This is a genomic window from Salmonella sp. NW722, assembly GCF_051702785.1.
Lineage (GTDB): Bacteria > Pseudomonadota > Gammaproteobacteria > Enterobacterales > Enterobacteriaceae > Salmonella > Salmonella enterica.
The window spans coordinates 1-57671 of record NZ_JAMMIN010000006.1; the positions used below are offsets into that span (position 1 = coordinate 1).

General features: G+C 52.7%; 54 protein-coding genes, 1 tRNA gene, 2 pseudogenes and 1 other annotated feature (1 of these 58 running past the window's edge). Of the genes and pseudogenes, 39 read left to right on the top strand and 18 right to left on the bottom strand.

The window, feature by feature from the left end:
* Positions 1-168: 168 nt before the first annotated feature.
* The gene (locus NA330_RS15540) at positions 169-1395 is read left to right on the top strand and encodes a DUF3748 domain-containing protein (RefSeq protein WP_023242077.1); all 1227 of its coding nucleotides are present in this window, start codon (positions 169-171) and stop codon (positions 1393-1395) included.
* A 1-nt stretch (position 1396) separates the two neighbouring features.
* Here NA330_RS15540 and NA330_RS15545 read toward each other — a convergent pair whose 3' ends face one another.
* Positions 1397-1729: a YceK/YidQ family lipoprotein gene (locus tag NA330_RS15545; protein ID WP_001581211.1), complete on the bottom strand. Its 333-nt coding sequence runs from the start codon at positions 1727-1729 to the stop codon at positions 1397-1399.
* 242 nt (positions 1730-1971) lie between these two features.
* Positions 1972-2045, top strand: a sequence feature (ROSE (Repression Of Heat Shock gene Expression) occurs in the 5'-region of heat shock genes and acts as an RNA thermometer to modulate expression.).
* Between NA330_RS15545 and ibpA the strand changes: the two genes are divergently transcribed.
* The 6 genes from ibpA to NA330_RS15575 all read left to right on the top strand — a co-directional run bounded on the left by ibpA (position 2039) and on the right by NA330_RS15575 (position 6509).
* On the top strand, positions 2039-2452 hold the full coding sequence (gene ibpA / locus NA330_RS15550) for a small heat shock chaperone IbpA (RefSeq protein ID WP_001532742.1): 414 nt from the start codon (positions 2039-2041) through the stop codon (positions 2450-2452). Its footprint overlaps the feature before it by 7 nt.
* 109 nt (positions 2453-2561) lie before the next feature.
* Positions 2562-2990 carry a small heat shock chaperone IbpB gene (ibpB, locus tag NA330_RS15555; RefSeq protein WP_001246919.1) on the top strand — a complete coding sequence of 143 codons (429 nt, stop codon included), beginning with the start codon at positions 2562-2564 and terminating at the stop codon, positions 2988-2990.
* Positions 2991-3178: 188 nt separating this feature from the next.
* Positions 3179-4840: a putative transporter gene (locus tag NA330_RS15560; RefSeq protein WP_023242076.1), complete on the top strand. Its 1662-nt coding sequence runs from the start codon at positions 3179-3181 to the stop codon at positions 4838-4840.
* 442 nt (positions 4841-5282) lie between these two features.
* Complete coding sequence (locus NA330_RS15565; RefSeq protein WP_000703964.1) at positions 5283-5630, top strand: YidH family protein; 348 nt, start codon at positions 5283-5285, stop codon at positions 5628-5630.
* A complete protein-coding gene (locus NA330_RS15570) occupies positions 5620-5982 on the top strand; it encodes a DUF202 domain-containing protein (protein WP_001113454.1) in 363 nt (120 codons plus the stop codon). Before NA330_RS15565 ends, NA330_RS15570 begins: the two co-directional genes overlap by 11 nt.
* Positions 5979-6509 carry a radical SAM protein gene (locus tag NA330_RS15575; protein ID WP_023242074.1) on the top strand — a complete coding sequence of 177 codons (531 nt, stop codon included), beginning with the start codon at positions 5979-5981 and terminating at the stop codon, positions 6507-6509. The genes NA330_RS15570 and NA330_RS15575 overlap by 4 nt, the downstream gene beginning before the upstream one ends.
* An 81-nt stretch (positions 6510-6590) precedes the next feature.
* Here the strand turns inward: NA330_RS15575 and dsdA are convergent, their stop codons facing one another.
* Positions 6591-7913 carry a D-serine ammonia-lyase gene (gene dsdA, locus NA330_RS15580; RefSeq protein ID WP_000427988.1) on the bottom strand — a complete coding sequence of 441 codons (1323 nt, stop codon included), beginning with the start codon at positions 7911-7913 and terminating at the stop codon, positions 6591-6593.
* Between the two features lie 17 nt (positions 7914-7930).
* Positions 7931-9268, bottom strand: coding sequence for a D-serine transporter DsdX (gene dsdX / locus NA330_RS15585; RefSeq protein ID WP_000543317.1), 1338 nt, complete (start codon positions 9266-9268; stop codon positions 7931-7933).
* 225 nt (positions 9269-9493) lie between these two features.
* Between dsdX and dsdC the strand changes: the two genes are divergently transcribed.
* A complete protein-coding gene (dsdC, locus tag NA330_RS15590; RefSeq protein WP_001541637.1) occupies positions 9494-10417 on the top strand; it encodes a DNA-binding transcriptional regulator DsdC in 924 nt (307 codons plus the stop codon).
* A 63-nt stretch (positions 10418-10480) separates the two neighbouring features.
* Positions 10481-11566 (top strand): cellulase family glycosylhydrolase, encoded by a 1086-nt coding sequence (locus tag NA330_RS15595; RefSeq protein ID WP_000238925.1) that lies wholly within the window; start codon positions 10481-10483, stop codon positions 11564-11566.
* Here the strand turns inward: NA330_RS15595 and emrD are convergent.
* From emrD to NA330_RS15615, 4 genes and pseudogenes are all read right to left on the bottom strand, one after another.
* Entirely contained in the window at positions 11493-12677 is a 1185-nt protein-coding gene (gene emrD / locus NA330_RS15600) for a multidrug efflux MFS transporter EmrD (protein ID WP_000828737.1), read from the bottom strand. The two genes, NA330_RS15595 and emrD, sit on opposite strands and share 74 nt — an antisense overlap.
* 202 nt (positions 12678-12879) lie before the next feature.
* The gene (locus tag NA330_RS15605) at positions 12880-13740 is read right to left on the bottom strand and encodes a DMT family transporter (protein WP_072103205.1); all 861 of its coding nucleotides are present in this window, start codon (positions 13738-13740) and stop codon (positions 12880-12882) included.
* A 92-nt stretch (positions 13741-13832) separates the two neighbouring features.
* Positions 13833-13922 carry a type I toxin-antitoxin system toxin TisB gene (gene tisB, locus NA330_RS15610; RefSeq protein ID WP_000117642.1) on the bottom strand — a complete coding sequence of 30 codons (90 nt, stop codon included), beginning with the start codon at positions 13920-13922 and terminating at the stop codon, positions 13833-13835.
* Positions 13919-14033, bottom strand: a pseudogene (locus NA330_RS15615) (hypothetical protein). Before NA330_RS15615 ends, tisB begins: the two are co-directional and overlap by 4 nt.
* A 522-nt stretch (positions 14034-14555) precedes the next feature.
* Here NA330_RS15615 and ivbL point away from each other — a divergent pair.
* The 3 genes from ivbL to ilvN all read left to right on the top strand — a co-directional run bounded on the left by ivbL (position 14556) and on the right by ilvN (position 16743).
* Complete coding sequence (ivbL, locus tag NA330_RS15620; RefSeq protein WP_001541152.1) at positions 14556-14654, top strand: ilvB operon leader peptide IvbL; 99 nt, start codon at positions 14556-14558, stop codon at positions 14652-14654.
* Positions 14655-14760: 106 nt separating this feature from the next.
* A complete protein-coding gene (ilvB, locus tag NA330_RS15625) occupies positions 14761-16449 on the top strand; it encodes an acetolactate synthase large subunit (protein ID WP_023242072.1) in 1689 nt (562 codons plus the stop codon).
* Between the two features lie 3 nt (positions 16450-16452).
* Positions 16453-16743 carry an acetolactate synthase small subunit gene (gene ilvN, locus NA330_RS15630; protein WP_001171826.1) on the top strand — a complete coding sequence of 97 codons (291 nt, stop codon included), beginning with the start codon at positions 16453-16455 and terminating at the stop codon, positions 16741-16743.
* A gap of 1 nt (position 16744) precedes the next feature.
* On the opposite strand, the gene NA330_RS15635 is transcribed toward ilvN, so the two are convergent.
* Positions 16745-17530 (bottom strand): DeoR family transcriptional regulator, encoded by a 786-nt coding sequence (locus NA330_RS15635; RefSeq protein ID WP_000448642.1) that lies wholly within the window; start codon positions 17528-17530, stop codon positions 16745-16747.
* 313 nt (positions 17531-17843) lie between these two features.
* Here NA330_RS15635 and rbsK point away from each other — a divergent pair, with 313 nt between their 5' ends.
* The 8 genes from rbsK to NA330_RS15675 all read left to right on the top strand — a co-directional run bounded on the left by rbsK (position 17844) and on the right by NA330_RS15675 (position 26820).
* Complete coding sequence (gene rbsK, locus NA330_RS15640; protein WP_023227699.1) at positions 17844-18764, top strand: ribokinase; 921 nt, start codon at positions 17844-17846, stop codon at positions 18762-18764.
* 30 nt (positions 18765-18794) lie between these two features.
* Positions 18795-20111: an L-fucose:H+ symporter permease gene (fucP, locus tag NA330_RS15645; RefSeq protein ID WP_000998359.1), complete on the top strand. Its 1317-nt coding sequence runs from the start codon at positions 18795-18797 to the stop codon at positions 20109-20111.
* A gap of 11 nt (positions 20112-20122) precedes the next feature.
* Positions 20123-21136 (top strand): aldose 1-epimerase family protein, encoded by a 1014-nt coding sequence (locus NA330_RS15650; RefSeq protein WP_023201714.1) that lies wholly within the window; start codon positions 20123-20125, stop codon positions 21134-21136.
* Positions 21137-21210: 74 nt separating this feature from the next.
* On the top strand, positions 21211-21801 hold the full coding sequence (gene uhpA / locus NA330_RS15655) for a transcriptional regulator UhpA (RefSeq protein WP_000633672.1): 591 nt from the start codon (positions 21211-21213) through the stop codon (positions 21799-21801).
* Positions 21801-23303, top strand: coding sequence for a signal transduction histidine-protein kinase/phosphatase UhpB (uhpB, locus tag NA330_RS15660; RefSeq protein WP_001091264.1), 1503 nt, complete (start codon positions 21801-21803; stop codon positions 23301-23303). Before uhpA ends, uhpB begins: the two co-directional genes overlap by 1 nt.
* A 9-nt stretch (positions 23304-23312) precedes the next feature.
* Entirely contained in the window at positions 23313-24641 is a 1329-nt protein-coding gene (locus tag NA330_RS15665) for an MFS transporter (RefSeq protein ID WP_085438285.1), read from the top strand.
* Between the two features lie 142 nt (positions 24642-24783).
* Entirely contained in the window at positions 24784-26175 is a 1392-nt protein-coding gene (uhpT, locus tag NA330_RS15670; protein ID WP_000879181.1) for a hexose-6-phosphate:phosphate antiporter, read from the top strand.
* Positions 26176-26367: 192 nt separating this feature from the next.
* Positions 26368-26820: a DUF1198 domain-containing protein gene (locus tag NA330_RS15675; RefSeq protein ID WP_023242071.1), complete on the top strand. Its 453-nt coding sequence runs from the start codon at positions 26368-26370 to the stop codon at positions 26818-26820.
* A 432-nt stretch (positions 26821-27252) separates the two neighbouring features.
* Here the strand turns inward: NA330_RS15675 and NA330_RS15680 are convergent, their stop codons facing one another.
* Positions 27253-27576, bottom strand: a complete 324-nt coding sequence (locus NA330_RS15680; RefSeq protein ID WP_001274842.1) for a helix-turn-helix domain-containing protein — start codon at positions 27574-27576, stop codon at positions 27253-27255.
* Positions 27560-27919: a type II toxin-antitoxin system RelE/ParE family toxin gene (locus NA330_RS15685; RefSeq protein ID WP_001217953.1), complete on the bottom strand. Its 360-nt coding sequence runs from the start codon at positions 27917-27919 to the stop codon at positions 27560-27562. The genes NA330_RS15680 and NA330_RS15685 overlap by 17 nt, the downstream gene beginning before the upstream one ends.
* Positions 27920-28133: 214 nt before the next feature.
* Here NA330_RS15685 and nepI point away from each other — a divergent pair, with 214 nt between their 5' ends.
* The gene (gene nepI, locus NA330_RS15690) at positions 28134-29327 is read left to right on the top strand and encodes a purine ribonucleoside efflux pump NepI (RefSeq protein WP_001004799.1); all 1194 of its coding nucleotides are present in this window, start codon (positions 28134-28136) and stop codon (positions 29325-29327) included.
* A 59-nt stretch (positions 29328-29386) separates the two neighbouring features.
* Here the strand turns inward: nepI and NA330_RS15695 are convergent, their stop codons facing one another.
* Together NA330_RS15695 and NA330_RS15700 are read right to left on the bottom strand one after the other, a co-directional pair.
* On the bottom strand, positions 29387-30769 hold the full coding sequence (locus NA330_RS15695; protein WP_020838462.1) for a glycoside hydrolase family 1 protein: 1383 nt from the start codon (positions 30767-30769) through the stop codon (positions 29387-29389).
* Between the two features lie 105 nt (positions 30770-30874).
* On the bottom strand, positions 30875-31168 hold the full coding sequence (locus NA330_RS15700) for a YicS family protein (protein ID WP_023195523.1): 294 nt from the start codon (positions 31166-31168) through the stop codon (positions 30875-30877).
* Positions 31169-31364: 196 nt separating this feature from the next.
* Between NA330_RS15700 and dagR the strand changes: the two genes are divergently transcribed.
* The 8 genes from dagR to NA330_RS15740 all read left to right on the top strand — a co-directional run bounded on the left by dagR (position 31365) and on the right by NA330_RS15740 (position 40078).
* Positions 31365-34163 (top strand): transcriptional regulator DagR, encoded by a 2799-nt coding sequence (gene dagR, locus NA330_RS15705; RefSeq protein ID WP_023195522.1) that lies wholly within the window; start codon positions 31365-31367, stop codon positions 34161-34163.
* A 221-nt stretch (positions 34164-34384) separates the two neighbouring features.
* Positions 34385-34810: a PTS sugar transporter subunit IIA gene (locus tag NA330_RS15710; RefSeq protein ID WP_000214106.1), complete on the top strand. Its 426-nt coding sequence runs from the start codon at positions 34385-34387 to the stop codon at positions 34808-34810.
* A 10-nt stretch (positions 34811-34820) separates the two neighbouring features.
* The gene (locus NA330_RS15715; RefSeq protein WP_001284295.1) at positions 34821-35306 is read left to right on the top strand and encodes a PTS system mannose/fructose/N-acetylgalactosamine-transporter subunit IIB; all 486 of its coding nucleotides are present in this window, start codon (positions 34821-34823) and stop codon (positions 35304-35306) included.
* Positions 35307-35451: 145 nt separating this feature from the next.
* Positions 35452-36201, top strand: a complete 750-nt coding sequence (locus NA330_RS15720; RefSeq protein ID WP_000380259.1) for a PTS mannose/fructose/sorbose/N-acetylgalactosamine transporter subunit IIC — start codon at positions 35452-35454, stop codon at positions 36199-36201.
* Positions 36198-37058, top strand: coding sequence for a PTS system mannose/fructose/sorbose family transporter subunit IID (locus NA330_RS15725; protein ID WP_001526325.1), 861 nt, complete (start codon positions 36198-36200; stop codon positions 37056-37058). The genes NA330_RS15720 and NA330_RS15725 overlap by 4 nt, the downstream gene beginning before the upstream one ends.
* Before the next feature lie 3 nt (positions 37059-37061).
* The gene (gene dgaE / locus NA330_RS15730; RefSeq protein ID WP_023242070.1) at positions 37062-38171 is read left to right on the top strand and encodes a D-glucosaminate-6-phosphate ammonia lyase; all 1110 of its coding nucleotides are present in this window, start codon (positions 37062-37064) and stop codon (positions 38169-38171) included.
* Entirely contained in the window at positions 38158-38901 is a 744-nt protein-coding gene (gene dagF / locus NA330_RS15735) for a 2-dehydro-3-deoxy-phosphogluconate aldolase (protein ID WP_023242069.1), read from the top strand. The genes dgaE and dagF overlap by 14 nt, the downstream gene beginning before the upstream one ends.
* Positions 38902-39136: 235 nt before the next feature.
* On the top strand, positions 39137-40078 hold the full coding sequence (locus NA330_RS15740; RefSeq protein WP_000749539.1) for an Rpn family recombination-promoting nuclease/putative transposase: 942 nt from the start codon (positions 39137-39139) through the stop codon (positions 40076-40078).
* Between the two features lie 42 nt (positions 40079-40120).
* Here the strand turns inward: NA330_RS15740 and NA330_RS15745 are convergent, their stop codons facing one another.
* Positions 40121-41023 (bottom strand): EamA family transporter, encoded by a 903-nt coding sequence (locus NA330_RS15745; protein ID WP_023242068.1) that lies wholly within the window; start codon positions 41021-41023, stop codon positions 40121-40123.
* A gap of 505 nt (positions 41024-41528) precedes the next feature.
* Here NA330_RS15745 and NA330_RS15750 point away from each other — a divergent pair.
* The 5 genes from NA330_RS15750 to cigR all read left to right on the top strand — a co-directional run bounded on the left by NA330_RS15750 (position 41529) and on the right by cigR (position 45964).
* A complete protein-coding gene (locus tag NA330_RS15750) occupies positions 41529-42224 on the top strand; it encodes an MgtC family protein (protein WP_000392697.1) in 696 nt (231 codons plus the stop codon).
* 219 nt (positions 42225-42443) lie between these two features.
* The gene (mgtA, locus tag NA330_RS15755) at positions 42444-45170 is read left to right on the top strand and encodes a magnesium-translocating P-type ATPase (protein ID WP_085438283.1); all 2727 of its coding nucleotides are present in this window, start codon (positions 42444-42446) and stop codon (positions 45168-45170) included.
* Positions 45171-45191: 21 nt separating this feature from the next.
* Positions 45192-45284 (top strand): protein MgtR, encoded by a 93-nt coding sequence (gene mgtR, locus NA330_RS15760; protein WP_001082117.1) that lies wholly within the window; start codon positions 45192-45194, stop codon positions 45282-45284.
* Between the two features lie 12 nt (positions 45285-45296).
* Positions 45297-45383, top strand: a complete 87-nt coding sequence (gene mgtU, locus NA330_RS15765; RefSeq protein WP_252515021.1) for a magnesium transporter protection protein MgtU — start codon at positions 45297-45299, stop codon at positions 45381-45383.
* Positions 45384-45484: 101 nt separating this feature from the next.
* Positions 45485-45964, top strand: coding sequence for an anti-virulence regulatory inner membrane protein CigR (cigR, locus tag NA330_RS15770; protein WP_021000918.1), 480 nt, complete (start codon positions 45485-45487; stop codon positions 45962-45964).
* Between the two features lie 228 nt (positions 45965-46192).
* Here the strand turns inward: cigR and NA330_RS15775 are convergent, their stop codons facing one another.
* Positions 46193-46873, bottom strand: a complete 681-nt coding sequence (locus NA330_RS15775) for an isochorismatase family protein (RefSeq protein WP_000106461.1) — start codon at positions 46871-46873, stop codon at positions 46193-46195.
* A gap of 783 nt (positions 46874-47656) precedes the next feature.
* Between NA330_RS15775 and NA330_RS15780 the strand changes: the two genes are divergently transcribed.
* Both NA330_RS15780 and NA330_RS15785 read left to right on the top strand, forming a co-directional pair.
* Entirely contained in the window at positions 47657-48514 is an 858-nt protein-coding gene (locus tag NA330_RS15780; protein WP_001278062.1) for a winged helix-turn-helix domain-containing protein, read from the top strand.
* A 10-nt stretch (positions 48515-48524) separates the two neighbouring features.
* Positions 48525-48989: a hypothetical protein gene (locus tag NA330_RS15785; protein WP_001521985.1), complete on the top strand. Its 465-nt coding sequence runs from the start codon at positions 48525-48527 to the stop codon at positions 48987-48989.
* Positions 48990-49083: 94 nt separating this feature from the next.
* Here NA330_RS15785 and misL read toward each other — a convergent pair whose 3' ends face one another.
* The 3 genes from misL to NA330_RS15800 form a co-directional block, all read right to left on the bottom strand.
* Complete coding sequence (misL, locus tag NA330_RS15790; RefSeq protein WP_023242066.1) at positions 49084-51951, bottom strand: intestinal colonization autotransporter adhesin MisL; 2868 nt, start codon at positions 51949-51951, stop codon at positions 49084-49086.
* A gap of 74 nt (positions 51952-52025) precedes the next feature.
* A complete protein-coding gene (locus NA330_RS15795) occupies positions 52026-52643 on the bottom strand; it encodes a helix-turn-helix transcriptional regulator (protein ID WP_023242065.1) in 618 nt (205 codons plus the stop codon).
* Positions 52644-53378: 735 nt separating this feature from the next.
* Positions 53379-53510 (bottom strand): hypothetical protein, encoded by a 132-nt coding sequence (locus NA330_RS15800; RefSeq protein ID WP_023242064.1) that lies wholly within the window; start codon positions 53508-53510, stop codon positions 53379-53381.
* 380 nt (positions 53511-53890) lie between these two features.
* Here NA330_RS15800 and NA330_RS15805 point away from each other — a divergent pair.
* Positions 53891-54230: pseudogene (locus tag NA330_RS15805) on the top strand (transposase); the annotation flags it as partial.
* 35 nt (positions 54231-54265) lie between these two features.
* Here NA330_RS15805 and NA330_RS15810 read toward each other — a convergent pair.
* Positions 54266-54360: transfer RNA gene (locus NA330_RS15810), tRNA-Sec, on the bottom strand.
* Positions 54361-54647: 287 nt separating this feature from the next.
* On the opposite strand from NA330_RS15810, the gene NA330_RS15815 reads away from it, so the two are divergent.
* Together NA330_RS15815 and yicI are read left to right on the top strand one after the other, a co-directional pair.
* Positions 54648-56030, top strand: a complete 1383-nt coding sequence (locus tag NA330_RS15815; RefSeq protein ID WP_020837864.1) for a glycoside-pentoside-hexuronide family transporter — start codon at positions 54648-54650, stop codon at positions 56028-56030.
* An 11-nt stretch (positions 56031-56041) separates the two neighbouring features.
* Positions 56042-57671: the 5' portion of an alpha-xylosidase gene (gene yicI, locus NA330_RS15820; protein WP_023242062.1), read on the top strand. The gene runs 689 nt beyond the window's last position; only the first 1630 of its 2319 coding nucleotides appear in the window; the start codon lies at positions 56042-56044; its stop codon lies beyond the right edge, outside the window.

The window sequence follows — 57671 nt, forward strand, 5'->3', positions numbered from 1 at the left end:
GGCGGGCGGTGATAGAGCGCAGTATCCGGCTGGCGCAGGAGAAATAAGACCCTGACGGCCCGGTGGCGTGGCGCCACCGGGCCTGGCTATCTCAACGATACGCTAAAGCCTGAAAGTAAAGCCCGTGTGAAGTATGATGACGAGCATCGTCTCTTATCAGGACATCCCATGAAACAAATCACCTTTACGCCGCGCCATCACCAGCTTACCAACACCAATACCTGGACACCTGACAGCCAGTGGCTGGTCTTTGATGTACGGCCTTCAGGCGCGTCATTTACGGGCAAGACTATTGAGCGTGTCAATGTGCATACCGGCGACGTGGAGGTGATTTATCGCGCCGTGCAGGGCGCGCATGTCGGTGTGGTGACGGTGCATCCTGCCGACAATCACTATGTGTTTATTCATGGCCCTGAAAACCCTGATGAGACGTGGCATTACGATTTCCACCACCGTCGGGGCGTTATTGCAACGCCGGGGGGCGTGACTAACCTCGATGCGATGGATATTACTGCGCCGTATACTCCCGGCGCGCTGCGCGGCGGCAGTCACGTCCATGTGTTTAGCCCGAACGGCGAGCTGGTGAGTTTTACCTATAATGACCACGTTCTGCATGAGCGCGATCCGGCGCTGGATCTGCGCAATGTCGGTGTGGCCGCGCCGTATGGGCCGGTTACGGTGCCGGCTCAGCATCCGCGCGAATACAGCGGTAGCCACTGGTGCGTACTGGTTAGCCGCACGACGCCTGCGCCGAGACCTGGCAGCGATGACATTAACCGCGCCTATGAAGAGGGCTGGGTGGGCAACCGCCAGATTGCCTTTATTGGAGATACGCTGTCGCTGACGGGCAAAAAAGTCCCGGAGCTGTTTATTGTCGATTTACCGTGTCATGAAAACGGCTGGAAACAGGCAGGCGACACGCCGCTGACGGGAACCGAATCAACGATGCCATCGCCGCCGTTGAGCGTAGTTCAGCGGCGTCTTACCTTTACTCACCAGCGTGTTTATCCTGGACTCACTAACGAACCACGCCACTGGGTCCGCAGTAATCCGCAGGCGACGGCGATCGCCTTTTTGATGCGGGACGATAACGGCGTAGCGCAACTGTGGCTGATATCGCCTCAGGGAGGCGAGCCCCGGCAGTTAACGCATCATGCGACCGGCGTACAGTCAGCGTTTAACTGGCATCCGTCGGGTAAATGGCTGGGACTGGTGCTGGAAAACCGGATTGCCTGCTGCGACGCACAAAGTGGGAGGATCGACTTCTTAACCGCCAGGCACGACAACCCGCCGTCTGCGGACGCCGTCGTTTTTTCACCGGATGGGCGACACGTCGCATGGATGGAAGAGGTGAAAGGGTTCCGTCAGCTATGGGTGACGGAAACCGGGCGATAAATCAGGGAGGAGGCATCTTCGCCGGGGGGATGACGGCATTGGTCATTTTCGTCTCCTCCTCGCTTTTCTCGACGCGCGATCTTACCGAACTGTCTTTGCGGAAGATGTCCCACGGCAGAAGGATCGTATCCATCACGGCGGTAAACGGCATATCCAGGATGGCCAACGATTTTGTGCCCCAGTTTGTCTCATCGTTACCGATCATCGTAGCGCTGGCGCGCGTGCCAGGATAAGTGCCTTCTTTACCGCCGGTGTGCGACATGACGCTTGAACAACCGCTTAATAAAAGCATCCCATTCCATATTATCAGCGTTAACCACACGTTTTTTATCATCACTCATTCATCTGTTGGTTGTCGTTATTTGCATGATGAGTTATAGCGATCCGTTGCTAAAAATAACATCACCAGTACGTGGCACTGTGGCGGTAATCGCACTTTAACAATCAGTGCTGTCCCAACCAGTCTATGCAATAGCCAATAAACTGCAAAAAAAAGTCGGATTAAAATACTTGAAAAGTACGTATTCAGACCCATTTATAAGACGTAGTGAATAGAAGGGCACGCCTGATGGGTGTTCTGGCAATCCTGGCCTGTCCATGATGGAAGGTCTGACATTCTCGCTGATTTCAGGAGTTTATGATTATGCGTAACTTTGATTTATCCCCGCTGTACCGTTCTGCCATTGGTTTTGACCGTCTGTTTAACCTGCTTGAAAATAACCAAAGCCAAAGTAATGGCGGCTACCCTCCGTACAACGTTGAGTTGGTAGACGAAAACCACTACCGCATCGCCATTGCCGTTGCCGGTTTCGCGGAAAGCGAACTGGAGATTACCGCCCAGGATAATTTACTGGTGGTAAAAGGCGCTCATGCGGACGAGCAGAAAGAACGTACTTACCTGTATCAGGGCATTGCCGAGCGTAACTTTGAACGTAAGTTCCAGTTAGCGGAGAACATTCACGTTCGCGGCGCAAACCTGGTCAACGGGCTGCTGTATATCGAACTGGAGCGCGTGATTCCGGAAGCGAACAAACCGCGCCGTATCGAAATTAACTGATTCCGTCGGGTCGCGTTGCGCGGCCTGTCATCCCATGCTCGCCGTCAGGGAGCATATTCGCACGTAAAGTGTGAAGGTAAAAACTCGCTTCTTAGAAGGAGAAATGATTATGCGTAACTACGATTTATCCCCACTGCTGCGTCAATGGATCGGTTTTGACAAGCTGGCCAATGCGCTGCAAAACAGCGGCGAAAGCCAGAGCTTCCCGCCCTATAACATCGAGAAAAGCGACGATAACCATTATCGCATTACTTTAGCGTTAGCCGGTTTCCGTCAGGAAGATCTGGATATTCAACTGGAAGGCACGCGCCTGACGGTGAAAGGCACGCCGGAACAGCCGGAAAACGAGCCCAAATGGTTACATCAGGGCCTGGTCATGCAGCCTTTTAGCCTGAGCTTTACGCTGGCTGAAAATATGGAAGTTTCCGGCGCGACGTTTACCAACGGCCTGCTGCATATTGATTTAACCCGCAACGAGCCGGAAACCATTGCGCCGCAGCGTATCGCCATTAACGAACGCTCCGCATTAAATAGCTAATGAGCTCCTTGCCTTGCCCCGCCAGAGATGGCGGGGCTTTTTTGTGCCACGAAAAAGGGTAAGACGCTGCCGAAGTCAGGACGTCTGGGCGGTTTTGTAACATGAGAATGTGCGCCATGCTGTATATATGCCTTAACGGTTCAGTCATAATCCCTATAAATTGAAATGTTACTCACAGGGAAGAAAAGATGAGTGATATCGCATTGACGGTCAGCGTTCTGGCGTTGGTGGCGGTTGTCGGTTTATGGATCGGCAACATTAAAGTGCGCGGTGTCGGCTTTGGTATTGGCGGCGTTCTGTTCGGCGGTATTATCGTCGGCCACTTCGTCGATCAGGCTGGGGTGACGCTGAGCGGCGATATGCTGCACTTTATCCAGGAATTCGGCCTGATCCTTTTTGTTTATACCATCGGCATACAGGTGGGGCCGGGTTTTTTCGCCTCGCTGCGCGTTTCCGGGCTGCGCCTCAATCTGTTTGCCATTCTGATTGTGATTATGGGCGGGTTGGTCACCGCGATTCTGCATAAAATTTTCGCTATTCCGCTGCCGGTGGTGCTGGGGATTTTCTCCGGCGCAGTCACCAATACGCCTGCGTTAGGGGCGGGTCAGCAAATCCTGCGCGATCTGGGAACGCCAGTGGAGCTGGTGGATCAGATGGGGATGAGCTATGCGATGGCGTATCCGTTTGGCATCTGCGGTATTTTGCTCACCATGTGGCTGATGCGGCTGATTTTTCGCGTTAACGTCGAGGCGGAAGCGCAGAAGCACGAATCCTCTCTCGCTAACGGTCATTCATTAATTCAAACAATGAATATCCGTGTCGAGAATCCGAACCTCAATAATATGGCTATTCAGGATGTGCCGATCCTGAACAGCGATAAAATCATTTGCTCACGCCTGAAACGCGACGACACGCTGATGGTGCCGTCGACGGGGACGATTATCCAGGCAGGCGACCTGCTGCACCTCGTCGGCCAATCTACCGACCTGCATAACGCGCAACTGGTGATCGGTAAGGAAGTGGACACCTCGTTGTCGACGCGCGGCACGGATTTACGTGTCGAGCGTGTGGTCGTCACCAACGAAAAAGTGCTCGGCAAACGTATCCGCGATTTGCACTTTAAAGAGCGTTATGACGTGGTTATCTCCCGCCTTAACCGCGCGGGCGTTGAGCTGGTCGCCAGTAGCGACGCCAGCCTGCAGTTTGGCGACATTCTCAATCTGGTGGGGCGTCCTGCCTCGATTGATGCGGTAGCCAATGTGGTCGGCAACGCGCAGCAAAAACTCCAGCAGGTGCAGATGCTGCCGGTGTTTATCGGCATCGGATTAGGGGTTCTGCTTGGGTCAATCCCGTTGTTTGTGCCGGGATTCCCGGTCGCGTTAAAACTGGGGCTGGCCGGCGGGCCGCTGATCATGGCGCTAATTTTGGGGCGTATCGGCAGCATCGGTAAGCTGTACTGGTTTATGCCGCCGAGCGCCAACCTCGCGCTGCGTGAGTTAGGCATCGTTTTGTTTCTGGCGGTCGTTGGGCTGAAATCCGGCGGCGATTTTGTCGATACGCTGACGCAGGGCGAAGGATTAAGCTGGATTGGCTACGGTATTTTCATCACCGCTATTCCGCTGATTACCGTCGGTTTGCTGGCGCGGATTTTTGCCAAAATGAACTATCTGACGCTGTGCGGGATGCTGGCCGGTTCGATGACCGATCCGCCAGCGCTGGCATTTGCCAACAATCTTCATGCCACCAGCGGCGCGGCGGCGCTCTCTTACGCGACCGTCTATCCGTTAGTGATGTTCCTGCGTATTATCACGCCACAACTGCTGGCGGTGATTTTTTGGGGAATGGGTTAGCGCCTGATGGCGCGTTGCTTATCCGGCCTATGCACTGTGTTAAATCCAGGCTGGATAACGCGCGCCGCACCGGTCACACTTCTGCTCTTCTTCTTATCTTCTTCCTCAATGAACGCGCTAATCAGCGTAATGGCAACGAGCATAATTCCAATTTTTTCAGTTAGTTATCAATCTTCATCGCCTTTTTTTTCGTCGCGACGGGTGGTTTTTCAGCTTTTAATTCGGCAATAATGCCTTTCCTGGCGGTGGCGTTGAAAAAGGTCGTAACTGAAATGAAAAATAGCGGCAATGAGCGCGGTTGCGCCGAAACGAGTCACCAGTGAACTACAGTTATTTTGCAATAAGATTCCCTTGCTGCGGGATAATGTGAAGCATATCAGCAACAACGTGAGTGGTATTCTGAAAACGAACGGGAATACATAAGAACGTAAAAGGAGTCGTCATGAAGATTTCCCGCCTCGGAGAAGCGCCGGATTATCGCTTCTCACTGGCAAATGAGCGCACCTTTCTGGCGTGGATTCGCACCTCGCTGGGATTTCTGGCGGCAGGCGTCGGTCTTGATCAGCTCGCCCCGGATTTTGCCACGCCGGTGATCCGTGAACTGCTGGCGCTACTGTTGTGTCTGTTTGCGGGCGGCCTGGCGATTTATGGCTATCTACGCTGGTTACGTAATGAAAAAGCGATGCGCCTGAAAGAGGATTTGCCTTATACCCATAGCCTGTTGATCATCAGCGTTATTTTGATGATTGTCGCGGTGATAGTGATGGGGCTGGTACTGTATGCCGGATAGTCGTAAAGCCCGTCGGCAGAACGATCCGGGACTGCAACCGGAGCGTACGTCGCTGGCCTGGTTTCGCACGCTGCTGGGATACGGGGCGTTAATGGCGTTAGCCGTCAGGCACCACTGGCATCAGGCGGGGTTCTTGTTCTGGGTGTCAATCAGCGTTCTGGCGATAGTGGCGGTGATTCTTTGGCGTTATACCCTGAGTCGTAATTTGATGGATGTCGCGCATAGCGATTTTTCCGAAACTCATGTCGTGCGTGACAAATTTTTGATCTCCCTCGCGGTGTTGTCGCTCGCAATCCTGTTTGCTGTTACCCATATTCGCCAACTTATTGCATTTATCGGGAATTTTATATGACAGGACGTCAGGACATTGTCGTGAGTGATGACCAGATTCAGGTCGTCGTAAATCGCCAGAATAGCCAGCGCCCTCAGCAACTGTACCGTAACTTACAACGGCTCGGCATTCGCAATGTCCATTTTATCCCATTGTTGGAACATGACCGGAACGGAATGTTGACCGAGGATTCATTGTGTTCAGCAGACTGGGGGCGGTTTTTAAATAGCGTATTTGATATTTGGGTACGTGAAGATATTCAGCGTATCTCGGTTCGCCTTTTTGATGAGACGCTACAGCAGTGGTGCGGCGGCAGGAATGGTGCTAAAACGCCGGACAAGGCGCCGCTAAGCGCTGAATGTCAGAAGTGCTCTTTATTACGATTTTGCGGCGGCGGATGCCCTGAGCATCGGGATAGCCAGGGGAAAAACCGGCTTTGCGAGGGCTACCAGACCTTTTTTAACTACTCCTCGCCGCATATGCGGGTGATGCGGGATTTACTGAAACAGCATCGCTCGCCGGAGGAGTTGATGGCGATGCTGCGTTAGCGTCGTAAGCCTGATAAGCGTAGCGCCATCAGGCGATGGCGTGCCGGATGGCGCTGCCGTCTTTCCGGCTCTGAGCGAGTATTAGCGTCCTTTTGCCAGGTATTGTTCCATTTCATCCTCCGGCACCATGCCGCCCCCGGTTGCCCATACCAGATGCGTCGCGTTGCCGAGCTGCGTCTGACTGAATCCATGCCTTTGCTGATACTCGGTGGCGGCGCAAATGCGCTGTGGCCCGGCCATCCCTGCCAGAGCTGATGGCTCCAGTCGAATTCCTTCCTCCTGCGCCAGCCAGCCCAGCATGTCATACATTGTTTGATCGTCTAAGGTATAGAGGCCGTCAAGCAGACGCTCCATTGCCCGACCAACAAAGCCTGAAGCGCGACCTACCGCCAGGCCGTCAGCCGCCGTCAGGTTATCAATACCGATATCTTGTACTGAGATGGCATCGTGCAGACCGGTATAAACGCCGAGTAACATGCAGGGTGAATGGGTCGGTTCGGCAAAGAAACAGTGGACGTTGTCGCCAAACGCCAGTTTCAGGCCAAAGGCGACGCCGCCAGGGCCGCCGCCAACGCCGCACGGCAGATAAACAAACAGTGGGTGGCTGGCGTCAACGACGCGTCCCTGTTGCGCGAATTGCGCTTTCAGGCGCTGGCCCGCTACCGCATAGCCCAGAAATAGCGTGCGGGAGTTTTCATCGTCGATAAAGAAACAGTTTGGATCGGATTGTGCTGCTTTTCGGCCCTGCTCAACCGCCACGCCGTAATCATCTTCGTATTCCACGACCGTCACGCCGTGGCTACGCAGCTTCGCTTTTTTCCAGGCGCGGGCGTCGGCAGACATATGTACCGTCACTTTAAAACCGATGCAGGCGCTCATGATACCGATCGATAGCCCCAGATTGCCGGTTGAACCGACGGCGATACTGTACTGGCTGAAGAATTGTTTAAATTCCGGCGAAAGCAACACGCTATAGTCATCGTCGGTGGTTAACAGACCCGCCTCCAGCGCCAGTTTTTCCGCGTGCGTTAGCACCTCGTAGATGCCGCCGCGCGCTTTAATGGAACCAGAGATTGCCAGGTGACTGTCTTTTTTTAACAGCATTTCACCGTCGATCGTTTGCCCATACTCTTTTTCCAGCCGCTTTTGCATGGCCGGAATAGCGACCACGTCAGATTCGATCATGCCGCCAGCGGCAGCGGTTTGCGGAAACGCTTTCGCCAGATACGGCGCAAAGCGCGCCAGACGGTCATGGGCGGCGTTTACGTCCTGCTCCGTCAGGCCGACATACGGTAGACCTTGTGCAAGAGAGGTGGCGCCCGGGTTAAACCAGGTGGTTTCTTTGAGGGCGACCAGATCCTCGACCAAAGGATACCGGGCGATGAGCTTTTGTATGTTTTCCATAGTACGTCTCTTTACGATCAGATGATAAAGGAAAGCAGGAATGTGCCAGCCAGTGCAACGACAGATGCGATAAACGTGGCCGTCGTATAGTATTTAAACGTTTCATTCAGCGTAGCGCCGCAATACTGCTTGACCAGCCAGAACAGGGAATCGGTCACGATCGTGCAGCCAATGGCGCCGGAACCAATGGCAATCGCAATGATCTCCGGGCTGACGTCAGGATAGAGCGGCAGCATGGGCGCAACAATCGCCGTGGCGCCCATCATCGCCACCGTCGCAGAGCCGACCGCCGCGTGCAGAATCAGCGCTACCAGCCACGCCAGCAGAATCGGGTGCATATGCATATTTGAGAGGATCACCGCCAGCGTGTCCGCCAGCCCGCTACTTTTGAGAATGGCGTTGAACGCGCCGCCCGCGCCGATAATCAGCAGGATGTTCGCAATGGCGCCAAAGCCGTTTTCGGTGTGGGTAAGTAGCGCGCTCATACCCATATGCTGGCGCAGACCGAGTATGTAATACGCCACAAAGACAGCGATAAACATCGCGGTGATCGGATTACCGATAAACTCCAGCAGCGTATACAACGTGCCGTCTTTCGCCATATTCAGTTCAGCGACGGTTTTCACCAGCATCAGGCCAATCGGCAACAGAACGGTAAACAGCGTTGCGCCCAGCGATGGCAGGGTGTTTTCGGCGCGCACTTCAAGATCCGCAAACTCTGTCGGTACGGGCTTGAACGGCAGACGATTACCCAGAAACTTTAAGAACAGCGGACCGCCGACCAATGATGCCATCAGTCCGACCAGCAGACCGTAGACAATCACCGAGCCGATATCCGCCCCCAGTTTATTTGCGACAAACAGCGCAGCCGGATGCGGCGGTACCACGCAATGGACGGCCATCAGCGCGGTACACAGCGGAATGGCCAGCTTCAGCAGCGAGGTATGGGTCTTTTTAGCGATAGAAAACGCCAGTGGGATGAGCAACACGACGCCCACTTCCACGAACAACGTGATACCGCAAATCAGCCCCACCAGTACCATGATCACGTCAGCAGAGAGCCAGCGGCAGCGCTGGAGCGTAAGCCCGATGCGTTCCGCCGCGCCGGAAACCTCCATCATTTTGCCGAGGATGGTGCCAAGACCGATAACGGCGGCCAGAAAACCGAGCGTACCGCCTATTCCGTTTTCTATCGCCGTGACCATCTCCAGCGGCCCCATGCCCATCATCGCGCCGACAAAGAAACTGGCGAGCAGTAACGCCAGGAAGGGGTGGAATTTAAACTTCACGATGGTCAATACGATTAACACGATGCTGATCAGCAGCGTGCTCACTACCCAGATTTGAGCGTGCATATCTCACCTACCCTGTGATTAATCTGTTCTTATTGGACAGAAAAACAGCACCCCCTGACAAACGATATAATTTGCCATTCACATGATGTAAATTGAATCAACTATGTGATTTCCATCTAATATTGCCTTTATTTTGCGATATGGTTCATTTTGATTCATCTATGTGCGGATTTTTTCAGCGTGTTTTTTTACACTTCGGGAAATTAAAAGATGACTGAGGTTGCCATGGAACCCCTTCGCGATACCCGAAACCGCTTACTCAACGGCTGGCAGTTATCCAAACTCTATACTTTTGAAGTCGCGGCCAGACACCAGTCCTTTGCTCTGGCGGCAGATGAGCTGTCGTTAAGCCCAAGTGCGGTAAGCCATCGTATCAATCAACTGGAAGCCGAGTTGGGAATCCAGCTATTTGTCCGCTCTCACCGTAAAGTGGAGCTTACCCATGAAGGCAAACGGGTATTCTGGGCGCTGAAATCGTCGCTGGATACGTTGAATCAGGAAATCCTCGATATCAAAAATCAGGAACTGTCCGGCACGTTGACCGTGTATTCCCGTCCCTCTATCGCCCAGTGCTGGCTGGTACCCGCGCTGGGGGACTTTACCCGTCGCTATCCGTCAATTTCTCTCACTATGCTGACCGGCAACGATAACGTTAACCTACAGCGTGCCGGCATTGACCTGGCTATCTATTTTGACGATGCGCCGTCGGCGCAGCTCACGCACCATTTTTTAATGGATGAGGCGATTTTGCCCGTTTGCAGCCCGGATTATGCCCGTCGTTTCGCCTTGCAGGACAACCTGAATAACCTACGGCACTGTACGCTCTTACACGACAGACAGGCGTGGAGTAACGATTCGGGCACCGATGAGTGGCACAGTTGGGCGCAGCATTTTGCAGTAAATTTGCCGGATTCATCCGGCATTGGCTTCGATCGTTCTGATTTAGCGGTGATTGCCGCGATGAACCACATTGGCGTGGCGATGGGGCGTAAACGGCTGGTGCAAAAGCGTCTCGACAGCGGAGAACTGATTGCGCCTTTTGGTGACATGAGGCTGAAATGTCATCAGCATTATTATGTCACCACTCTGCCTGGCAGGCAGTGGCCGAAAATCGAGGCATTTATTCGCTGGTTGCAGGAACAGGTGTGAAGATTTATTACGCTTTGTCGCTACACCTGCCGGGAGTGAATATGCTAAATACGTGCTATCACCGTGGTAAAAATTTTAGGGGGCGTCGTGTTTAAACCGCTTATTGCCTCTCTCATGCTGACCAGCGCGGTCGTCTATGCGAAACCGATGCCTTTGACGGCGGCGCGCTATGCGCAGCAGCTTGGCGTTGGGATGGATGTTGACTGGGCGCGAACGGAACGGGGTATCCGCGAGTTTGATCCGCTGGTCGTGCGGGATTTTAAGGCAAAAGGGTTAACGCATGTCCGTATTCGTGTGGCAGGCGCGCCGACGGAAGCGCGCCTCATCCATTTGCGTAAGCTGGTAGAGGCCTGCGAATACTATGGCGTCATACCCATTATTGCCTATCAGGCGGATGCGTATAAAACCGATCCCAGCGCCAGCCATGAAAAGGAGCTGATCAACTGGTGGAGCGTGGTTGCGCGCTATTTTGGCCAGACATCCCCGCTTCTGGGGTTCGATCTCATTTATGAGCCTGCCGACAAACTCAATCATAATATGGCGTCGCTGAATCGCGTATATGACAAAACCATCCGCCTGATTCACGCCATTGACCCACAGCGGATGATTTTCGTTGCCCCCCGAATGCGCGCCGCGCCGGAGGATTTGTCGGCGCTTAAACTGCCGGCGCAAAGCCAGAACTATGTACTGGCGGAGTGGCACATCTTTCCGTGGGGCCCCCTGAAAAGCGGCGGTAAATATCCGTGGACATCAGGCACGGCGGCGGAAAAAGCGGCGATTCGGGCACGGATCAACGCTGCGGTTCGCTGGCAGCATAAGACTGGCCATGCAAGCTGGGTGGGCGGATGGGCGCCGGGAGAGTCGATAAAAATGACGCCGGTCGCTTCACAGTTCGCGTTTGCCCGTTTTATGGCCTGCGAGCTGAAAAAAGCGCATATCCCGTATGCGATAAACGCGGACACACAGTTTTATGACGGCGAAGAAGGAGCGTGGCGTCCGGCGCAGGAGCCCCTGCTCAATGCGATGATCGCGCCGGAATGTGAAACGCCCGGCAAAAAGCCGGGCGAGGGGAACGTTAAACCGTCTGTCCCTGATGCGATATCCGTGACGCCAGCGGCAGCCAGCACGCCAGGATCAGCAATCCCATAAGGGTCATCAACAATCCCAGACTGCCCTGACCGGTTTGCGGCAACATTGCCGAAAGCCACGCCAGTACGCCGGAACCAATATTTTGCAGCCCGCCGACCAGCGCGCCAGCGGTGCCTGCAAGGAACGGAAACGGCTCCATCGCGCCGCTGGTGGCCAGTGGAAATAACATCCCGGCACCGAAGAAAAACAGCGCAGCGGGGATGAGTAGCGTCCAGACGTTCATCACGCCAAACCAGCCGGGAATCCACATCATAAGGCCTGCCAGCAGACAGCAAATAACTGACTGCCACATCAGGGTTGAGAAGCGTTTATTCGGGCGTCCGGCAAACCAGGCGCCGAAGAACGCCGCCGGAATCGGCAGAATAAACAGAATGCTTACCACCATACTGCTGAGACCTAATACTGCCCCCATCAGCACGCCGGAACAGGCTTCAAAGACCGCAATGCCAGCCAGCCCGCCGATTAGCATCAGCAGGTAACAGTTAAATGCGCCGTTGCCAAACAGCGTCTTATAGCTGGCGATCAGCCGTGTGCGCGGCGCGCCGGCGGGGCGGGTTTCCGGCATCCAGCGCGCCATGCTGAAGGTGACGCCAGCGCAAAGCACCAGCAGGAAAGCGTAACACGCGCGCCAGTTCCATAGGGTATCCAGCAGACCGCCAATCAGCGGCGCTAACAGCGGGCTGACCAGAATCCCCATATTTAACAGGCTATTGGCGTGACGAAGTTGCGTTCCTTCATACAGATCGCGCGGGAGCGTTCTCGCCATTACTCCGCCAACGCCGGTTCCCATCCCTTGCATGGCGCTGGCGGCAATCAACACCGTCAAACTATGCGTGGTCATGGCGAACAGAGTCGCTACCATAAAAATAGACATGCCGACGAGGATTACCGGGCGGCGCCCAACCCGGTCGGAAAGCGGGCCGTAAAACAGTTGCGAGACGCCGTAGGTCAGGAGGTAAGCAGCCATTACGCTCTGGACGGCGCCTTCCCGGACGTTTAGCGCTTGTGCCATATCGGCGATGGCGGGAATATAAATGGTTTGCGCCATCTGCCCTACGGCCACCAGTAATACCAACATCAACAACAAATTGACGTTTCTCTGCCTTTTCATTTCGCTGATTACTTTTCAAAAAAAGAAAAAATAAGAATAACTTGCTGCGCATTCCCATAAATGCGAGAGGAATCTATCACACCAGAAAAAGAAGGCCAGACAGCAACCAGCAATGGCAGACGAAGGAACGGCAGGATATGTAAACAAAAGCGGCAACAAATGTTGCCGAGAATGTGTTACGTCTGCGGCTGTTATTGGGCAATCATGACAGACGGAGTAAAATCGCCCCGAGGGCAATCCCGCCTGCCGCCACCAGACGTAGCCCGGCCACTTTCTCTTTAAGCAACAGCCAGGCTATCAGCGCGCCGAATAAAATCGATGTCTCACGCAGCGCGGCGACCACCGCCAGCGGCGCCTGGGTCATGGCCCATAGCGCCAGCCCATAAGATCCCATAGTGCCAATCCCGCCAAAAATGCTTTTTTTCCACTGTTGCGCCAGATAACGCGACGCTTCCCGCCGCCGCGCAATCATCGCCCAGGTTAACAGGCAGGCGCCGTTGAGAAAAAATGACCATAGCGTATAGCCCAGCGCCGTTTCGGAGAGTCTTACGCCGGTCCCGTCCACCAGCGTATATCCGGCAATAAAACAAGCGTTAGTTAATGCCAGCACGACACCACGTTGAGAGCTGGCGCGGCCATTACAGGCCATCCCAAGTATCGCCATGCAGATCACTGCGATGCCGACCCAGGCCATCGACGACAGGCTGTCGCCAAGAAACAGAACGCTAATGAGCGCCACCAGCAGCGGCGCGGTGCCGCGCATAAGAGGATAGGTCTGGCTCATGTCCGAGACCTGATAGGTTTTCGCCACCAGGACGGTATACACCACCTGGAGCGCGGTAGAGGCCGCTAAAAAAGGGATACTGGCGTGAGCTGGCTGCGGCGAGAAGGGCAAAAGGATCAATGCCATGACCGCCGCGGAACCGCTGACGCCGATCGCGGCGTAGAGCTTATCGTTTCCCGCTTTGACAATGGCGTTCCAGCTGGCATGTAGCAGCGCGGCGAACAGCAAAATGCAGAAAACGGAAAGGGTCATAGCGTCAGGCGTCGTTGAGGGTGTCATAAAAACGTAACATACCCGGGAAGCGAAAGACCAGCGGATAAGGTGAAAGGGGAGCGGTTGCCCGCTCCCCTTCGGTGCGGCTTGAATCTGAATTACTTAAGGTATTTCAGAACAGCATCAAGCAGTTGCAGTGCTGCAACAATGAGTTTCAGGATAAGAATGGTGATATCCACTACGCTCATACGCGTCTCCTGTGGTTAAGGAGCACTGCCAGCCGACGTACCTTTCCGCTGCCTGTTGCCAGCTGTTGCGCACGCGATCCCTTTTGCGAGGAATAGTGTGCGTGTTGACATAACACAGTGTGCTCACGAGGGGGTTAAGGCGCTGACGGCACCACCCGTTTCAGCCAGGACTTCGTTGCGCCGGTTTACGATGCGGCCCCCGCATAACACATTGTGTCAAAGACATTATAGTTAAGTACTGTATAAATGAACAGTAATTTATAGACAGAACGGAGCTTCTGATCCATACTCAAATTCATCAAAATTCGCGCCGAAATTGCGCGTTCTGCACAGAACGCGTATACTTCTGCTGTTGACATAACACAGTGTGCTTCGCGGCTACCACCCGCATTACGCTGTAAGAACCTCGCTTCGGCGAGGTTTTTTGTTTTCCGGCATTGTGAAATGCGTGATCATCAATCCCGGCGATTACCGGAGGGCGCTACGCTTATCACGCCTATACTCAAAGCGTGTAAATTCGTAGAAAAATGTGATCGCTGACGCATTTTTGTGCAGATGAAAATTTTTCCGTTGTCATGCTGAAAGCGCTGTGCTTGTATAAAACGTGTTAATAACAAACAGACAAGGCCCCTAATGAACCCTTCCATGCTGAACGCGACCCTACTAACAACTGCGCCATCTCGCGCAGTGGTCGTCGTGCGTGTGGTGGTCGTCGTCGGCAATGCGCCGTAGGGTCCGGAACACACACGATTCCAAAACCCCGCCGGCGCAAACCGGGCGGGGTTTTTTGTTTAAGACACCTTCCCGGAACGTCGGCTCAGAATAAAAGGAATGGAGCATGGCAAGTTCGGGCACAACATCTACACCTCAGCGCTTTACGGGCGCGGAATTTATTGTTCATTTTCTGGAGCGTCAGGGGATTCGTATCGTCACCGGCATTCCCGGCGGTTCGATCCTCCCCGTTTACGACGCGTTAAGCCAAAGCACGCAAATCCGTCATATTCTGGCGCGCCATGAACAAGGCGCGGGGTTTATTGCGCAGGGGATGGCGCGGACGGAGGGTAAACCTGCTGTTTGTATGGCCTGTAGCGGGCCGGGCGCGACCAATCTGGTCACGGCCATTGCCGATGCGCGCCTGGATTCCATTCCGTTAATCTGTATTACCGGGCAGGTTCCGGCGTCCATGATCGGTACTGACGCGTTTCAGGAAGTGGATACCTACGGTATCTCTATCCCCATCACCAAGCACAACTATCTGGTCAGAAATATCAATGAGTTGCCTCAGGTGATGAGCGATGCTTTTCGTCTGGCGCAGTCGGGGCGTCCCGGCCCGGTGTGGATAGACGTTCCTAAAGATGTGCAGACGGCGACAATTGAGCTGGATGCGTTGCCGTCGCCGGCGGAAAAATCACCCCCGCCGGAGTTTAGCGCGGAGAGTATCCGCGAGGCCGCCGCAATGATTAACGCGGCGAAGCGTCCGGTGCTGTATCTGGGCGGCGGCGTGATCAATGCGCCGACACGCGTGCGCGAACTGGCGGAAAAAGCGCAACTGCCGACGACAATGACCTTAATGGCGCTGGGAATGCTGCCTAAGGCGCATCCGCTGTCGTTAGGAATGCTGGGGATGCACGGCGCGCGCAGTACCAATTTTATTCTGCAAGAGGCCGATTTACTGATTGTTCTGGGCGCGCGTTTTGATGACCGGGCGATTGGCAAAACGGAGCAGTTTTGTCCGAACGCCAAAATCATCCATGTGGATATCGATCGCGCCGAGTTAGGCAAAATAAAGCAGCCGCATGTGGCTATTCAGGCGGATGTCGATGATGTACTGGCACAGTTAATTCCCCATATCGAGGCACAGCCGCGGGAAGTATGGCATCAGTTGGTGGCGGACTTGCAGCAAGAATTCCCTTGCAGTATTCCCCAGGAAAATAACCCGCTTAGTCACTATGGGCTGATTAACGCGGTCGCCGCCTGTGTGGACGACAACGCGATTATTACCACTGACGTAGGTCAGCATCAGATGTGGACCGCGCAGGCTTATCCGCTCAACCGTCCGCGTCAGTGGCTGACTTCCGGCGGGCTGGGCACCATGGGGTTTGGTCTGCCCGCGGCGATTGGCGCGGCGCTGGCGAATCCGGGCAACAAGGTGCTGTGTTTTTCCGGCGACGGTAGTTTGATGATGAATATTCAGGAGATAGCTACCGCCAGTGAAAACCAGTTGGATGTGAAAATTATCCTGATGAATAACGACGCGCTGGGACTGGTACATCAGCAACAGAGTCTGTTCTATAAACAGGGCGTTTTTGCGGCGACCTATCCGGGAAGCATCAACTTTATGCAGATTGCCGCCGGGTTTGGTCTGGATACCTGTGATTTGAATAACGAAGCCGATCCGCAGGCGGCGTTGCAGGCTATCATTCGTCGTCCTGGACCGGCGTTGATCCATGTGCGCATTGGTGCAGAAGAAAAAGTGTATCCGATGGTGCCGCCGGGCGCGGCAAATACAGAGATGGTGGGGGAATAAGCCATGCAGAAACAATCACATGATAACGTTATTCTGGAGCTGACCGTTCGCAACCACCCTGGCGTGATGACCCACGTCTGCGGGCTGTTCGCCCGACGCGCTTTCAACGTTGAGGGTATTCTCTGTTTACCGATTCAGGGTAGCGATCAGAGCCGCATCTGGCTTCTGGTCAATGACGATCAGCGGCTTGAACAGATGATCAGTCAGATCGATAAACTGGAAGACGTGGCGAAGGTGGTACGAAACCAGTCCGATCCCACCATGTTCAATAAAATTGCCGTCTTTTTTGAGTAAGTTATTCACTTTCCGAATCAGGCGTGATGACTTTGACGGAACCATTCCGACAGTGAACGGCATAATCTGTCGGTAATGGGCGATCGCTAATCAGGACATCAAAGGCAGAAAGCGGACCAATGCTGGCAGGCGCGACCTCATCAAACAGGGCGTGACGCGCCAGCAAAATTTTGCGCAGACCGCGCTCCATCGCTTTACGTTTGGCGGCAAGATCATCCGGGTTAAACCAGCTCACGCCAAAATGTTCATGTACGCCGCTGGCGGAAATAAACACTTTGCGCGGATTGAGCGAATCCAGCGCCGAAGGATTATTGGCATCATAAAAGGCATCGCTCTTGGCCCGATAGGTGCCGCCGCACAAAATCGCCGTGGCATTAGGCTTTTCATTCAGCGCGATAAATACCCGATGCGAGTAGCAAATCCCGGTAAAGGTAATATCATCCGGTATCATGCTGATAACTAATGGCATTTCCGGACCGTTATCAAAAAAAACCAAATCGTTTTCACGCACCAGGCCGGCGGCCAGGATCGCAACGGGAAGGTCGTCCCGATGATGCGTCTTTTTCGCCGGCAGCGGCATATTGGTTGAAGACGTAGGCTTATTTACCATGACGATATAGCCGCCGAGCAGCGTCAGCGGTAAAGGGTCATCATCCTGGCTGAGATCGCGGCGAATGGTCATCACCGAAACTTCCAGCATCCGCGCGGCGTCTTTCAGATGGATTCGATCGGTCTTTTTCAGTAACTCCATCAAGCGTCGGATACGTTCTTTTTGCTTGGTCTCCATTCACCCTCTCCGCAAATCATGTTGTTATGTTCCATCAGTAACATTTATGTGTTTCTGAGAACATTACAGTGTGGCACTACTATACGTCCGGCCGTCAGGAAATAAAAGTGGGTTTATTCGCGTTTTATAACAATAAATAGTTAATTTTCAGTAAATTGTAACCCTAAAAATGATTTGTTCCGCCAGGGATTGTTCACGCAGTAAATGGCAAAATGATCCTCTAATCGCGATCATAGTCACAAATGATACGGAAGTAACATGATAATGTTATTTTAATATCATTGTCGTGTGACGATTTCTGAGAGGGAGTAAAATGGATATCGCGGTTATTGGCTCTAACATGGTGGACCTTATCACCTACACCAACCAGATGCCCAAAGAAGGGGAAACTCTGGAAGCGCCGGCGTTTAAAATCGGCTGCGGCGGAAAAGGGGCGAACCAGGCCGTGGCGGCCGCTAAGCTCAATTCAAAAGTATTGATGTTGACCAAAGTGGGCGACGATATTTTTGCCGACAACACCATTCGTAATCTCGAATCCTGGGGGATCAATACGACGTATGTAGAAAAAGTACCGTGTACCAGCAGCGGCGTAGCGCCGATTTTCGTCAACGCCAACTCCAGCAACAGCATTCTGATCATCAAAGGCGCTAACAAGTTTCTCTCGCCGGAAGATATCGATCGCGCGGCGGAAGATTTAAAAAAATGCCAGCTTATTGTTCTGCAACTGGAAGTTCAGCTTGAAACGGTTTATCACGCAATAGAATTTGGCAAGAAACACGGGATTGAAGTGTTATTAAACCCTGCGCCAGCATTACGGGAATTAGATATGTCTTATGCCTGTAAATGCGATTTCTTTGTACCCAATGAAACCGAGCTGGAAATATTAACCGGTATGCCAGTGGATACCTATGACCATATTCGCGCAGCGGCACGTTCGCTGGTGGATAAAGGGCTGAACAATATTATCGTCACCATGGGTGAGAAAGGCGCGCTGTGGATGACGCGTGACCAGGAAGTCCATGTCCCGGCGTTTAGAGTGAGCGCTGTTGATACCAGCGGCGCGGGCGATGCCTTTATCGGCTGTTTCGCGCATTATTATGTCCAGAGCGGGGATGTGGAAGCCGCCATGAAAAAAGCCGTCCTTTTTGCCGCTTTCAGCGTCACCGGGAAAGGCACCCAATCCTCTTATCCAAGCATTGAGCAATTTAATGAGTATCTTTCGTTGAACGAATAACAATCACCCTGCACTGTTAAAGGTAGCACTATGAACGATAAAAACATCGTTCAGATGCCCGACGGGTATCTGAATAAGACACCTCTGTTCCAGTTTATTTTGTTATCCTGTTTATTCCCATTATGGGGATGCGCAGCCGCGTTAAATGATATTCTGATTACGCAATTTAAAAGTGTATTTTCGCTGAGCAACTTTGCTTCGGCATTAGTACAAAGCGCCTTTTATGGCGGTTATTTTTTAATTGCTATTCCGGCCTCGCTGGTCATTAAAAAAACCAGTTATAAAGTGGCGATACTTATCGGCCTGACGCTATACATTGTCGGCTGTACGCTCTTTTTCCCGGCTTCGCACATGGCGACCTACACCATGTTCCTCGCGGCGATTTTCGCCATTGCGATTGGCCTGAGTTTCCTGGAAACGGCGGCGAATACCTACAGTTCGATGATCGGGCCGAAAGCCTACGCCACGCTGCGGCTGAATATCAGCCAGACCTTTTATCCGATCGGCGCGGCGGCAGGCATTTTATTGGGTAAATATCTGGTCTTTTCCGAAGGGGAAAGCCTGGAAAAACAGATGGCGGGCATGAATGCCGAGCAAGTCCACAACTTCAAGGTGCTGATGCTGGAAAACACTCTGGAACCCTATAAGTACATGATTATGGTCCTGGTAGTGGTGATGGTACTGTTCCTGCTGACGCGTTTCCCGACCTGTAAAGTCGCGCAAACCGCGAGTCATAAACGCCCCTCGGCGCTGGATACGTTACGCTATCTCGCCAGCAACGCCCGTTTCCGTCGCGGTATTGTGGCGCAGTTCCTGTATGTGGGAATGCAGGTGGCGGTCTGGTCGTTCACTATCCGTCTGGCGCTGGAGTTAGGCGATATCAATGAGCGCGATGCCTCAACCTTTATGGTCTACAGCTTCGCCTGCTTTTTTATCGGCAAGTTTATCGCCAACATTCTGATGACACGCTTTAACCCGGAAAAAGTCCTGATCCTTTACTCTGTGATCGGCGCGCTGTTCCTGGCCTATGTGGCGCTGGCGCCCAGCTTTAGCGCGGTATACGTGGCGGTGCTGGTCAGTGTTCTGTTTGGCCCCTGCTGGGCGACCATTTATGCCGGAACGCTCGATACCGTCGATAACGAGCATACCGAAATGGCGGGGGCGGTGATCGTGATGGCGATTGTCGGCGCGGCGGTGGTTCCCGCGATTCAGGGCTACGTGGCGGACATGTTCCACTCGCTACAGCTCTCATTCCTGGTTTCCATGCTGTGCTTTGTTTACGTTGGCGTTTACTTCTGGCGCGAAAGCAAAGTGCGCGGCAACCTGGCTGAAGTCGCCGCGTCCTGAGGAGATCGACAATGACAACACGTATTACATTATGGCGGGAGCTTTTTAGCGAGCAGCCGCGTATCTTGCTGGAAAATGATGATTTTACGGTTACGGCGTTTCGTTACGCCAGCGGCGTGGAAGGACTGAAAATACAAAACAGCCGCGGTCATCTGGTGATTCTGCCCTGGATGGGGCAGATGATTTGGGACGCGCAGTTTGACGGTCATGATCTGACTATGCGCAACATGTTCCGCCAGCCGAAGCCGGCTGCGGAAGTAGTGGCAACGTATGGTTGCTTTGCTTTCCATTCCGGACTATTGGCGAATGGCTGCCCGTCACCAGAAGATACACATCCGCTGCACGGCGAGATGCCCTGCGCTGCCATGGACGACGCCTGGCTGGAGTTAGAGGGCGACAGTCTGCGCGTGACCGGGCGCTACGAGTATGTGATGGGGTTCGGTCATCATTATCAGGCGCAACCTGCGGTGGTAATGCGTAAAGCAAGCGCGCTGTTTGATATTCAGATGACCGTGACTAACCTGGCTTCAGTCGCCATGCCGCTACAGTACATGTGCCACATGAACTATGCCTATGTGCCGAACGCCACGTTCCGCCAGAATATCCCGGATACCGCGCTGAAGCTACGCGAGTCGGTGCCGGCGCATGTCAAACCCACGGCGCAGTGGCTGGCGTTTAATCAACGACTTTTGCAGGGTGAAGCCTCGCTGGCAACGCTCAACGAGCCTGGCTTTTACGACCCGGAAATCGTGTTCTTCGCCGATGAACTGGACAAGTACACGGATACCCCGGAATTCAGTATGATCGCCCCGGATGGCACCACGTTCGTGACACGTTTCGCCAGTGCGGAGCTGAATTACGTGACCCGCTGGATTCTTTATAACGGCGATCAGCAGGTAGCCGCCTTTGCCCTGCCCGCGACCTGTCGGCCTGAAGGTTTTCTCGCGGCGCAGCGAAATGGAACCTTGCTTCAACTGGAGCCGCAGCAAACCCGGACGTTCACCGTCACGACAGGCATTGTCTGACCGCTCAAGGCTTGAACACCCGCGCGCTTATCGTTAAGGTAAGCGCGTTTTTTTTATCCATCAGGACAGAACCCATGATTACCGTTGCCCTTATCGACGACCACCTTATCGTCCGCTCCGGCTTTGCACAGCTACTGGGGCTGGAACCTGATTTGCAGGTGGTCGCCGAATTTGGTTCCGGGCGCGAAGCGTTGGCAGGCTTGCCGGGGCGCGGCGTACAGGTGTGTATCTGCGATATCTCGATGCCGGATATTTCCGGACTGGAGCTGCTAAGCCAACTGCCAAAAGGGATGGCGACGATCATGCTCTCGGTTCACGATAGCCCGGCGCTGGTGGAACAGGCGTTGAACGCCGGCGCGCGCGGTTTCCTCTCTAAACGCTGTAGTCCGGATGAACTGATCGCCGCGGTGCATACGGTGGCGACGGGCGGCTGCTATTTGACCCCCGATATTGCCGTGAAACTGGCGGCGGGTCGGCAAGATCCGCTGACCAAACGCGAGCGTCAAGTGGCGGAAAAACTCGCCCAGGGTATGGCGGTAAAAGAGATTGCCGCCGAGCTGGGGCTGTCGCCAAAAACGGTGCATGTCCATCGCGCGAATCTGCTGGAAAAATTAGGCGTCAGCAATGACGTTGAACTGGCGCATCGCATGTTTGACGGTTGGTAATGAACACCTTTTTTTCCCGTTTAATCACCGTTGTTGCCTGCTTTTTTATCTTCTCCGCCGCGTGGTTCTGCCTGTGGAGTATCAGCCTGCATCTGGTAGAGCGCCCGGAGCTGGCGGCGCTACTCTTTCCCTTCGGCCTGCGCCTGGGACTTATGCTGCAATGCCCGCGCGGATACTGGCCAGTATTGCTGGGCGCGGAGTGGCTGCTGGTGTACTGGTTGGCGCAGGAAGTTGCGTTGGCCCATCTGCCGCTTTTGATGATCGGTAGTGTGTTGACGCTACTGCCCGTGGCGCTGACTTCGCGTTACCGCCATCAGCGCGACTGGCGCACGTTATTGCTTCAGGGCGCGGCCCTCACCGCCGCGGCGCTACTGCAATCCCTGCCCTGGCTGGGGCAGGGGGAAGAGGCATGGAACGCGCTACTGCTGACCCTCACGGGTGGTCTGACGCTGGCCCCCATCTGCCTGGTTTTCTGGCACTATCTCACCAGCACCACCTGGCTGCCGCTGGGACCATCGCTGGTATCGCAGCCGGTAAACTGGCGCGGGCGGCATCTGATCTGGTATCTGCTGCTGTTTATCGTCAGTCTGTGGCTGCAACTGGGTTTACCTGCTGAACTTTCGCGCTTCACGCCGTTCTGCCTGGCGTTGCCGATTATCGCGCTCGCCTGGCATTATGGCTGGCAGGGCGCGCTCATTGCCACACTGATGAACGCTATCGCGTTGATCGCCAGCCAGACCTGGCACGATCATCCCGTCGATTTATTACTTTCGCTGTTGGCGCAAAGCCTGACCGGGCTACTGCTTGGCGCGGGCATTCAGCGCCTGCGCGAGCTGAACCAGTCGTTGCAAAAGGAGCTGGCGCGCAACCATCGGCTGGCGGAGCGTCTTCTGGAGACCGAAGAGAGCGTGCGGCGCGATGTTGCGCGTGAGCTGCACGATGACATCGGACAGACCATCACCGCGATTCGAACCCAGGCGGGCATTGTGCAACGACTGGCGGCGGATAACGGCGGCGTGAAGCAGAGCGGGCAACTTATCGAGCAGCTTTCGCTGGGCGTGTATGACGCCGTGCGTCGCCTGCTGGGGCGCTTGCGCCCGCGCCAGCTAGACGACTTAACGCTGGCGCAGGCCATCCGTTCGCTGCTGCGCGAAATGGAGCTGGAAAGCCGCGGTATTGTCAGTCACCTCGACTGGCGAATTGACGAAACGGCGCTGAGTGAAAGTCAGCGCGTGACGCTGTTTCGCGTCTGTCAGGAAGGGCTGAATAACATCGTAAAACATGCCAATGCCAGCGCGGTGACGCTCCAGGGCTGGCAGCAGGATGAGCGGCTGATGCTGGTGATTGAGGATGACGGCAGCGGCCTGCCGCCGGGCTCTCACCAGCAGGGCTTCGGCCTGACCGGAATGCGCGAACGCGTGTCGGCGCTCGGCGGGACGCTAACCATCTCTTGTACCCACGGTACGCGGGTGAGCGTCTCGTTGCCCCAGCGTTACGTTTAAGGAAGGATAATGCTTTCGTTTTTAAAAGCCCCGGCCAACGCGCCGCTCATCACCGATAAGCACGAGGTTGACGCCCGCTATCGCTACTGGCGGCGGCATATCCTGATCACCATTTGGTTGGGTTACGCGCTGTTCTATTTCACCCGTAAAAGCTTTAACGCCGCCGCGCCGGAAATCCTTGCCTGCGGCATTCTGACCCGCAGCGATATCGGCCTGCTGGCGACGCTGTTTTACATCACCTACGGGGTGTCGAAATTTGTCTCCGGCATTGTTAGCGATCGCTCTAACGCTCGCTATTTTATGGGCATCGGGCTGATTGCGACCGGCGTAGTGAATATTCTGTTCGGCTTCTCGACCTCTCTGTGGGCCTTTGCGCTGCTATGGGCATTGAACGCCTTTTTCCAGGGGTTTGGATCGCCGGTTTGCGCCCGTTTGCTGACCGCCTGGTACTCGCGTACCGAGCGCGGCGGCTGGTGGGCGTTATGGAACACCGCGCATAATGTCGGCGGGGCGCTGATCCCTCTCGTCATGGCCGCTGTCGCCCTGCATTATGGCTGGCGCGTCGGAATGATGGTGGCCGGATTGCTTGCCATCGGGGTGGGCATGGTCCTCTGCTGGCGGCTGCGCGACCGTCCGCAGGCGATTGGTTTACCGCCGGTAGGCGACTGGCGGCACGATGCGCTGGAGGTCGCCCAACAGCAAGAGGGCGCGGGGCTAAGTCGCAAAGAAATCCTCGCTAAATATGTGCTGTTGAATCCCTATATCTGGCTGCTTTCGTTGTGTTATGTCTTAGTGTACGTGGTGCGCGCGGCGATCAACGACTGGGGCAACCTGTATATGTCCGAGACGCTGGGCGTGGATTTGGTCACGGCCAACACGGCAGTATCGATGTTTGAGCTGGGTGGATTTATCGGCGCGCTGGTGGCGGGCTGGGGCTCGGACAAACTCTTCAACGGCAACCGCGGACCGATGAATTTAATCTTCGCTGCCGGGATTTTGCTCTCTGTGGGTTCGCTGTGGCTGATGCCGTTCGCCAGCTACGTGATGCAGGCGGCCTGTTTCTTCACCACCGGTTTCTTTGTCTTCGGCCCGCAGATGCTCATTGGCATGGCGGCGGCGGAGTGCTCGCATAAAGAGGCGGCGGGCGCGGCCACCGGCTTTGTCGGCCTGTTCGCCTATCTCGGCGCGTCGCTTTCCGGCTGGCTGTTAGCGAAAGTGCTGGAGATCTGGCACTGGACCGGTTTTTTTGCGGTCATCGCCATCGCGGCGGGGATCTCCGCGCTATTGCTGCTGCCATTTCTGAACGCTCAGGCCCCGCGCGAGACCAGCGAAGCGTGATGCACCTCACCTTTTTGCGCTGAATGGGGCAAAACTAAGAAATTTTCCCGGTTTTGCCTGGACGCTGTCGCAGGCCACTTTTCCTGTGGATTTTTACAATGCCTGCCATTCGCAGGTATAAAAATTAGCTCAGGAGTAATCCATGCTGGCCTTCTTAAACCAGGTACGCAAGCCGACCCTGGATCTGCCGCTCGATGTGCGGCGTAAAATGTGGTTCAAGCCGTTCATGCAGTCCTATCTGGTGGTTTTTATCGGCTACCTGACCATGTACCTGATCCGCAAAAACTTTAACATCGCGCAGAACGACATGATTTCTACCTACGGGTTGAGCATGACCGAGCTGGGGATGATTGGCCTGGGCTTCTCGATCACCTACGGCGTGGGGAAAACGCTGGTTTCCTACTACGCTGACGGTAAAAATACCAAGCAGTTTCTACCGTTTATGTTGATCCTCTCCGCTATCTGTATGCTCGGCTTCAGCGCCAGCATGGGCGCGGGGTCAACCAGCCTGTTTCTGATGATCGCTTTCTATGCCCTGAGCGGTTTCTTCCAGAGTACCGGCGGATCGTGCAGCTACTCGACCATCACTAAATGGACTCCGCGTCGTAAACGCGGCACCTTTCTCGGCTTCTGGAATATCTCCCACAACCTCGGCGGCGCGGGCGCGGCAGGCGTGGCGCTGTTCGGCGCCAACTACCTGTTCGACGGTCACGTCATCGGCATGTTTATCTTCCCGTCGATTATCGCGCTGATTGTTGGCTTTATCGGTCTGCGTTTTGGCAGCGACTCCCCAGAGTCTTACGGTCTGGGCAAAGCTGAAGAACTGTTCGGCGAAGAGATCAGCGAAGAGGACAAAGAGACTGAAGAAAACGAAATGACCAAGTGGCAGATCTTTGTTGAATATGTGTTGAAAAACAAAGTGATCTGGCTGCTGTGCTTCTCCAATATCTTCCTGTATGTGGTACGTATTGGTATCGACCAGTGGTCAACCGTCTACGCCTTCCAGGAACTGAAACTTTCTAAAGAGGTGGCGATTCAGGGCTTTACCTTGTTTGAAGTGGGCGCGCTGGTCGGCACGTTGCTGTGGGGCTGGCTCTCTGACCTGGCGAACGGTCGTCGTGCGCTGGTAGCCTGTGTGGCGCTGGCGTTAATCATCGCCACCCTCGGCGTCTACCAGCACGCCAGCAACCAGTATGTCTATCTGGCCTCGCTGTTCGCGCTCGGTTTCCTGGTGTTTGGGCCGCAGCTATTAATTGGCGTGGCGGCAGTCGGTTTCGTACCGAAAAAAGCCATCGGCGCTGCGGACGGTATCAAAGGAACCTTCGCTTATCTTATCGGCGATAGCTTTGCCAAGCTGGGTCTGGGCATGATTGCCGACGGCACCCCCGTTTTTGGTCTGACCGGCTGGGCGGGCACCTTCGCCGCGCTGGACGCCGCCGCGATCGGCTGTATCTGCCTGATGGCGATGGTCGCCGTGATGGAAGAGCGCAAAATCCGCCGTGAGAAAAAAATTCAGCAAGTTAATATCGCTTAAATGTGTGCATTTGGTAACGTTTTGCCCGGCTTAACGCCGGGCTTTTTTATGCCTTGCGTTCGTCAGACAGGACATCCGGCGTCTGGCGTAAATGAAGACAGGCGTTAATAAATCACATCCTGACAGGCCAGAACGTCGACAGTTATAAATTTACCGTTATGATGGGCATCCTGTTTGGTGACGGATGTGCGCATGATTTGGTTGATTCTGGCCACGTTTGTGGTGGTGTTTATTGTGGGGTTTCGGGTACTGACATCGGATACCCGCCGGGCGATTCGCCGCCTGAGCGAACGTCTGAATATTGATGTAGTGCCGATAGAATCGATGATTGATCAGATGGGTAAAACGGCGGGCGGTGAATTTTTACAGTATCTGCATCGCCCTGATGAGTCGCATTTGCAAAATGCCGCTCAGGTGTTACTGATCTGGCAAATGGTGATTGTCGATGGCGGCGATCAGAATTTGCAGCGGTGGCATCGCTTGCTGCAAAAAGCGCGTTTAGCTGCGCCGATCACCGACACACAGGTACGGCTGGCGCTGGGCTTTTTGCGCGAAATGGAACCCGATATGCAGGAGTTCAACGCGTTTCAACTGCGCTATAACGCCTTTTTTCAGCCGGAAGAGGGTGTCCACTGGTTGCATTGATACTCTTCACTATCTCGTTAACAAAAGACGAGATGAATGAGGCTGGCAAGGGCGGCGAGCCACGATTAACGGCCGGATGGCGCGATTCATCGTTAGCCAAATAAAGCGTAGCCGCCATCGTATTTGCTAAGGGTGAACCACAGAAGTAACGTACCGAATAACCGCTAACGACGCCAAAACGTCAGAGACTTGTAGCTCATCATTTCTGTGACATATATCACGGAAATGTGATCTTGTTTTGAACACTAAAACTGTGACTCCTTGCCATACCTCCTGTCTCAAAATTTCTTATCATAAACTCGAAGTTGTACATGATTGTCTATAGACAACTCTAAATGTTTAGGCGCGCCCCATGAAAACATTGTAGTGGCACACTGAATTTGCCCACCCCCAGACATCCGACTTAGTCTTAACAGACCATCGGTAAAACCCTCATACCAGCACCTTTAGCCCGTGTTTTTGGACAACATTAAGTAGTTTCAGTGACATCCCGCTGGGACGCTTGGCGCCGCTTTCCCACTTTTGAACCGTTGATACGCTGGTATTCAGGTACCGAGCGAAAACCGACTGGCTAACGTTGAGTTCTTCTCGTAACGCTTTTATTTCAAGTGGCTGCAGGTCTTTGATGCTGCTTAAGCAGGCCGTGTCAAAACTGCGCATTGTCTCCTGGGGAATGGCATCCACGCTAAATAATCCAGATGCCGCGCTATGAATCGCTTCAAAGGCAGGGCTTTTGAATTTAGTTTTTGCTGACATGGCGCACCTCTACCAGTTCTTTGTTATTAATGAGTGCCGTTATCTGATCTTCGGTCAGGCAAGCATAGTGTTTTGCTAACTCACGGAAACCCGCGAGTTCGCGATAGCTAATGTTGGCCATATCCTGTTTGGCATACAGGAAGGTGTAAAACCAATGTTCGCCTCCCTTTGCCAACACAATTGCGCGATCGCGGTTTTGATTGAGACGTTTTTTATAAACTCCGCCGCCGAGATTATCTGCTTTTCCTTGCAGTACGGCGTTGATGGCCTCGCTTAACTCGTCGTCTTTTATCGTGTGGGACTTCGCTTCTCTGTTAAACCACCTGGTTTTGAAGATTCGCATCAGGTTGACATCCTGTAATCTAAAGTATAGCACCAGGTGATACACTATGTCTTACCTTTTGGTTTTGCACGCAGCGAGAGAAGATAATTCTCAACGCTCGACCAGCCTCGCAAAATGCAGCGCAACAATGTCAGTTGCTAAAACGTTAATCAGATCACATTTTGTAATGTTACACTGAGTGGATTTCCGCACTAAAACGACGCAGGTAACCACAATGAATGAAAATATCGCAGAAAAATTCCGCGCTGATGGGGTTGCCAGGCCTAACTGGTCAGCCGTTTTTGCCGTGGCGTTTTGTGTCGCCTGCCTGATTACCGTTGAGTTTTTGCCCGTTAGTCTGTTGACGCCGATGGCGCAGGATCTGGGGATCTCCGAGGGCGTCGCCGGTCAGTCGGTCACCGTTACGGCGTTTGTCGCGATGTTTTCCAGCCTGTTCATTACCCAGATTATTCAGGCGACCGACAGGCGTTATATCGTTATTCTGTTCGCCGTTTTGCTGACGGCTTCTTGTCTGATGGTCTCCTTTGCCAACAGCTTTACGCTGCTATTGCTGGGCCGCGCCTGTCTTGGGTTGGCGCTGGGCGGATTCTGGGCGATGTCGGCGTCGCTGACCATGCGACTGGTTCCCGCGCGTACCGTGCCGAAAGCGCTGTCGGTGATTTTTGGCGCGGTTTCCATCGCGTTAGTGATCGCCGCGCCGCTGGGCAGTTTTTTGGGCGGTATTATTGGCTGGCGTAATGTCTTTAACGCCGCTGCGGTGATGGGCGTACTGTGCGTCATCTGGGTGGTGAAATCACTGCCGTCGCTGCCGGGCGAACCTTCTCACCAGAAACAGAATATGTTTAGCCTGTTGCAACGCCCTGGCGTGATGGCCGGGATGATCGCCATCTTTATGTCTTTTGCCGGGCAGTTCGCTTTCTTTACCTATATTCGCCCGGTCTATATGAATCTGGCGGGCTTTGACGTTGATGGTCTGACTCTGGTGTTGCTAAGCTTTGGTATTGCCAGCTTCGTTGGCACTTCTTTCTCATCTTATGTCCTGAAACGTTCGGTAAAACTGGCGCTGGCCGGTGCGCCGCTGCTACTGGCGCTGAGCGCGCTGACGCTCATTGTGTGGGGAAGCGACAAAACCGTGGCGGCGGCAATAGCGATTGTCTGGGGACTGGCGTTTGCGCTGGTGCCGGTGGGATGGTCAACGTGGATCACTCGTTCCCTTGCCGATCAGGCGGAAAAAGCCGGTTCCATCCAGGTCGCGGTGATTCAACTGGCAAATACCTGTGGCGCGGCGGTGGGCGGTTATGCGCTCGACAATTTCGGGCTGCTTTCGCCGCTGGCGCTTTCCGGCGGTCTGATGCTGTTGACGGCGTTAGTCGTGGCGGCGAAAGTCCGTATTACGCCAATGAGTTGATATTGCTGCCATTTGTAGGCCGGATACGACGTTAGTCGTTATCCGGCAATAATAAATGCTTAATCAAAACCGTTATGCTCTGCGGTGGCGGCAAACCATTCTCCGCTTTTTTTCACCGTGCGCGTTTGGGTGGCTAAATCCAGTTGTACAAAACCATAGCGATTTTTATAGCCGTTCAGCCATGACCAGTTATCGATAAAGGTCCACATGTGGTAGCCAAGACAGTGACAGCCCTCGCTAATGCCTTTATGCAGCCATTTAAGATGCTCAGAGATAAAGTCAATCCGGTAATCATCGTGAATCTGTCCCGCTTGCACAAAACGCTGCTCGTTCTCAACGCCCATCCCGTTTTCGGAGATAAAACAGCGCGGATTGCCGTAATTATCCCGTAGGTTGGTAATGATGTCGTAAATTCCTGGCGCGTAAATTTCCCAGCCGCGGTAAGGGTTCATCTTGCGCCCCGGCATGTCGTAATAGTCAAATAACCACTCCGGCATAAACGGCGCTTGCGGATTCACCGCCGTATCACGGCATTTCACGCGGCGCGGCTGATAATAGTTAATCCCCAGTAAATCGATTTTGCCGTCGGCAATAAGCTGACGGTCGCCTGGCTGACAGGCAGGCAACTGGTCATAGGTTTTCAGCAGCGCCACCAAGTCCGCCGGGTATTCTCCCTTTAATACCGGGTCAAGAAAACTGCGGTTGAATAACAGATCCGCATGATGCGCGGCTTGCACATCGGCGGGATGCTGCGAGCGTGGGTAGGACGGCGTCAGATTCAGCACTACGCCGATTTCACCGTCGTAGCGCCCGGCGCGCCAGGCGCGCACGGCGGTCGAGTGCGCCAGCACGGTATGGTACGCCACGGTGGCCGCACGTTTAAAATCCACCACATTGGGATAGTGGAAGTCGTACAAATAGCCGCCCTCCACCGGCACAATCGGCTCGTTAAAGGTAAACCAGTGCTTCACGCGGTCGCCAAACAAGGTAAAACACGTTTGCGCGTACCGACCAAACGCCTCTACGACGTCGCGATTTTCCCAGCCGCCTTTCTCCTGCATGACCATCGGCATATCAAAATGGAACAGCGTAATAAACGGCGTGATGCCCTGCGCCAGTAGCTCGTCGATGACGTGATTGTAGAAGCTCACCGCTTGTGGATTCACCTCGCCTACGCCGTCTGGAATGAGCCGCGCCCAGCTTAGTGAGGTGCGAAAACTGTTATGTTTTAACTGTTTCAGTAGCGCGATGTCTTGCTTCCAGTGGCGATAGAACGTTGAGGTTTCCGCTGGGCCGACGCCCTGGTGAAAACGACCCGGCTGGCGCTCGAACCACACATCCCACGTGGTCTGGCTTTTACCGCCATTCAGACTATCCCCTTCGGTTTGCAACGCTGAGCAGGCGCTGCCCCACCAGAAGTTATCGGGAAAACGGTATCGCATTGTCGTACTCCTTGATCGCGTAAATTTGCTCCAGAATACGCGGTTTTAGCGAACAGAAACCGGTTACAGTCCGCATTTTCGCGACCAAAAAGCGGAAAAGCGGTGCTACATCTCCGGGCATTCCACCTTGCCGAGAGCCTGCCAGTAGTTATGCTGATTGTTGCGCTCTATCGCGATCATCGCCTCCCGAATATGCTGCTGGTTCCCCTCGCTCGCCATGATTTTTTTCTCCCAGGCTTCATCGGTTAGCGTGCCTTTGGGCGTACACATTTTGCGCAAATCCTTTAAAATCGTATTTTTTTCATGCACCGACTGGAGTGAGCTAAACGGAGAGTCGGCATACGTGACGCCAGGTAGCGCGACAAGCGCGGCAATAAGCAGAAGCGTTTTTCGTTTCATAAACGGTATCCTTATCGGTTTGCACTTTTTCAAGAGTAAGTGTAGACCGTGCGACGTTCACTCATCGGGGCGTGCTACCCGTTGGCGTTGAAGTCAGGCAAAAGTGGGAAGGCGGTTTCTCGCTGCGCCTTCACTTTCTTGCGTGGCAGAATAGTGTATGTTCTGACTACTCTTTTATTTCGTAAGCGGTAGTGTAATGAGACGTATTGAGATCGTACTGGGAGAGCTGGAACGGCTGACGCGCGGGCTATACCTTGCCGATTTGGCGCAGGAGACGGCGTTTACGGCGGAGGCGATAGGTTTCAATCTTGGGCTGGCACGTAACTCCGTCAGCAAAGATCTCAATCAGTTATGGAATGACGGGCTGGCAATCAAAAGCCGTGGCCGCCCGGTCTATTTTTTGCATCGCCAGGCGCTGGAAACGTTGCTGGGACGTCAGCTGGAAGAGTCTGAACGCGAGGTGCGGTCGGTGGCGGATGTGCTGCCGCATGAAGAGCATTACGCGCCCGACGATCCGTTTACCAGCCTGATTGGTTACGATCGCAGCCTGCGCGATGCGGTAGAAAAAGGCCGTGCGGCGGTGCTCTATCCGCACGGTTTACACGTTCTGCTTACCGGACCGTCCGGCGTCGGTAAAACCTTTTTTGCGGAACTGATGCACCGTTTCGCCTGTGAACAGGCGAGCGGCGCTATCCCGCCGCTGGTCTACTTTAACTGCGCGGAATACGCCCATAACCCGGAACTGCTCTCCTCGCATCTGTTTGGTCATCGGCAGGGGGCGTTTACCGGCGCGAATGAACATAAAACAGGCCTCGTGGAGCAGGCGGACGGTGGTTATCTGCTGCTGGACGAGGTGCACCGTCTGTCTTATGAAGGGCAGGAAAAGCTGTTCTCTATTCTGGATAAAGGCGAGTACCGTCCGCTTGGCGTGAGCAGCCAGCCGCGATCAATTTCGGTACGCCTGATTTGCGCCACTACCGAGCCGGTCGGGTCGGCGCTGTTACGTACTTTCCAGCGGCGTATTCAGGTATGTATTGATTTGCCGGGCATTCGCCAGCGCTCCGTTGAAGAACAGATCGAAATGATCGTGGGGTTCTTACAGCGGGAAAGCCGCAAAATAGAACGTACGGTCAGCATTGATAAACCGTTGTTGCTCTGGTTGCTGAATAAACCCCTGGAAGGCAATATCGGTCAGCTAAAAAGCGATATTCAGTTTCTTTGCGCTCAGGCGTGGGCATCGGGAATGACCGAGCATAACGACACGCTACAGCTGGATAAGCGGCTGGCGGAGATGTCGGTTAACCCGACGCCGGAACAGCGTCTATTGGTGGATACTCTGTTTGACGGTAAAGCGCGGCTAAATATAGACGCGCGCACGCTGCCCGCATTGAAGACGTCGCTGGCGACCGGGGCGGAAATTGAAGAGAGCGACCTCTTTTACAGCTTCCTGACGCGCGAATATGTTAATTTGCGCAACAGTAACGTCCCCCCGGCGGAGACGCTGGCGATCCTGAAAAATAAACTCAGCTCGATTTTTGAATACGGTCTCTACAGCCGCGACAGCGTGGCGCATCCGCCGCGCTATGGCGACCAGATTGAAGAGCGCGTGACGCTGCTGATTGGCTGCGTAGAGCAGGTGTTGGGATTTTCGCTGCCGGAAAATCTGGTTAACCCACTGCGTAAACACTTCCTGGCGCTGATAGGCTACGTGCAGCGCGGCCTGATCCCGCAGCTTTACTCTTCCAGTTTGATCCTGGATCGCTGCAAAGACGAATATGACAACGCCACGCTGCTGTGTCGGAAAATCAACGAACTGCTGCATATTCAGTGTCCGGCGACGGAAGTGGTCTGGCTATGCCTGTTCCTGAAAGAGTGCCGCCATTATCGTCAGCGCATCGATGCCAGCCCCGACTGCGGGGTCATTTTGATCGCCCACGGCGCGACCACCGCCACCAGTCAGGCGCAATATGTCAACCGCGTGCTGGAGCGCGAGCTGTTCAGCGCCATCGACATGCCGTTTGAACAGTCGGTGCATGACACGCTGGAAACGCTGACCCAAATGATTCAAACCCGCCAATATCGGCGGCTTATCCTGTTGGTGGACATCGGTTCATTAATCCATTTCGGCAGTACGATCAGTAAGTTATTCCAGATAGATGTTTTGCTCATGCCGAACATCACGCTGACCAGTCTACTGGAAGTCGGGCTGGATTTAAGCTATGAAACCAGCGACTTACCACAGCTGACGGCGCTCCTGCAGAGTAAAAATATCCCCTGCCAGCTTTGTACGCCGCAGCAGGAGAACGGCGGCAAAGTGCTGGTCATCTCCTGTATTACCGGCATGGGAACGGCGGAAAAAATCAAAAAGGTGCTGGAGGAGAGCTTTGGCGAACTGATGTCGCAGGACACCAGGATGGTGATCCTTGATTATAACGAGGTACGTAGTCTGGAGCGCGTTCAGCAGGCATTGAATGCCAGCGAGCGGCTGGCGGGGATTGTCGGCACTTTCCAGCCGGGGTTGCCGGATATTCCGTTTATTTCGCTGGAAGAGCTTTTCTCCGAACAAGGGCCGGAACTGGTGTTGAGCCTGTTAACGCCCGATCTGTCCAACGCTGAACGCCGTCTGGAGATGGAGCGCAGCGCGATGCGCTTTATCAGCGCGCTAACGATGGAGAGCATCATCAACCATATTTCTGTGCTTAACCCGCAGCGTATTCTGAAAGAGATGGAGGGCGTTTTTAACCATCTGACGTCTTCGCTTTCCCTGAAACCAAGCCGCCAGGTGACACTGCGCTTCCTGATCCACTGCTGCTGTATGGTAGAGCGTATTGTGATTAACCGAAAACCGTTACAGATGGCGCTGGAAAGTCAGCCGAATCTGGACGCGCGCGCGTTTAGTGTCATCAAATCCGCTTTTCTGCCGATCGAAGACGCCTACGCCATCCGTTTATCGGATGCGGAATATTTTTATATCTACGAACTGCTCTATAGCTAATCCTTTTACTGGCGGGGCTTCGCGCCTCGCCAGACCTTTCTTCTTCCTCGCGTGACACAAATTCTGGCACAACCTTTGCTCTTCTGATGATGCGTTATGCCGGATAGCGGCGTAAACGCCTTATCCGGCCTACCGGGAGTGTCCTGTAGGTCCGGTAAGCGCAGTGCCACCGGGCAATATATGCCGGTGTTCTCATGTAATTGCGCCAGGAGGCCATTATTTTGACTACCACACAACCGTTGCCCCACATCCTGCTGCTGACGCATGGCGGCTGGGGACAACCGCTTTGCAACAGCCTGCGTATGGTCACGGGCGAAATTAAAGGCGTGACGGAAATCGCGCTAATGCCTGTCGATACGCTGGGCGAGTTTTATCAACGCGTCGAGGCCGTGGTGAAAACGCTGCCGGAAGGCTCGCTGATCCTGACGGATTTTGTCGGCGGCACGACGTCCAACGTCGCGGCTCGGCTAAGCGCCGATTATCCGGTGGCGGTGATTGCCGGATTGAATGCGTCGCTACTGCTGGAGGCGCTGGACAGGCGCGAACAAGGGATGCTAACCGCCTGCGTGGATGAGTTAGTTGAGGCCGGGCGCAGTAGCTGCCTGGATGTGGTCGCCCATGTACGTCAGCTACAACAATCACTCTAAGGAAAACATCATGGCCAATATCGTTTTATGCCGCATCGACAGCCGTCTCATTCATGGACAGGTTGTCACGAAGTGGGTCGGACAATCTCAGGCGAACCGGATAGCCGTTGTGAGTGATGAACTGGACGCCGATCCGTTTATGAAAAATATCTACCTGATGGCGGCGCCGCCAAATATCAAAGTGGATTGCTTCGGCAACCAGAGTTTTGCCGCTGCATGGAAAGAAAATCAGCTTGGCGACGGTAACGTGCTGGTGCTTTTTCCCTCACTGGCGGCGGTGCAGGACGCCATACAATTGGGCTTTGACGTCACCCGCATTCAGGTTGGCGGTCTCGGCGGCGGGCCAAACCGCAAGGCGGTTTTTCAGAATATTACGCTGGATGAAAAAGACGTCGGCATTCTTAACGACCTGAAAAACCGTGGCGTTCAGGTATTTTTCCAGACCATTCCGGAAGATAAGCCGCAGCCGCTCGACGATATCCTGAAAAAATTCTAACCCTTTAATAGACACAAAATCATTCTGGATGCATCGAGGCGGCAACTGAGTGAATCCCCTGGAGCTTACTAAAGTAAGTGACTGGGGTGAGCGAAGGCAGCCAACAAAGAGGCAGCCTGAAGGATGAAGTGTATAGGATAACACTATGGATACCTTACTTTTTGCAAGCCTGATGGGGTTGTATTACTGGTTTGCCCGTTTACGCCTCGGCTACACCTTCTCCGCGATGCTGTTACAACCGGTGGTGATCGCGGTATTTGTCGGGCTTTTGCTTGGCAATATGCAGACCGCGATGATCATCGGCGCAGGGATGCAGCTCGTTTATTTGGGCGTGACCTCAACGCCGGGCGGCAACGTGCCGTCGGACCCGGCGCTGGCGGCCTGTATCTCCATTCCTATCGCGGTGAAGGCCGGTATGGACCCAAACCTGGCGATCGCGCTGGCAATCCCGTTTGGCGTGATTGGCGTGTTTCTCGATCAGCTTAGGCGCACGCTGAACGCCGCCTGGGTGCATATGGCGGATAAACACGCGGAAACGGCAAACATGGCGGGCATCATGCGTTGCGCCTTTCTTTACCCGGCATTGCTGGGGCTGGTGCTGCGCTTCCCGGTGGTCTTTGCCGCTAACTACTTTGGCCAGGATGTGGTGGAAAGTTTCCTTAAACTGATGCCGCACTGGTTAACCCACTCCTTTGAAATCATGGGCGGCATTCTGCCGGCGCTGGGCTTTGCCATCACCATTATGGTGATCGGTAAAAAGAGCCTGTTGCCGTGGTTTATCGGCGGGTTCTTCGCGGTGTTATACCTCAAGGTCGACATCATGGCGATGGCCATCTTCGGCACCTGTGTCGCCTTCCTGATTAAAGGCCTGGCGAAAAATGAAGGAGCAGCATGATGAGCAGTGACGTAATGCAACATGAACTGGTTGAGCGTGCGCGGGAAAGCGGGGCGCTGACCAAAGCAGATATCACCAAAGCCTGGTTTATCTACTGGCTGGGCGCCGAGGTTTCCAGCTCCTATGAGCGCTTACAAAGCCTGATTTTCTGCGCCTCGATGACGCCGATCATCAAAAAACTTTACCCGCAAAAAGAGGAGCAGGTAGAAGCGCTAAAACGCCACCTTAACTTCTTTAACTCCGAGCAGACTTTCGGCGCGGTGATTCAGGGCATCTCTATTGCCATGGAAGAACAAAAAACGCGCGGCGAGCCGATTAACGACTCGTCTATCACCGGCATTAAAACTGGCCTGATGGGGCCGCTTGCCGGGATGGGCGACTCGATTATCTGGGCGGCGGTGATGCCGCTGTTGATAGCGATCTTTATTCCGTTCGCGGCAAATGGCAGCGCGATGGGCGGTATTATCCCGCTGATTCTCTACCCGGCGATCACCCTGGCGATCAGCTACGGCATGGTCCACAAGGGGTATACGCTGGGGCGTGATTCGATTATCGGCCTGCTGCAAGGGGGGCGAATCAAAGAACTGATCTACGGGGCCAACGTGCTGGGTTTGATCATGATGGGCGCGCTTTCCGCCAGCTACGTCAAAATCACCACGCCGTTAAAAATTAGCGCTTTGAAAGGATCTGAAGTGGTGGTTCAGCAGATCCTCGACTCTATCGCGCCGGGCTTACTGCCACTGGCGGCGGTATTCGCCATCTACTTCTATCTGGTAAAAAAAGGGCCGCGCTACACCACCATTTTGCTGTCGATTGTCGCACTGAGCATAGTCTGTTCGTTGTTGGGAGTGCTGTAAATCATGACGCCGAATATCTATCAACAACTGGGGTTGAAAAAGGTCATTAACGCCTGCGGCAAAATGACCATTCTGGGCGTCTCAAGCGTCGCGCTGGAGGTCATGCAGGCCACCGCGCGCGCGGCTTCCGCTTTCGTCGAGATTGATGCGCTGGTGGAAAAAACCGGCGAACTGGTATCGCGCTATACGGGTGCTGAAGATAGCTATATCACCTCGTGCGCCTCGGCGGGTATTGCCATTGCCGTCGCTGCCGCTATCACCCACGGCGATCGGGCGCGCGTCGCCCTGATGCCGGACAGTACCGGTATGGCCAATGAGGTAGTGATGCTGCGCGGGCATAATGTGGACTACGGCGCGCCAGTCACCAGCGCCATTCGTCTTGGTGGCGGGCGCATAGTGGAAGTGGGGTCGAGCAATCTGTCGGCCCGCTGGCAACTGGAAAGCGCCATTAACGAAAAGACCGCCGCGCTACTGTATGTGAAATCACACCATTGCGTACAGAAAGGCATGTTGAGCATTGACGATTTTGTACAGGTGGCGCAGGCCAACCACCTGCCGTTGATTGTCGATGCCGCGGCGGAAGAGGATTTGCGCGGCTGGGTGGCGAGCGGCGCGGATATGGTTATCTATAGCGGCGCGAAAGCCTTTAATGCGCCAACCTCCGGCTTTATCACTGGTAAGAAAACGTGGATTGCCGCCTGTAAAGCGCAGCACCAGGGGATTGCCAGGGCAATGAAAATCGGCAAGGAAAACATGGTTGGGCTGGTGTATGCGCTGGAGAATTACCACCAGGGCCAGACGACCGTGACCGCAGCACAGTTACAGCCGGTCGCAGAAGCGATTTCCGCTATCCATGGACTTTATGCCGATATCGAACAGGATGAGGCCGGGCGTGCAATCTGGCGTATTCGTGTGCGGGTGAACGCATCTGAATTGGGGCTGAATGCGCAGGACGTCGAAGCGCAGTTGCGCGGCGGCGAGATAGCGATTTACGCCCGCAAATATCAGCTTCATCAGGGGGTTTTTAGCCTCGATCCACGCACGGTAGCCGAAGGGGAAATGGCATTGATTGTGGCGCGACTCAGGGAGATTGCAGAACATGCAGCAGATTAATTTTTATCGTCAGCGGGTAGCGATTAACGTACTGGCAAAGGATATCGCCAACGCGAAGGCTATCTATGAAGCCGCCGAAGGCCATGCGGTCATTGGCGTACTTTCCGCACAGTTCGCTACGGTAGAAGAGGGCGTGCCGGAGGTGAAACGCTGGATGGCGGAGGTGCCGTCTATCTCAGTGGGTCTGGGCGCAGGCGACCCGGCGCAGTACTACAAAGCGGCGATGATTGCCGCCCATACTCACCCGGCCCATGTCAACCAGACCTTTACCGGCAGCGGCTTCGCAGCGGGCGCACTGGCGGCGACAGGCGGCGAGCAAACACATATTAACGCCCTGGTCAGCCCGACGGGAACGCCTGGCGAGGTGGTGATTTCTACCGGCGTCAGCAGCAGCCAGGGAACGCCAGCCTGCGTTTCCTGTGAAGCGGCGGTACGCATGATGCAGGATATGGGCGCACATGCGGCGAAGTTTTTCCCGATGGGCGGCGAAAAGTCGTTACCGGAACTCTATGCGCTGGCGACAACCGCCGCCCGCCACGGCATGACGCTCATCGAGCCGACCGGCGGTATCTCACTGGATAATTTCGGTATTATCCTGCAAACCTGCCTGGAAGCAGGCGTGCCGCGCGTCATGCCGCATGTTTACAGCTCGATTATCGATCCGCAAACCGGCAATACGCGCCCCGAAGACATCATTCGGTTGATGGAGATAGTCAAAGCGCTGGTGTGAGATTTATCGCCGAAGAGCGCTGCGTTTACCTGGCCTACAGATGACGTGTATTTGTAGGCCCGGTTAGCGTTACGCTATCGGGCGATAATGCGTAGCAGGCTGGGCAAAAATGTACGTATTGCAGCCGTCAGTGATTCCCTTTCGAGCCTCCTCGCAGGGTTAAATTTTCCTGAATGCTGTCTGTATTTTTGGCGAGTACAGTGGCGTCATCTTATTCCTCAGGTGACGGATCGCCATGAAAAAAAGTCCCACGTCCACACCTCATGATGCGGTATTCAAAACGTTTTTACGCCATCCGGATACCGCGCGGGATTTTCTCAATATTCATCTTCCCCATTCGCTAAGAATACGTTGCGATCTGACGACGTTGAAACTGGCGCCAGACAGTTTTATCGAGAAAAATTTACGCGCGTTTTATTCCGATGTCCTTTGGTCGCTAAAAACGTGTGAAGGCGACGGTTATATCTATGTCGTTATAGAGCATCAGAGTACGCCGGACGCGCATATGGCGTTTCGGTTAATGCGTTACGCGACTGCCGCGATGCAGCGCCATCTGGATGCTGGCCATAAAACGTTACCGCTGGTGATTCCCATGCTGTTTTACCATGGCGCGAAAAGCCCGTATCCCTTTTCGCTGTGCTGGCTGGATGAGTTTGACGATCCTGCACTGGCGCGTCAGCTTTATGCGACGGCATTTCCACTGGTAGACATTACGGTGGTGCCGGATAACGAGATTATGCAGCATCGACGTATCGCGATGCTGGAGCTGGTACAAAAGCATATACGTCAGCGCGACCTGATGGGATTGGTCGAGCGCTTAGCGGTACTTCTGATTACGGGAAACGCTAATGACAGTCAGCTAAAAGCGCTGTTTAATTATTTGCTAATACAGCATGGCAGCACGCCTCGTTTTGGCAAGTTTATCCGCGAGGTGGCGCGTCGTGTTCCCCAACACAAGGAGAGATTAATGACGATCGTAGACAGAATACGTGAATCGGGGCGCAGAAAAGGTAAGCGTGAAGGCGTGCAACAAGGCATACAGCAAGGTATACATCAAGGTAAGCAGGAGGAAGCCTTGCGTATTGCGCATACGATGCTGGAACAGGGGATAGATCGGCAGATGGTGCTGATGATTACCGGGCTTTCTGACGAAGAGATTAAGGCAAAGCGCCATTAAACTTTTCCCTCTTCCGCCCGGTCATCGTGATTATCAACGGCGTTAAGCGGCCCGCGCGCGTCGACGGGAATCGAGGGAGATCAGAATCACTGACGAGAGAATGAGCAGCGTGCCCAGCCAGTCCGGCAAGGTAAAACTAATCCCCAACAGCAGCAGCGACAGCAGGGCGCTGCTTAACGGTTCCGCGCAGCTTAAAATGCTGGCTTTGGGGCCACCAATCAGTTGCGCGCCTTTCAAATACAGGCTGAACGTCAGCGACGTACCGATCACCACCAGGTAGAAAAAGGCCAGAATCAGGCTGCCGCTCACCGCAAAGTGCGTTCCTTCTTTAGCGTAGAAGGGCAGCAGAATAAGGCCGCCAAAGGACATACTCCAGCCGACCACTGGCAGTGTGCCGTATTGGGCGATTAGCCTGGAAGGCCAGGTCGTATAAAAGGCGGCGGCAAATGCGGAGGCGATACCCCAGAACAGCGCGCCTGAAGAGATCGACAGCGATGTTGGATTGCCGTGAGTCACCAGTAAAAAGGTGCCGATAAGCGATGTAAGAATGGCGGTTAAGACCAGAATGCCTGGTTGTGTTCTTCGCGCTAATGCAAACCACGCGACAATAATGGTCGGCGATAAAAATTGCAGCACTGTCGCGGTGGCGGCATTGGATTTTTCAATCGTGAGCAGGAAGGTTAGCTGAACGGTGAGTGCGCCCACCACGGAGAAAATCAGCAGACTCAGTGCATCTTTGCGGTTTTTAAGAATTGAAAATATCTTATCGCCGTGCATAAAGGAGAAGGTCACCAGTATCAGCCCGGCGAATAACAAACGTATCATCGTCAGGAACTGTGACGACATACGGCTTTGCTCCATGATGTACTGCGCGCAAACACCTGAACTCCCCCACAATACGGCGGCAATCAGGACGTTTAGCATCCCTTTTCTGGTGGAACCCATTTTTTCCTCGTCATGTTGTTTTATTTTTTTACGTGCAGGCATCATAACAGAGCTATCGCCGGTATTAAGCAGGAATTTATTGTTTAATGATTTCAGACGAGCCTGTTATTGACATAATATTGTCATTTTTTTGTCATAGAAAATATCAAACAAACTTAAACAAATCGTCACTATCCCCGCCTTTGCACTTTACAGAACATATTGACTGACTATAATAAGCGCAAATTCATGCAGGAGTAATATGTTGGACAGTCACTTTTACGTAAATCATCTGGCAAGTTAACGCACGCTATTCCTGCGCTGCTTGCCGAACTGGTGGGCAGCAATCTCCCCTTGTGACGATTGTCATCCCAATAATGTTACAACACGCGCATTGTCGCGAGGTAATCGTCATGTTCATGTTTAAACACGCTTTATTTCCTCCGCCGTTAACACGACGCTAATTGCCTCAGGGCAGAAATTTGTCGTGTGCTAAATATAGCACGTACTTATTCTTCCAGAAAAAATGGAGGAACGTATGTTAATGTTTCCTTATATTTTGAATTTACTGGCCGCTATGCTGTTGGGCGCGCTGATTGGCGCGGAAAGACAATGGCGTCAACGTATGGCGGGATTACGCACTAATGCGCTGGTGGCGACAGGCGCCGCCGTTTTTATTCTGAGCTCCATGACGACATCGCCAGACAGTCCCGGGAGAATTGCGGCGCAGATTGTCTCTGGTATTGGCTTTCTGGGGGCGGGCGTCATCATGCGCGAAGGGATGAATGTGCGCGGACTGAACACTGCGGCAACGCTATGGTGTTCGGCGGGCATCGGCGTGTTATGCGGCTTAGGGCAGTTCAAAAATGCGCTGGCGGCGACGATCATTATTCTTTGTGCCAATATTTTATTGCGTGAAGCGGCGCAGCGTATAAATCAACTCCCGGTATCCGCCGAGGCAGAAAAACGTTATATCCTGAAAGTAACCTGTAATAAAGAAGATGAGAGCGCGGTTCGTCAGTGGTTACTGAATATCGTAAAAGAGGCCGCGATCTGTTTACAAGGGTTAGGTTCGGTCCCCGCTCAGGAACAGGGCTATAAAGAAATTCGTGCCGAGCTCGTGGGTCATGCTGATTATCGTAAAACGCGAGAACTGATTATATCCAGAATAGGTGATAACGATAATATCACCGCAATTCACTGGAGCATTGATAGTCAATAATAGTTTTTTATTCAATTGCAACATTACGCCAGGCGTATAAGGAGGGAATGATGGATATTCCCGAGTCGATAAAATAAAACCCACTCAAAATAGTGAGTAAGCAATAACCTTTTTTATGCATAGATAATTCTCCCGGGGCATTCACCTTCAAATCGTGAGTTTACTATTCCCTGGGCGTGATATGCAGGAAACACTACACCTTAATTTTGGGGATTCATCATGACTGACATGAACATTGAAAACCGGAAACTCAATCGCCCGGCGTCAGAAAATGATAAGCAGCATAAAAAAGTATTTCCGATCGAAGCGGAAGCTTTTCATAGCCCGGAGGAGACACTGGCGCGGCTGAACAGCCATCGTCAGGGCCTCACGATAGAAGAGGCCAGCGAACGGTTGAAAGTGTATGGGCGCAATGAAGTGGCGCATGAGCAAGTTCCTCCGGTGCTGGTTCAGCTTCTGCAGGCATTCAATAACCCGTTTATTTACGTTCTGATGGCACTGGCAGGGGTCAGTTTCATCACGGATTACTGGCTCCCGTTACGCCGTGGCGAAGAGACCGATCTCACCGGCGTGCTGATTATTCTGACGATGGTCAGTTTGAGCGGGTTATTGCGTTTCTGGCAGGAGTTTCGCACTAACAGAGCAGCACAGGCGCTGAAAAAGATGGTGCGCACCACCGCCACGGTGTTGCGTCGTGGGCCGGGCAATATAGGCGCGGTGCAGGAAGAGATTCCCATTGAAGAACTGGTGCCGGGCGATGTGGTTTTTCTGGCCGCAGGCGATCTGGTGCCCGCCGACGTTCGACTGCTGGCGTCGCGCGATCTCTTTATCAGCCAGTCAATTCTTAGTGGTGAATCATTACCCGTAGAAAAATACGATGTTATGGCTGATGTGGCAGGTAAAGACAGCGAGCAATTGCCTGATAAAGATAAAAGCCTGTTAGATTTGGGCAATATCTGTCTGATGGGAACCAATGTAACCAGCGGCAGAGCGCAAGCGGTCGTGGTTGCGACGGGAAGCCGTACCTGGTTCGGCTCGCTGGCGAAATCCATTGTGGGTACGCGTACCCAGACGGCTTTCGATCGCGGAGTCAACAGCGTGAGCTGGCTGTTGATACGCTTTATGCTGATCATGGTGCCGGTTGTCCTGCTGATCAATGGTTTCAGTAAGGGAGACTGGGTAGAGGCTTCGCTGTTCGCGCTGGCGGTTGCGGTGGGGTTGACGCCGGAAATGTTGCCCATGATTGTCAGTTCCAACCTGGCAAAAGGCGCGATTGCGATGTCGCGGCGCAAAGTGATCGTCAAGCGCCTGAACGCTATTCAAAACTTCGGCGCGATGGATGTGTTGTGTACAGATAAAACCGGCACCTTAACCCAGGACAATATTTTTCTGGAGCATCATCTGGATGTGAGCGGTGTAAAAAGCAGCCGGGTATTGATGCTGGCCTGGCTGAATAGTAGCAGCCAGAGCGGCGCCCGGAATGTGATGGATCGCGCCATACTGCGTTTTGGCGAGGGTCGCATCGCGCCATCGACAAAAGCGCGCTTCGTTAAACGCGATGAACTGCCATTCGACTTTGTACGTCGCCGGGTATCGGTCCTGGTGGAGGATACGCAGCATGGAGACAGATGCCTGATCTGCAAAGGCGCTGTTGAAGAGATGATGATGGTAGCCACCCATCTTCGCGAAGGCGATCGTGTGGTGGCGCTGACGGAAACACGCCGCGAGCTGCTGCTGGCGAAAACCGAAGATTACAATGCGCAGGGATTCCGTGTATTGCTGATAGCGACACGTAAGCTGGATGGTTCCGGGAACAATCCGACATTAAGTGTGGAGGATGAGACCGAACTTACCATCGAAGGGATGCTCACTTTTCTCGATCCGCCGAAAGAGAGCGCCGGAAAAGCGATTGCCGCGTTGCGGGATAACGGCGTGGCGGTCAAAGTCCTCACCGGCGATAATCCGGTCGTGACGGCGCGTATCTGTCTGGAAGTGGGTATTGATACGCACGATATCCTGACCGGAACCCAGGTTGAGGCGATGTCGGATGCCGAACTGGCGTCTGAAGTGGAGAAACGCGCAGTATTCGCCCGGCTGACGCCGTTACAAAAAACGCGTATTTTGCAAGCGCTACAGAAAAATGGTCATACCGTTGGTTTTCTTGGGGATGGGATCAACGACGCGCCCGCGCTTCGTGATGCGGATGTGGGGATTTCCGTCGATAGCGCCGCCGATATTGCTAAAGAGTCATCAGATATTATTCTGCTGGAAAAAGATCTCATGGTGCTTGAGGAAGGCGTCATCAAAGGGCGGGAAACCTTTGGCAATATCATTAAATACCTGAATATGACCGCCAGCTCTAATTTCGGCAATGTTTTTTCGGTACTGGTAGCCAACGCGTTTATTCCGTTTCTGCCGATGCTGGCGATTCATCTGTTGATCCAGAATTTGATGTACGATATTTCGCAGTTGTCGTTGCCGTGGGACAAAATGGATAAAGAGTTCCTGCGTAAGCCGCGGAAATGGGACGCGAAAAATATTGGTCGTTTTATGCTATGGATTGGCCCAACGTCTTCTATTTTCGATATCACAACCTTTGCGTTGATGTGGTACGTCTTTGCGGCTAATAACGTAGAGGCGCAGGCGCTCTTTCAGTCCGGCTGGTTTATTGAGGGGCTACTCTCGCAGACACTGGTCGTGCATATGCTAAGGACGCAGAAAATACCGTTTATCCAAAGTCGGGCGACGTTGCCGGTATTATTGACGACCGGCTTGATTATGGCGATAGGCATTTATATTCCATTCTCACCTTTGGGTGCGATGGTTGGACTGGAGCCGCTGCCGCTGAGCTACTTCCCGTGGTTAGTGGCGACATTATTGAGCTACTGTCTGGTGGCGCAAGGCATGAAGCGCTTTTATATCAAACGCTTTGGCCAGTGGTTTTAATGATGTTTGAGGATCGCCCAGATGAATCGCTCACCCGATAAAATCATCGCGCTGATATTTTTACTGATTAGCCTGTTGGTGTTGTGTTTAGCCCTCTGGCAAATCGTTTTCTAACGAGGTGACGCCATGCAAAAAAGAGGGTTGGACAAAATTTTTTATCAGGTTGTCCTGATAGCAATCATCCTGATTTTACTGACTATCTGGATACGATAAGCTGCTGTTGGCGAGCCCCGCTTAAAATAAGAATCGATGTAGTTGTTCTTTTTATGGCGGGGCGCTATTTTCATGGTATCCCACATCAGAAGGGCAATATCATGAATAATCGTCGTGGTTTAACCGCCGTCCTGGCGACGTTGATTACGTTTTCCCTGAGCGCTACGCCTGTGCTGGCGAATCCGGGAAATGGTAATGGCGGCGGACATGGTAATAACGCGGCTAATCAGGGTAATAACGGTAACGGACATAAAGGAAATGCCGGGCAAAAAACGGAACACCGTAAAAATGGCGGTAAACCGGATCACGTCGAGTCGGACATTAGCTATGCTGTCGCCAGGCAACTGGCAGTGAATTTAGGGCTGACGGGTTATCAGTCTTTACCTCCGGGGATTGCGAAAAATCTGACGAGAGGAAAACCGCTGCCGCCGGGAATCGCTAAAAAAACGGTGCCGGCGTCTATGCTGGGACAATTACCTTATTATCCGGGCTATGAGTGGAAAATCGTTGGGGATAATCTGGTGCTGATCGCGCTCAGTACCGCGGTGGTCACGGCGATTATTAATGGCGTATTTGATTAAGAGCCTATCCCACCAGGCGTTATTGGCGTAGCCAGTTTGGACACGGACAGCGCGCAAAAACCGGAGCGTACACGTAGTACGTGAGGTTTGACTCGCTACGCTCGCCCTTCGGGCCGCCGCAAGCGGCGTTCAAAACGCTAACGCGTTTTGGCGAGCACTGCCCAGGACCAAAATGGCAAGTAAAATAGCCCCATTAAATGGGGCTATTTAGCCGCTTCAGGGCGTTATTTATGCGCGCTGAGAATCCAGAAGTTCATTATTTTTTACTACTTCCTGCGCTTTGGTATAACTTTCAATCAGTAGCTGATAGGCCGGGAATATTTTGGTATATACATCCGCCCATTCTGCGGCATCTTCCCTATTCCAGGTACGTTGCAGCTCAGAGGCTACCGCCGCGGTATCCATTGGTACTACGCCCGCCTGCACCACGCGGGCCATCGTAATTTCCTGTGCCATTTTACTGTACGTACCGGAGGCATCAATTACCGCAAATACCTTGTACCCTTCCGCGACGGCGCTGATGGCTGGAAAAGCCATGCAGACACTGGTAATAGTACCGGCGATGATCAGCGTTTTACGGCCTGTCGCTTTTACCGCTTGTACAAAATCGGCATTATCCCAGGCATTAATTTCCCCTTTACGCGCGACATATTGCGCGTGGGGCGCATTCGCATGGATTTCCGGAATCAGCGGACCATTCGGTCCCTGTGGTACGGATGCGGTAGTAATGACCGGCATATTGCATAAGGTGGCGATCTTAGCCAGCGCCGCGGCGCGCGCACGTAATTCCGGCATCGGCATGTCGCCGACGGTCTGAAACAGGCCACTTTGGTGGTCAATCAGCAGCATTACTGCGTCGTTAGCATCAATGGCAGGGCGTTGACCGTTAAAATTCGCGGGTGTAGACATAATTCATTCCTTGTTGTTGCCTTTCACTGATAGTCACTATCAGTGTTAAAGTCATTAATCGCCGGGGCGATTTCCGTTTTTAAGCTGATGACAGTAATCCGTTGCCGATCCTGGATTACCTTATTGAGTTCTTTCTGAAGGAATATTCATCGGCATCACCTTCAGTCGATTTACTTTCACGCGAATTTGTTATCACAACAATATTCATATTATGAATAAATGTTTCTATTTTACATGTCAGAGAGGATTATTGATTGAAAAAACAAACTATGTCCCTACAAATTGTTTCTGATGGATAGTTTTAAAATTATTTAGTATAAGTTTGAAATGGTTCAATTAAGAATTAACTTATTTATATTCAAATAACATAAAGCACAGCTTAAATATTAAGTGCGAAGCGTGCTGTTATTAAGTATGGCTACTGTAACTCTTAATAATTTGGAAACTATCCCTACATAACGAGTGCTGCTTTTTTGGATATTACAAGCCATTATAGGAACACATTGAATAAAGCCTTGTCTTTCATGTGGGGTAGATTATCAGGATATTTTTTCTCATGATTTATATATGAGATATTAAAGCGTAGCGGCACAGTAAATTTGGCCACCTGATTAAAGGTGATATTCTCACCTCAATACAAAACAGGAGACTTCACGAACAAGAAAACCAAACGTACTTTCACTCCTGAGTCTGCTATAATGAGAAAAGCGGTGTCTACGCTTACCTGTTAATGTCTTATGCCTCTCGCTCTTCTATATGATCGGTATGTGCAGGGGACAATCCATGTCCTGCTACGCAGCCACAGCATCAGACTATACTCAGTGGTGTCTATTAACCCTCTCCAACTACGTTATGTTTTGGCATGGTAACAATGCGATGTTATGGATAATTAACGATAATATTGAATTTAATCCAGAAATGAATCGCCTGGCGTCATTATCGAGGCCAGATCTCAACATTATTCTGACAACGCCCGCCAGCCGCTGCTTGCGCCTTCTGCTGGAAAACGCCCCCTCCGTCGTCTCACAACAAACATTCTTTCAAAAAGTGTGGGAAGAAGACGGCATGGTGGTGTCGGCAAATACGCTTTATCAGAATATCTCCATTATTCGCCGCGGATTACGTACCGTTGGCGAAAATGAAGATACGCTGATAATCACGGTTCCGCGTAGAGGCTTTCAGATTGAGCCTGGTGTGAGCCTCATGACCATCCGCAAAGACTTCGCTCAGGCAATAGAAAAAAAGGGTGAGACGCCACCGCGTATGTCAGGGCGTTGGTTTAAACATTATGTACCTGTACTTTGGATGACCGGGACATTTGCTGTCGGTATTTTGCTTGGCACTATAAGCTGGCAAACCGTTCCCGATAAGGATTTTTACGATCGCTACACGCTGGTTGAAACAACGCAGGGTTGTCATTTTTTCTCGCGGAATGAAGATATCGAAAGCGGTAGCCGCTTTGCAAGCTATAAGTCAATGATTCTAAAAACCGGTATGGATTGTCAGAAATACCCATGGGTCTATTTCCCTTCCAGTAGTCGCACCCCTGCGGTTACGGCATTGATTTGTCAGCAACCTTATAAAACGCGCGGTGATACAGGCTGCGTGACGCTTTTTTTCCGCGGGGTGACACATGGGTAAAAAGGCACTGATGTTAGCCTGCCTGACGCTACTGTTTCTGGGAGTAGGGCTTGGGCATCTTTTTCATTTATATACGGAAAAGAACCGGGATCCAGAGAAATGTACGGCGCCTGTGATTGTGTTTTATAACAACACTCAGGCTAACCTGACGCTGGACTTTATGTATTCGCTGAAAAAACGCACTGGAGTGGTTTCCATCAGCGGAACGTATTACGTCGATAATAAAATGAGCGGCGTGATCCGCCGTGATGTTTCCTATGTATGGAGTGAAAATAAAGACAGCACCCATTTTATATCGACGGATATCAACAAAGTCACGCGTGACGAAACACTGTCCGATGCGGTTATCGAGACGGTTTTACCCGATTTTTATGTCTATCCAGGGAAAAGTATCAGTTACACCATCCTGACTCAGGGCCATCGTGGCTTTATGTTCACCATCGGGAAACGCCCGATATTTTTCTGTACACATTAAGCTGTTTTGGGAGCCGTTCATGGAACGTATCAGCCAAATGAAAGCGCTTCCGTGTAAAAGCCGCTGAAGATCAGCGGCTCTGTTGTTACCTGAATCAAAAACTGTATTTAACCCCCAGTAGGCCTTGGGTATTACTATAGCCCTGGTCACCTACCTGTTGCGCCACGTTACCCCATACGTTCAGGCGCGGGGTAATTTGTCCTTCAATACCCACTTTCAGTTCACCAATATTTTTCGTACCACGCATATCGCTGCTGACATCGTCCATCTTCACGCTGGCAGGCTGCGTATTATGGATCCAGTTCGCCTCCACGAACGGCTGGAACTCTCGAGATTTATCGTTATCAATAGCGTTGTGGCCGTTAATATAGGCTTTTACGCCCATGCGGGTTAGCAGATTACCGGCGGTATCATCCTTCACGAGGGTACCATTGGCTTCGCGATTGTCGTCAGCCTGCACGCCCATCCATACCACCTGCGCTTTGGGCTGCAACCAGTAGCTTTGATGCGCGCTTTCACCTAACCTGAAGCTGTAACCGGCTTCAACCGAGGCGGTAATTCCTTTGGATTTATATTTCTCAGCGGCCTGATCCTGACCCATGACCTTGTTATCAAACCAGTTGTACAGCATCCAGGTATCCACATAAGCCCCAGACCGATCGATATTGTTAGCATACCAGGTGCCGTAAAGGCCGACGCTGTAACCGGTGACTTGACCACGGGAATGATAGTCACTCACAGACGACAGCGTGCGGTTCTGGCTGTTGGCATAACCTGCCATTGCACCAATATGCCAACGGTCAAGACCGTCAGTGCTCCACTGTGCCAGATCGCCTCCCAGTTGTAACACATAGCTGTTGATGCGGGTTTTTAGCTGCCCGCTGCCATCGTTGAAGCGAGTATGGGAGCCGACGTTACGCATCCACAGGCTGGTGACCTTCTTCTCACCCGTCAGCATGTCGGTGTACTGGGTTTCACCCAGACGGTCATGGAGACGAGTCATGAACAGCGTATTTGCCGCATAGTTGTTGGCAAGATAGCTGCCCACTTCCGGACGGAACTGATGTTCTGTTATCGGCGGTGTGTCAGATTGCCCTATGTCAGGAATTGTCGGATCAGGGATGACCGGGTCTACTGGCTCAGGGTCTACTGGCTCAGGGTCCACCGGATCGGGAATCACAGGGTCAGGGATAACCGGGTCTACTGGATCAGGGTCCACCGGATCGGGAACGACAGGGTCAGGGATAACAGGGTCTACCGGATCGGGAATAATCGGTTCGTCCGGCTCAATGTAGCTGGTCAGATACCAGTTTTTACCTTTCTGCACCACGTTGTAGTCATAGGCTCCGGCAACAATACGGCTTGCTTTTTCGAAAGTACCGTTGGAATTGCCAGCAACGTTAACAATTTCAATACCTTCAATGGTTTGCGCCCCGGCTCCTCCAATATTATTTACTGCAACAAATGTGTTGCCTGAAGTATTGCCGAGAACCTGCAGCCTGTCCGTTTCGGAATCATCATCGTTGAGCACAGTATTAAAGACCAGCTTACCGCCGTTGCCTACATAATCTTCATTGATGGTGAGCGTTTGCCATGGTTCGCCATCTTCATGGCTGAAGTTAATGGTTGCGCCACTATTCAGCGTCAGGTCAGTGAGCGTTGAGCTGCTGGTCATATTCCAGGTCGCATCGCTCATTTGTACAGAGATAACGCCTGTGCCCGCCGTAGCGCTGGTGATGTACGACGCCCCGTCCCATCGCGAGTTGTCCGTCATATTGAGCTTAATCGTACTGTTCTGCTGCGGTAGCGTACCGCTGGCAGCGGTGGCGCCAGCAGCACGAATATCACCGTCGATGACGAAACGTCCTCCTGAAGAACCGTCAACAATGCCGCCAGTTTCCGTGCTGATGGCGTAACTTTCGCTACTGTTATCGCCCGCCATAGTAATAGCCGCACCGCCTGCCAGATTAATGGCGCCTCGGGAGAGGGCGTATAAACCGGCAGGGGATTTACTATAGGATGCAGCCTTACTGGCGCTGTTAACGCTAATAGTGGCATTCTCTCCCAAATTAACGGTAGCGTTAGTTGCATATACCGCGTGTGCGCTGGCACCGTTTACCGTAATAGTAGCGTTGTTGCCAAGCTCGGTTCTGGAGGAGGATGCTGCGTAAATCCCCGTTGAGGATGCGCCGGAGGTTTCGATGGTTGCATCATCACCCAGACGAATCAACGAACCGCTTTGTCCGGTACGCAGCCCCTCCGAACCGTCGCCGGTAGTAACAATATGTGCACGATTGCCGACGACAATCGTATTTTTGGCACGTGACGCATCCCGCATGGCGTTAGCTGTAATTCCACGTCCCTGGCTACCTGTTGTTTTGATATACAGATCGTCGCCGACGTAAATATTGGCCGATCCGGTCCAACCCTGGCCCAGTGAGTTATATCCGGCGTTAATACCGTCACCATCCTGACCATCCACGTAGATGCGGGTGCGGTCACCGGTAATAATAAACACCGGGTTATCCGGAGTATTCGCGCCGTGAGTACGGATGCCATCGACGTCTCTACCATTATTCGCGGCATTCGCCGACTGCGTCCGAATGGTCAGGTCGTTGCCAAAAATCACGCCCGGACTTCCCGTCCCGCTGTTTTGAATAACCGTGACAGTGTGTTCAAACGCCTCCGCGCCCGGCCCATTAAGCGTGAGGCCATTGCCATAAACCGGGATGGTACCGGTGTTCCACTGATAAACGTAGTTGGGCATGGTACCGACTTTGGTGAAACCGGTACTGGCCTGAGCGGGAATAATAGCCTGTAATTCCGGCGGCAACTGGCTGACTAGCCCACTGGATGGCAGACTATCAACGTCGACCCAGGCCGCCTGGGAGGGAAATACCATAGAGGCTAATGCTGCTGATACCGCTATGGCGATGAATGAGTAATTTTGGGGAGTTGGCATTCTGCCTCCTGCATTATGGCGTAAAGCGTCTTCCACATCGCAATAATATGGAAATAATAAAAATGGAAACGGATCTATAAAATATTTGATATTATTTTATGAATGCTATGCCCTAGCTTATTTTCAAGCCGCAGCTTATGCACATAAAGTTTCTTAATATCAATATTGTCAATATTTACAATCTGCTGAATACTTATTCCTGATACAAAGCGCTTCAGTAATATAAATTCCGTATAGTTAAGCGTTCGTCCACGTTTACTGTTGGCAAGCCGACCGGTAAACAAGCGGTGCATCTTTTGCTGTTGCACAATATCATCGTCATCGGAATAAATAATTCCTTGTATTTTATTGCTTTTCAAAATCCAGTAATTGGCCAGCGGAGTTAAACTTCTGTCAGAAATCAGGACAATATGCATACCACTGTTTGCCAGACTGTCAGCCCATTGTAAATCGGTAAATCGTCGAAGATTCGGGAAAGAAAAATCAACAAAGATAAAACCGCTGGATAAATGGTTGTGTCTATCAAGCAATAACTTTTCAATAAACCCTTTTTTCAGGAAAGCATTACCATCTGGCCAGATGGAAAATGCCGCATTATGACAGTATTGCACCCGTACTGCGCTGTCAGGGAATAATTGACAGGATAAATCGCAACTAATGCAATGGACAATTTGTGAAGACTTTCTCATCATCCTGAACGACTCCCGTCGATGTTTCTATTAATATTTCATTGGTAAATAAATGTGTCAATCCAGATAATATACCGTGCTACGGCTGTCAAAAGTCGCGAATTATTGTCAGTGTCATAAACTCCTGGAAAGACCTAAAATACAGCTTTAAGGAACCATGACAGATCCGACAGTCGTAATACATCATTTCGGATTTGTATTTCACCCATTGGGATTTTTATACATAATCTCCAATATCATAAAAAATCTTAAAACAGCACTATTTGCTAAATCATGAGAGTGATAAATAACGGTTCTCAATACCATCTGTCTGCTGCCTTCGTCACTATCGGGGTGATGTGATGAAATATAAAAGTAATTCCTGTAAACCTGTAATGAATTCTTATTATTAAAACCTAATTTAAGATTTTTTCTTTTATTGCATTGTTATTCAATGACTTAATGGTGACATTTGTGCTCTCATCAACTTCTTATATACAAATTTAAGACTATTTTATAGAGACGCATGTAAACTTTAAGGGGGTGTAATGCTAATGCCATGAGAAAATCTTGTAACTTAATGCCGGGGGTTATACCTTGCCAATAAGTTGATCTGACTTAATTCTGAATGTGACAGTGTGAGCAACCGACAGACTTATCGGTCGAAGCAACTTCAGCTTCTGGCTTCTCTTTTCAATTGCTCATCTGATGAAAACTCTTTCCCGGAGCACATTAGTGAGAAACAGGATGTGGTCAAACCTAATGTCCATAGATGTTGTCAGTCACTTCACAAATATCCGCCTCATGGCAGATATCTTTAACCGCTCGTCCAGCTTCGACCAACTTAATTATGGTGATGTTCTGATGCTCAGTGAGACGGGATTTACACATAAAGATTCCTTCGTCAGCAGATCGATGATGTGATCTCTAAATGTGAATAGCACGATTATGTGGAGTAATATGAGCACATGGTATAAGAATGTATACGGATATATTACTACTGAAATATAATAATGGGAGGGGTTAAGAATAAACAGGACGTATGGGAGAGAAAGGGTATAAAGATAAAATGCTTGCAGTATCTAATAGATAACAATGAAAAATCAGGTAACTGAGAAACTATTCAGTGTTTAGGTTGATGTGATATTAAGTCATTCAGCCGCTACAGCACATTATCAGGATAATTTCGTCTGGATAAAACGGAGGAATGAATCGCCACAGGTTTAACAGACACCGCTGAGTCATTTAAGATGACTTAAAGAGAGGAGCCCATGAGCGGTAAATGTTATCCCGAAGCGTTTAAAATTAAAGTGGTAAAACAGGTTATTGAGCGCGGCCATTCTGTTTCCAGCGTCGCAACACGTCTTGATATTACTATCCATAGTCTTTACGCCTGGATAAAGCCGCCACATTCACGACGGCATCATGTTGACCTGAATCTGACGGGGCATACAGGCAGTTCTGGCTGGAATCGGGCTGTGTTTATGGTTATCGCAAGATCTGTCTCGATCTGCTGGATATCGGGAACAATGCGGTGTAAACAAAGTCTGGTGGTTGATGCAACGTGTGGAGATAAAGGCTCAGGTCGGATACCGAAGTCCACGGGCGCGTGGCGATTCATTTTATTGAGTTCAGAAGAGGCAAATTGGCGGAAGATCACAGGAGTCGAACCTGCCCGGGACCGCTGGCGGCCCCAACTGGATTTGAAGTCCAGCCGCCTCACCGGAGACGACGATCTTCCGCGCCTCGATTGCTACATGGAGGCGCGCGCATTATAGCTACTTCCTGGCGTTTCCACATCCCCTCCCGTGCTTTTTTAACTTCCCTTTCCTTCTGCCATGATCGGTTTCATATAAACCCCCATAAAATCCATTAGTTACATTTCATCACACTTTTTGGCGCTACCCTGATCACAGAAAACAAGAATCGTAATTTGATAACCAAATAACGGAATATTCACGCTCGCAGGGAAGGTTTACAAAAACTGTAACCGGTATCAGTGAGCGTTGTAAGCGTTAAGGATGCGTAATGAAAAGTGAGATTCTCTCCGTTAAGGAGAAGATTGGCTATGGTATGGGCGATGCCGCGAGCCACATCATCTTTGATAACGTCATGTTATATATGATGTTCTTCTATACCGATATTTTCGGCATTCCCGCTGGTTTTGTTGGCACCATGTTTTTACTGGCGCGTGCGCTTGATGCCATCTCCGACCCTTGCATGGGCCTGCTGGCCGACCGTACCCGCTCTCGCTGGGGCAAATTCCGACCCTGGGTGCTGTTTGGCGCGTTGCCGTTTGGTATCGTTTGTGTGCTGGCTTATAGCACGCCGGATCTCAGTCTGAACGGCAAAATGATTTATGCCGCCATCACCTACACGTTGCTTACCCTTCTGTACACTGTAGTCAACATCCCTTATTGCGCGTTGGGGGGTGTAATAACCAATGACCCAACGCAGCGTATCTCCCTGCAATCCTGGCGCTTTGTGCTGGCAACGGCGGGCGGAATGCTTTCTACCGTACTGATGATGCCTCTGGTGAAACTGATTGGCGGCGAGAATAAGGCGCTGGGCTTCCAGGGGGGTATCGCGGCGCTCTCGGTGGTGGCGTTCCTGATGCTGGCGTTCTGCTTCTTTACCACCAAAGAGCGCGTTGAAGCGCCTGCCACCCATACCTCCATGCGTGAAGACCTGCGTGATATCTGGTACAACGACCAGTGGCGCATAGTCGGCCTGCTCACCATCCTGAATATTCTGGCGGTATGCGTGCGCGGCGGGGCGATGATGTATTACGTCACCTGGATATTGGGCAAACCGGGCGTGTTTGTCGCCTTCCTCACCACCTATTGCGTCGGCAACCTGATTGGCTCGGCGCTGGCAAAACCGTTGACCGACTGGAAATGCAAAGTGAGCGTTTTTTGTTGGACCAATGCTTTACTCGCAGTAATCAGCGTGGCGATGTTCTTCGTACCGATGCACGCCACGATCGCTATGTTCGTCTTTATCTTTGTGATTGGCGTATTGCACCAGTTAGTCACGCCTATCCAGTGGGTGATGATGTCTGACACCGTCGACTACGGCGAATGGTGTAACGGCAAACGCCTGACGGGGATCAGTTTTGCCGGCACGTTGTTCGTGCTGAAACTGGGTCTTGCCCTCGGCGGGGCGCTGATTGGCTGGATGCTGGCAGGCGGCGGTTACGACGCGGCGGCGAAAACGCAAAACAGCGCCACGATCAGCATCATCATCGCTCTGTTCACTATCGTTCCGGCCATCTGTTATCTGCTGAGCGCCGCGATCGCTAAACGCTACTACACCCTGAAAAGCCCGTTCCTGAAAACCATTCTGGAACAACTGGCGCAGGGCGCACACCGCAACGAACAAGAATTTACCCATAAAGAATTGCAAAACTAAAGGAACAGACTATGAAAATTAGCGACGGAAACTGGCTGATCCAGCCTGGCCTTAATTTGATTCACCCGGTTCAGGTGTTCGACGTTGAACAGCACGGGAATGAGATGGTGATCTATGCCGCGCCGCGCGATGTCCGCGAACGAACCTGGCAACTGGATACCCCGTTGTTTACCCTGCGCTTTTTCTCGCCGCAGGAAGGAGTGATAGGTGTACGGATGGAACACTTCCAGGGCGCTTTGGATAACGGCCCACATTATCCGCTCAATGTTTTGCAAGATATCAACGTGGAGATGCAGAACAACGCCGAATTTGCCGAACTCAAGAGCGGCAGCCTGAGCGTGCGCGTCACCAAAGGCGAGATCTGGTCTCTGGATTTTCTGCGCAACGGTGTACGTATCACCGGTAGCCAGTTGAAAAATAACGGCTATGTGCAGGACACCAACAGCGGGCGCAACTACATGTTCGAGCGTCTGGATCTCGGCGTGGGCGAAACCGTCTACGGGCTTGGCGAGCGTTTTACCGCACTGGTGCGCAACGGTCAGACGGTGGAGACCTGGAACCGCGACGGCGGCACCAGCACCGAGCAATCGTACAAGAATATCCCGTTCTATATCACCAACCGTGGCTACGGTGTGCTGGTAAACCATCCGCAGTGCGTGTCGTTTGAAATTGGCTCCGAGAAAGTCTCCAAAGTTCAGTTCAGCGTCGAGAGCGAGTATCTGGAATACTTCGTCATCGACGGCCCGACCCCGAAAGACGTGCTGAACCGCTATACCCAATTTACGGGTCGTCCGGCGCTGCCGCCCGCCTGGTCGTTTGGCCTGTGGCTGACCACCTCATTCACCACCAACTACGACGAAGCGACCGTTAACAGTTTTATCGACGGTATGGCCGAGCGCAATCTGCCGCTGCACGTCTTCCACTTCGACTGTTTCTGGATGAAAGCTTTTCAGTGGTGCGATTTTGAATGGGACCCGGTGACTTTCCCCGATCCGAAAGGGATGATTCGCCGCCTGAAAGCGAAAGGGCTGAAAGTCTGCGTGTGGATTAACCCCTACATCGGCCAGAAATCCCCGGTCTTCCAGGAGCTGAAAGAGAAAGGATATTTGCTTAAACGCCCGGACGGCTCCTTGTGGCAGTGGGATAAATGGCAGCCGGGACTGGCGATTTACGACTTCACCAACCCGCAAGCCTGCGAATGGTATGCCGACAAGCTGAAGGGCCTGGTGGAGATGGGAGTGGACTGCTTCAAAACTGACTTCGGCGAACGCATTCCAACGGATGTGCAGTGGTTTGATGGTTCAGATCCACAGAAAATGCACAACCATTATGCCTACATCTACAACGAACTGGTGTGGAACGTGCTGAAAGAGACCGTCGGCGTTGAAGAGGCGGTGCTGTTCGCCCGTTCCGCCTCGGTGGGCGCGCAACAGTTCCCGGTGCACTGGGGCGGCGACTGCTACGCCAACTACGAATCGATGGCGGAAAGCCTGCGCGGCGGGCTGTCCATCGGCCTGTCAGGGTTTGGTTTCTGGAGCCATGATATTGGCGGATTCGAGAATACCGCGCCGGCGCATGTCTACAAGCGTTGGTGCGCATTCGGCTTGCTCTCCAGCCACAGCCGCCTGCACGGTAGCAAAT

Coding starts and splice junctions, on each gene's coding strand:
- NA330_RS15540 (WP_023242077.1), top strand. CDS start 169: ATGAAACAAATCACCTTTACGCCGCGCCATCACCAGCTTACCAACACC.
- NA330_RS15545 (WP_001581211.1), bottom strand. CDS start 1,729: ATGATAAAAAACGTGTGGTTAACGCTGATAATATGGAATGGGATGCTT.
- ibpA (WP_001532742.1), top strand. CDS start 2,039: ATGCGTAACTTTGATTTATCCCCGCTGTACCGTTCTGCCATTGGTTTT.
- ibpB (WP_001246919.1), top strand. CDS start 2,562: ATGCGTAACTACGATTTATCCCCACTGCTGCGTCAATGGATCGGTTTT.
- NA330_RS15560 (WP_023242076.1), top strand. CDS start 3,179: ATGAGTGATATCGCATTGACGGTCAGCGTTCTGGCGTTGGTGGCGGTT.
- NA330_RS15565 (WP_000703964.1), top strand. CDS start 5,283: ATGAAGATTTCCCGCCTCGGAGAAGCGCCGGATTATCGCTTCTCACTG.
- NA330_RS15570 (WP_001113454.1), top strand. CDS start 5,620: ATGCCGGATAGTCGTAAAGCCCGTCGGCAGAACGATCCGGGACTGCAA.
- NA330_RS15575 (WP_023242074.1), top strand. CDS start 5,979: ATGACAGGACGTCAGGACATTGTCGTGAGTGATGACCAGATTCAGGTC.
- dsdA (WP_000427988.1), bottom strand. CDS start 7,913: ATGGAAAACATACAAAAGCTCATCGCCCGGTATCCTTTGGTCGAGGAT.
- dsdX (WP_000543317.1), bottom strand. CDS start 9,268: ATGCACGCTCAAATCTGGGTAGTGAGCACGCTGCTGATCAGCATCGTG.
- dsdC (WP_001541637.1), top strand. CDS start 9,494: ATGGAACCCCTTCGCGATACCCGAAACCGCTTACTCAACGGCTGGCAG.
- emrD (WP_000828737.1), bottom strand. CDS start 12,677: ATGAAAAGGCAGAGAAACGTCAATTTGTTGTTGATGTTGGTATTACTG.
- NA330_RS15605 (WP_072103205.1), bottom strand. CDS start 13,740: ATGACACCCTCAACGACGCCTGACGCTATGACCCTTTCCGTTTTCTGC.
- tisB (WP_000117642.1), bottom strand. CDS start 13,922: ATGAGCGTAGTGGATATCACCATTCTTATCCTGAAACTCATTGTTGCA.
- ivbL (WP_001541152.1), top strand. CDS start 14,556: ATGAACCCTTCCATGCTGAACGCGACCCTACTAACAACTGCGCCATCT.
- ilvB (WP_023242072.1), top strand. CDS start 14,761: ATGGCAAGTTCGGGCACAACATCTACACCTCAGCGCTTTACGGGCGCG.
- ilvN (WP_001171826.1), top strand. CDS start 16,453: ATGCAGAAACAATCACATGATAACGTTATTCTGGAGCTGACCGTTCGC.
- NA330_RS15635 (WP_000448642.1), bottom strand. CDS start 17,530: ATGGAGACCAAGCAAAAAGAACGTATCCGACGCTTGATGGAGTTACTG.
- rbsK (WP_023227699.1), top strand. CDS start 17,844: ATGGATATCGCGGTTATTGGCTCTAACATGGTGGACCTTATCACCTAC.
- fucP (WP_000998359.1), top strand. CDS start 18,795: ATGAACGATAAAAACATCGTTCAGATGCCCGACGGGTATCTGAATAAG.
- NA330_RS15650 (WP_023201714.1), top strand. CDS start 20,123: ATGACAACACGTATTACATTATGGCGGGAGCTTTTTAGCGAGCAGCCG.
- uhpA (WP_000633672.1), top strand. CDS start 21,211: ATGATTACCGTTGCCCTTATCGACGACCACCTTATCGTCCGCTCCGGC.
- uhpB (WP_001091264.1), top strand. CDS start 21,801: ATGAACACCTTTTTTTCCCGTTTAATCACCGTTGTTGCCTGCTTTTTT.
- NA330_RS15665 (WP_085438285.1), top strand. CDS start 23,313: ATGCTTTCGTTTTTAAAAGCCCCGGCCAACGCGCCGCTCATCACCGAT.
- uhpT (WP_000879181.1), top strand. CDS start 24,784: ATGCTGGCCTTCTTAAACCAGGTACGCAAGCCGACCCTGGATCTGCCG.
- NA330_RS15675 (WP_023242071.1), top strand. CDS start 26,368: ATGATTTGGTTGATTCTGGCCACGTTTGTGGTGGTGTTTATTGTGGGG.
- NA330_RS15680 (WP_001274842.1), bottom strand. CDS start 27,576: ATGTCAGCAAAAACTAAATTCAAAAGCCCTGCCTTTGAAGCGATTCAT.
- NA330_RS15685 (WP_001217953.1), bottom strand. CDS start 27,919: ATGCGAATCTTCAAAACCAGGTGGTTTAACAGAGAAGCGAAGTCCCAC.
- nepI (WP_001004799.1), top strand. CDS start 28,134: ATGAATGAAAATATCGCAGAAAAATTCCGCGCTGATGGGGTTGCCAGG.
- NA330_RS15695 (WP_020838462.1), bottom strand. CDS start 30,769: ATGCGATACCGTTTTCCCGATAACTTCTGGTGGGGCAGCGCCTGCTCA.
- NA330_RS15700 (WP_023195523.1), bottom strand. CDS start 31,168: ATGAAACGAAAAACGCTTCTGCTTATTGCCGCGCTTGTCGCGCTACCT.
- dagR (WP_023195522.1), top strand. CDS start 31,365: ATGAGACGTATTGAGATCGTACTGGGAGAGCTGGAACGGCTGACGCGC.
- NA330_RS15715 (WP_001284295.1), top strand. CDS start 34,821: ATGGCCAATATCGTTTTATGCCGCATCGACAGCCGTCTCATTCATGGA.
- NA330_RS15720 (WP_000380259.1), top strand. CDS start 35,452: ATGGATACCTTACTTTTTGCAAGCCTGATGGGGTTGTATTACTGGTTT.
- NA330_RS15725 (WP_001526325.1), top strand. CDS start 36,198: ATGATGAGCAGTGACGTAATGCAACATGAACTGGTTGAGCGTGCGCGG.
- dgaE (WP_023242070.1), top strand. CDS start 37,062: ATGACGCCGAATATCTATCAACAACTGGGGTTGAAAAAGGTCATTAAC.
- dagF (WP_023242069.1), top strand. CDS start 38,158: ATGCAGCAGATTAATTTTTATCGTCAGCGGGTAGCGATTAACGTACTG.
- NA330_RS15740 (WP_000749539.1), top strand. CDS start 39,137: ATGAAAAAAAGTCCCACGTCCACACCTCATGATGCGGTATTCAAAACG.
- NA330_RS15745 (WP_023242068.1), bottom strand. CDS start 41,023: ATGGGTTCCACCAGAAAAGGGATGCTAAACGTCCTGATTGCCGCCGTA.
- NA330_RS15750 (WP_000392697.1), top strand. CDS start 41,529: ATGGAGGAACGTATGTTAATGTTTCCTTATATTTTGAATTTACTGGCC.
- mgtA (WP_085438283.1), top strand. CDS start 42,444: ATGACTGACATGAACATTGAAAACCGGAAACTCAATCGCCCGGCGTCA.
- mgtR (WP_001082117.1), top strand. CDS start 45,192: ATGAATCGCTCACCCGATAAAATCATCGCGCTGATATTTTTACTGATT.
- mgtU (WP_252515021.1), top strand. CDS start 45,297: ATGCAAAAAAGAGGGTTGGACAAAATTTTTTATCAGGTTGTCCTGATA.
- cigR (WP_021000918.1), top strand. CDS start 45,485: ATGAATAATCGTCGTGGTTTAACCGCCGTCCTGGCGACGTTGATTACG.
- NA330_RS15775 (WP_000106461.1), bottom strand. CDS start 46,873: ATGTCTACACCCGCGAATTTTAACGGTCAACGCCCTGCCATTGATGCT.
- NA330_RS15780 (WP_001278062.1), top strand. CDS start 47,657: ATGTCCTGCTACGCAGCCACAGCATCAGACTATACTCAGTGGTGTCTA.
- NA330_RS15785 (WP_001521985.1), top strand. CDS start 48,525: ATGTTAGCCTGCCTGACGCTACTGTTTCTGGGAGTAGGGCTTGGGCAT.
- misL (WP_023242066.1), bottom strand. CDS start 51,951: ATGCCAACTCCCCAAAATTACTCATTCATCGCCATAGCGGTATCAGCA.
- NA330_RS15795 (WP_023242065.1), bottom strand. CDS start 52,643: ATGATGAGAAAGTCTTCACAAATTGTCCATTGCATTAGTTGCGATTTA.
- NA330_RS15800 (WP_023242064.1), bottom strand. CDS start 53,510: ATGTGTAAATCCCGTCTCACTGAGCATCAGAACATCACCATAATTAAG.
- NA330_RS15815 (WP_020837864.1), top strand. CDS start 54,648: ATGAAAAGTGAGATTCTCTCCGTTAAGGAGAAGATTGGCTATGGTATG.